This is a genomic window from Alcanivorax sp. (assembly GCF_002726155.1).
Classification (GTDB): Bacteria; Pseudomonadota; Gammaproteobacteria; order Pseudomonadales; family Alcanivoracaceae; genus Alcanivorax.
The window spans coordinates 1-47,795 of the sequence record NZ_PBSH01000022.1 but is presented as its reverse complement, the minus strand read 5'-3'; the positions used below and the strand labels follow the sequence as shown (position 1 = coordinate 47,795).

Here is a 47,795-nt window from a genome sequence, read left to right as displayed (position 1 = left end):
GGTCGAGATCGTCAGCATGGACATGTGGAACCCCTACCGGGCAGCGGTCAAGGCTGTGCTGCCCCAGGCCCGTATCGTGGTCGATAAGTTCCATGTGGTTCGCATGGCCAACGATGCCCTAGAGAGAGTGCGCAAGGGCCTCAGAAAGGAGCTGAAACCCTCCCAGAGCCGAACCCTCAAAGGAGACCGGAAAATCCTGCTGAAACGCGCTCACGAAGTCTCAGACCGGGAGCGACTCATCATGGAGACCTGGACAGGCGCATTCCCGCAACTGCTGGCCGCCTACGAGCACAAGGAACGCTTCTACGGCATCTGGAACGCCACCACCCGGCCACAGGCAGAAGCCGCCCTGGATGACTGGATAGCCACCATTCCAAAGGGCCAGAAGGAAGTCTGGAGCGATCTGGTCAGGGCAGTGGGCAACTGGCGCGAAGAGATCATGACCTACTTCGAGACGGACATGCCCGTCACCAACGCTTACACGGAGTCCATCAACCGACTGGCCAAGGACAAGAACCGTGAAGGGCGTGGTTACTCGTTCGAGGTGATGCGGGCACGAATGCTCTACACCACGAAGCACAAGAAGAAGGCCCCGACTGCGAAGGTCTCTCCGTTCTACACCATCGGTTACGGACTGCCGGACTTCGCAGAGGAACTCAACTACGGGGTCAATCTATCAACCATCTGAGGGTGGTATCAGGTTGGTGGGGTGAAGGTGCCCCATCAACCATTAAATCCGTATACCCTTTATAATTTCGGCTCTATGGGCGAATCAACGGACGCAGCGCCCGAGCCGGTAATACAGTCACTATCTGATAGTGACGGTGATGGCTATGATGATGTGGTTGATGCTTGTCCGCATAGTCTGAGATTGGATGTTGATGAAACGGGTTGCTACAGTCAACCAGCCATTGCACATTATCCAGACCCGCTGAATGTGTTTTTCGCATTCGGTTCTGCGCAGCTCAGTAAAGACAATGCTGACGCTATTGATGCTTATATTGCTAACGGAGATTCCCAGAGAATATCTCGCTTGAAAGTGAGGGGTTACACTGACTCTGTGGGTAATGCTGCCTATAACTACAAGCTTTCGGTCATGCGGGCTGCGTCAGTAGCTGACTATATCCGTGAGCGTTTCTCCATTGATGTCAGGTTTATTGATGTTTCTGGGCTTGGAGAGAGTGCGCCAATTTCGTCGAATTTTGATGCGAAAGGGCGCGCGATGAATCGCAGAGTAGAAATTGTCATTGATTGAGGTAAATCAGATTTCTGAGAGCGGTTGCTGATATCTCTGTAAGGTGAATGATTGTGATACTCATTAGCGGAGGTTATTCGACTGTGATTTTGCTGGTTTGAATGATTTGTGTGAAATCAATTTTTCATTCATGAGCAATATCGCGCCTGCTCAAACTATCGGGTAGGCGCCGATATACTTAAAAGTTTTTGGATGAAAGGGGGGGGTGTTTTTATTGCCAGGAATTCAGGAGAGGGTTTTCTTGAATGAAATTATCATTGATCAGGCTTCTAGTATAGAAGAGTTTTGGGGCTTTATTGGGCGGGATTCTGATTTTGTTGTTTCAGTGTGAATTGTACTGAATTTGTTGCTTTTCTTGAGATGCTATAAAAAAATCGCCGTTGTCATATTTATTCGGATGGCGAATTAGGATTGTTGGCATAGGTTTCTCTAAGTTATTAAATGTTGTTTTTGTTATTTCCCGCCATGACGTTAACTTGTTTGCTTTTGAAGGTTTCGGTATTCAACTGGAGATAATCCAGTCCATCGGGTGAAGCTGCGGCTGAAGGCACTGTGCTCTGAATAGCCAAGAAGTAGAGCTATTTCTGTTATTTCTATATCGGTTTCTGATAAGTACTGCTTGGAGAGCGTTTCGCGAATATCATTAACCTGGGACCTGAATGTTGTTCCTTCAGACTTGAGTTTTCTTTGCAGGGTTCTTGCAGTTACATTCATCTTTCTCGCTATCATATCAATGTCCAGGTTTCGTTCGCCAATATTCTTGCTGATTATTTCTCTTAATTTGACAATGGTCGGTAGCGTTTTCTTTCTGGATTTAAGTTGATCATTTCCTGCTCGCTCTAGAATTCTAAGAATATTTCCATCGTATGACTTTATGGGTTCTGAAAGTATTTTTTTGTCCGCTCTAACAATGGTTTCCTCTCTGTCAAACAATACAGGGCAACCAAAGAAGTCTTCATAGGTATTTATGTTTTCAGGTTCTGGGTTAATAAACTGAATTTTAATGGGAGATAGTTCCTCATTGTCGGTCAGGTTTCTAATTGTCTTTACGAGTGTGGCTATAAAAAATTCATCGACTAAAGGTCCGGCCATATATCCATTCTTCCCCCATACCAAGTCAATATATTTTGCTTGCTCCCTTATCTGTAGTGGTGTTGCCATATAGATAAGAGGCGAGTATTTCTTGAATAATTCTAGTGCCTGCTCAAGAGTTTCTGCGGCCATGCTTAGATAGCCCACTATTCCTATATGTTTTGTCTTAACTCTGCTGCCGAGAATTAATCCGATCTCAGGTTCAGATAATAGTAGTGAGCTTCTTTTAAGCATTGACTGCCATTGCTGTATCGAGATTTCCAGGTTTAATTCCGCCAGTTCATTGCGACTGATTCCTAGCGTGGCAGAAGGGTCAGTATTCGATGCTTCTAGAAATTCGATCAAGAGCGGGACAAATGTTCCGGGGATAACGTCCATTGCTTTTTTCCATCCTGGAAAGTTGTGTCGCGAATTGACAAATAGTGTCGTGCAGTGTCAAGCGTTGCCCTGTTGGCATGATTAAAGTTTCAGCTAAGCGGTGCCTGCGATGTTGGCTACACTATAGTTTTGAATTTTATATTTTCAAATATCAACAGATAAATTATTTAAATGAAGTTGCTGACCAAGGAAGTAGCATATGAATGATTTTATCGGACCAAGAGTTGTTCTCTTGGTTTTTGGTTTTTTGTTTGTTTCTGGTGAGGCTCTTGCAGAAACAAACAAAGGTAGGAAGTACATAACGCCTATGTATACCCATCTTTTCCTTGATGAAGAGCGTGGCATATCAGATGACAGTGAGGGGGCTTCTCTGGTTTATGGGCATGGACTAGGAGGAAGGATTTGGTGGGAGACTGAAGCGGACTTTTTCACTCTTGATACTGGCGTGAGTGGCGGATCTGATTATTATCAGTCGGCACTTACTACAGGTCTTGTATATGCATTCGGGGACCGTAAGCGGTTCACCCCATTTCTAATCGCTATGGTGGGTGCAACCTATAATGACGTGATTCCTGACGACAGTGATGGCCTGGATTTTTATGCCAATGCTGGGGTGGGTTTTGTTACGCCGCTTCCGTTCGTGGATTTTAATTTGAGAGCTGATGTCAGGTATAGCTATGACAATATCGGCAGCGTGGCTGCTGGTAATGGTGATATTAAGGATGGTGGCTTTGAAGATGTCCGCGCCAGTGTTGGTATCGAAATTCCATTTGGTGGGCCTTCCGCCAAACCAATCATTGTGGTTGAAGAAAATAATTCTGAACCTGATGACAGTTACTATGTTGATTCCGACGCTGATGGTGTTGTCGATCACTATGATAAGTGCCCTTCAACAATTTCTGGTGCGAAGGTTGATGGCTCCGGCTGTCTGATCCATAACCAAATCATTAGCTTTAGTAATATATTTTTCGAAACAAACTCATCACGTATTTTGAAAGACTCGTATCCGACGCTCAATGTTATTGCTGATTCATTGTCAAATGAGCATGACATCAAGGCGGAAGTGCGTGGTCATACTGATAGCACTGGCAGTGCGAATTACAATATTCGTTTGTCTGAAGAGCGTGCTGAATCAGTGAGGAAATACTTGATATATAAAGGCGTTGATCCTGAAAGGCTAACTTCCTTTGGATTTGGGGAGTCAGTCCCTGTTGCATCGAATAAAACTGAGTCTGGGCGAGCAATGAATCGCCGCGTTGAATTTCAAATCACTTCGCACTAACAAGGATTGGTTAAATGAAAATCAAAAGAGTAAGGAATTTTGGGGCTCTTACCGTAGTATTGTTTTTCTCTTTAGTGCTTGTTGCTTGCGGTGGGGCTAGCAGTGGCTCATCCGCTAGTGGTTCCGCTGGGGATGGCGGAAGTCAGAGCGCGTTGGATTCGGACAATGATGGCACCAGTGACTCTGTTGATAACTGTCCTGATGTGGCGAATTACTCACAATCTGATATTGATTCAGATGGTGTTGGCGACGCTTGCGATAGTGATATTGATGGTGATGGTATCCCAAATAATGAGGATCTCTGCAAGTTTTCTAATGACGCCACCAATGCTGACGATGATGATGATGGTATCGGTAATGCCTGTGATACGGATACCGACCAGGATTCAGATCTGGATGGCCATGACGATGACGTTGATAACTGCCTCGACGTAGCTAACCGAGAGCAGGGCGACATTGATCTGGATAATATCGGCGATGCATGTGATTTCGATGGCGATGATGATGGCTTCGATAATGATCAGGATAACTGCCCCTTTGTTGCCAATTTTGATCAGTTAGACTCCGATAATGATGGGTACGGAGATGCTTGCGAAGGTGATTTCGATGGTGATGGTGCAGAAAATGGCATGGACAATTGCCTTCTTTTTCCAAATCCGGACCAGTCTGACCTCGATGCGGATGGTATCGGTGATGCCTGTGATACAGATGTTGATGGCGATGGTCATGACAACGACTCCGATAATTGCGTGTACATAACCAATGCAGATCAGGCTAACTTGAATGGTGGTATATATGGTGATGCATGCCTGGATGGCGGAACACCTAGCACAGAAGACTCTGATGGTGATGGGGTTATTGATTCAATAGACAACTGTCCTGACGTTGCTAATGCGGATCAGCTTGATTCAGATGGTGATGGCCGAGGCGACTCGTGTGATGCAGATGGCTTCACATGTTCTGATGCTGGTTTGTATCGATCTTTGGACGTGAACAAATACAGTGTTGATGGGCACCCTATCGGAGTTTGTGCTGGCTGTTCTACTGAAAATGATGCTTACGCGTTGGATAATAACGGTGACACATTTGCTGAGTTTCGCGTTGGCGTTAGCCTGGTTTATGGCGGTGCCGTTCTTGAAGTTGATGCAAAGGATAGTTCTATTAACTTTGAGAACGAATCCATCGGATTTGTTGTTTCGGATCCTGCTGCGCCTTTCCTGAATCTTGAGCTGTTAAATTTTATGACTGTAAGGTTTTACGATGATGGCGATCAGGTTGACTCAAAAGTTATTGGTGGTGGCTATCCTGATATAGATCTGCTTGGCCTTGGTTTTAACGAAGCGCCTCGATTTATTCGGATTAGTGATCTTCCTTCTAGCTTTGATTCTGTTCGCTTGGATTACGCAGGGTTCTTTAGCGTCGCGAAGACTTTTAGAATCCATGAGGTATGCACAAATAACTCAGCTTTTTGAAGATTGCCTTTTGTCTCCTGGCATTTGGGGCTGTTTGCGCAGCCCCTCTTTTTTATTTCTGATTCTGAAGTCTGTATCGATGAGGGGTCATGCCTTCTTTTCTTTCAAATTTATCAATAAATTTGTTCGGGTCGTTAATGCCGATCATTTGGCTAATTTCAGATTCGTCCAGATTGGTTTCAAGCAGGCATTTTTTTGCCATGTTGTGCCTGATTTCTCCCACTTCGTTTTTGAAGCTGCTGTTTAGTTCTTTCAAATGTCGCTGAAGGGTTCGTTCACTGACGCCAATCTCAGCCGCGACTTGCTCGATAGAAAGGTTTTGGATCCTCAGTTTTTTAACGATTATTTTTCTCATTTCAGTGGCTGTTTTTGGAGCAGATGGGAGCTCGATGATCATTTTGTCAGCGATGGCTTCAAGCGATTTCAGCATTAATTTGTTGCTAGAAGAGATTGGTTTCGAGAGCGTTTCCAGGTCAGTTTGAATTACCGTTTCACTGCAAGAAAAATGAACAGGGCAACCAAAGTATTCTTCGTAGGGGCTGGTGTCTTCAGGTTTTTCGTAGATGAAACAGACTTTAGTGGGGCACATGCTTTCACCGCATATATTTCGACAGGTCTGTATTAGTGTGGCAAGGGAACATTCATCAACTATCTGCCCTGGCCGCCACATATGCCCATTCCATACTAGCTCAATATGTGGTCCGTGGGCCCTGATGGTCATTGGTGTTACGTCATAGAGAAGTCGCTGGTATTTGTTGAACTCCAGGAGTGCCTGTCCCAGGTTTTCTGAGGAGAAGGTAAGGTAACTCATTATTCCTGTATGTTTTGGCTTGGCAAAGCTTCCCAGGCTAAGCCCGAAGTTTTCGTCCTTCAGTAAGGCGGCAGACGCATACAGCATTTCAGCCCATTCAAGTATGGGGACACCAATTAGCTCTTCAGTCGTCAGGTCTGGTCTTGGTCGCTTCAGAAAGGTGGCAGCATCAATTCCTTTTGCTTCAAGGTATTCAAACAACATTAAAAGCAATGTGTTTGGAACCATGTTGGTCCGATACTGATCCATTAGTGTCTCCTTTCGAGGCAAGCTTTTGCGGTTGCAACCCACGAGCCACTGAGGATATCAAACTTTTTTATAACTTTTTTGAATATTCCATGAGTAAATTGCGATAAATGGTATTTAAAGGTGGTTTGGCAATGATATTTACCTAGTGATAAAAAGAGCGCACACAGGCGGTGTGCGCTCTTTTAGGGCGTTTCCTTTAATTTCGCGCTGAAATCAGGCTTCTTGTTTGATGCCAGCCAGTTTCCGGGCGTGCCATTTTTTCGTTTCCACATCCATCCCTCGCAGGATCTGAATACGCTGGGCCTGGGGGCTGCCGGCGCCGTGCATGGACTCGGTGAGGTAACCCACTGCGTTGCGGCCCAGGGTCATGTTCTCGATGAGCCGCAGAATGCGCATGCGGTCTTCAGTGGGGATGTCTTCGCGGCCCTTGAGGAAGCGGCGAATGATGTCGCCAGCTTCTTCGTTTTCCAGGTCCTGCTCACTGGGCATGGTGACCATGATGCCGCCGGCCAGATCCTGAGCGAGGCGGGATATCTCGTAGGGGAAGCGGGTCACGTTGTGCTTGCACACGTTGGCCAGCATGGTGTCGTTCATGAAGATGCCGCTGGGCATTTGTTTGGCTTCGTGGGAGCTGGCGATGCCGGACGAGTAGATAGTTTCGTTGAGATGGGTCATCTCCACCAGCTTGTCGCGGATGTGACTGACTTTTTCCAGGCCGTTGTATTCCACGATGGACGCGGCTGCGCCGACCATGACATCGCCCAGGCCGGTTTTGCATACATAGCTGGCGCGGTGGTAAGCGGTGAAACGGGTGACCAGTTCCTGGGCGAATTCATATTCGCCGTCCATGAATACGTGCTCGTTGGGAATGAACACATCATCGAAGTACACCAGCACTTCCTGGCCGCCGTACTGCGCGTTGCCCTGGTCGATGTCACCGCCTTCCATGGCGCGGGTGTCGCAGCTTTGCCGACCGTAGATATAGGTAATGCCGGCGGCGTCGCCGGGGATCATGCCGACCACGGCATAGTCCTTGTCGCCTTCGGTCAGGTTCATGGTGGGCAGCACGCAGATCCAGTGCTGGTTCCAGCCGCCGGTCATGTGCGCCTTGACGCCTTTTACGTAGATGCCCTTGTCGGTGCGGCGGGTGACGCGCATGAACATGTCCGGGTCGGCCTGCTCGGCGGGGCGTTTGCTGCGGTCACCTTTCGGGTCGGTCATGCCGGCGGCAATCAGAATGTTCTTGCGCTGGGCTTCTTTGAGAAAGTCCAGATACCGTTGGTGATACTGGGTGCCGTGCTTTTCGTCTATTTCGTAGGTGACGGAGTGCAGCACACTGATGGTATCCAGGCCGGTACAACGCTGGAAACAGGTACCGGTGATCTGGCCCATGCGCCGCTGCATCTTGTTCTTTTTTACCAGATCGCCGGGAGATTCCACGATATGCAGAAAGCGGTTTACCTGAGCGTCGATCAACGGCGACCAAGCGGTGGCCAGTTCCGGATCGTCGATGGCCAGATCGTAGCTGGCGCGCAGGGCATTGATGCTGGGCTTGATGATGGGGTGATCCGCAGGCTCATCGATCAGTTCACCGAACAGAAACAGGCGAGTGCCGCGGTTGCGCAGGCTGGCCAGGTAGTCGTCACCGGTTTTGATGACGGGAATGCGGTCCCAACGGGTCTGGGCGGATTCTTCGCGGGCTGGAGCCGGGGTTGCGGCGTTCATGGTGCCTCCTGGGATCGTGTCGTTCTGCTCTGCGTCATGGGCGACGCGGGAAGCAAAATCATCGGAAATAGGGTGACTTGGGAGTCATCTCCGATGGTAAACAGTGTGTAATCCAAGGCAATGACAGAAAGTGCCGCTGTGCTCTGTGGTCAAGTCAGTGTGGCGCTAAGGGCGGGGAAAATCGCTGCAGGAGGGTCGCTGGCGGGGCGATTAACGCATTAACCGTAGGAGCACCTCTTGAGGTGCGAACCGCCCGTTTTGTGCATTGGCAATCTGAAACCGATCCTTCGTTGAGGCTCAGGTTCGCACCTCGAGAGGTGCTCCTACAGCAGAGCCGACTTGGTTTATCGCGCTGTCAGCAAAGCGCCTACCTATGGCTGGCGTGGATTAGTTCTGGGCCTTGAACACCATGGAGGCAGAGTTCAGGCAGTAGCGTTGACCCGTAGGAGGCGGGCCGTCGGGGAAGACGTGGCCCTGGTGGCTATCGCAGCGGGCGCAGCGGATCTCTATACGGATCATGCCGTGGCTGCTGTCGCGCAGTTCACGAATGTGTTGTGGATCGAAGGGTTCGTAAAAGCTGGGCCAGCCGGTGCCGGACTCAAACTTGGCACTGGATGTGAACAGCGGCAGGTCGCACAGTTTGCAGTGATAGTTGCCGTCATCCTTGTTATCCAGCAGGCCGCCGCAGAACGGGGGTTCGGTACCCTGGTTGAGCAGGATGCGGCGTTCTTCTTCGGTCAGCGATTGTGCGCGGGCCTGTTTCTCTTCTTCGCTCAGGGGCGTCAGGTCGAAGCCGCTGGCGGACAGTGCTTGGGTCATCAGGCACTCCCTTGAGTTTGTTTGGTTAAGGTGTTCGGGTTTTGAGTTTGTCAGGAAAGGCCTGGATCAGCTTTTCCACTTTCGGTTTGGCAATATGGGTAATGTAGCCTTGATTGGGGTTGCGACGGGCGAAATCCTGATGGTAATCCTCAGCGCGATAAAAAGCGTCGAGCGGTTCCACGGTGGTGGCGATGGGAGCAATAAAGGCGCCAGCATTATCCAGCTGCTGGATATATGACTCAGCCACCGCTTTCTCGGTGTCATCATGATAAAAAATGGCGGAGCGGTACTGGGTGCCCCGGTCGTTGCCTTGCCGATCTTTCTGGGTGGGGTCGTGGGCTACGGAGAAGAACACCTTGAGCAGTTCGCCAAAGCTGATTACGGCGCTATCGTATTCTACTTCGATGACTTCCGCATGGCCGGTGGTGCCAGTACAGACGGCTTCGTAATTGGCGCGGGCAGCATGGCCGCCGGCATAACCGGAGACCACGGCGTTCACGCCTTCCAGATTCAGATAGACCGCTTCCACACACCAGAAACAACCGCCGGCAAGAACCGCTTTGGCAATGCCATTGGCGGGCAGGTCGTCAACGGGATCAGGAAAGCGTTCCGGGTGAATGGCCAGGGATGTGCCGGGGATCACTGCGTTCATGGTTCCTCCAATGGGGCATCAACACCTGCCGGACTTGTGGCCAGGCAGGTGTTACAGGTCAATGCGGCCAGTGGGGGCAAGCGGGGGTCAGTCCTGCTTTACAGCACCACTGGCGATCAGGCCATCGATGTCACTGTCACTGAAGCCAGCCTGGCTCAGTACTGCCCGGCTATCTGCCCCCGCAGTGGTGGCGGGTTTTATCTCGCCGGCTGCAGTGCGTGAGAAGCGCGGTGTCGGTGCTGGCTGTGCAGCGCCGTTGACGGTGACAAAGGATTTTCTAGCCATGTTATGGGGGTGTGAGGGCGCTTCTTCAAGGCTGAGAACCGGTGCAAAACAGACATCGGTGCCTTCCATCAGCGCGGACCACTCGTCCCGTGTCTTTTGTTTGATGACGGCGGCGAGCTTTTGTTTCATTTCCGGCCACTTGGGCGGGTTGATCTGATGTCCAAAGTCCTCGGCGGACAGCTCGGCCAGTTGGCACAGCTGGGCATAGAACTGGGGTTCGATGCTGCCGATGGAAACGTATTTGCCGTCGGCGGTTTCATACACTTCATAGAAGTGTGCGCCGGAGTCGAGCATGTGAGTGCCACGATTGTCGGTGAACATACCCTGGGATTTTAGCCCGTAGAACATGGCCATGAGGGCGGCGGAACCTTCTACCATGGAAGAGTCGACCACCTGGCCTTTGCCGCTGCGTTGGGCTTCCAGTGCAGCACAGACCATACCGAAGGCGAGCATCATGCCACCGCCACCGAAGTCGCCGACCAGGTTAAGCGGGATGGCGGGTTTTTCACCTTCACGGCCCATGGCATGCAAGGCGCCGGACAGGGAGATGTAGTTCATGTCGTGACCGGCGGCCTGGGCCAGTGGCCCGGTCTGGCCCCAGCCGGTCATGCGGCCGTAGACCAGTTTCGGGTTGCGGGCCAGGCATTGCTCCGGGCCCACGCCCAGGCGTTCAGTGACGCCGGGGCGAAAGCCCTCGAACAGGCCATCGGCGGTTTCACAGAGCTTCAGAACGGTTTCGATGCCTTCGGCGCTTTTCAGGTCCACGGCCAGGTTCTGGCGATTGCGGAAAAGGACGGTGTGGCCGATGGCGGAATGCGGGTTACCGCCGGGGCGGTCGATGCGGATAACGGTGGCACCCATGTCGGCAAGCATCATGCCGCAGAAGGGGCCGGGGCCAATGCCGGCCAGTTCGATGAAGGTCAGTCCGTTAAGTGGGCCTGTCATAATGTTGATGTCCGTTGTCAGAGTCCGTTTTACCGTTCCCTGACGGACATTGACCGGTCAGGGAATCAGGGTTTGTTCACGCAAGCTGCGACGCAGGGCCGAGCACTGGCTTTTGGCGATGGCAACGGCGTTGCTGGCTTCGTGGGTGGTGGCGATACCGGTCCAGAGCGGTTTGCCGTTGGCATTGATCAGCTCTGCGCCATGCTGCCGCAGGGCGTCGGGGACCTCGTCTTTGGCCAGTTCACCGCCAATCCCGACTTGCCAGGTTGGCTGCACGTCGCCAGCAGATTGTTCCATGGGGTTGAGCTGGTTGCCGGCTGCCGGCGGTGCGGCCGCATCTATCAGCAGGTGGGTCAGCTCGACGACCAGAATCCGCTCTACATCGTTTTCTTGCGCCCAGTCGAGGATGCGTTCTTTTCCGCCCTCATACCATAACGGTAATTCCTGATGGCTGAGCAAAACGGTCAACGAATCACTTGAAAATATATCCCTGCAGGTTAATTCCCAGGTTTCGCGGATGTTGCCTTCCGGGGTGTGGGCGACCAGCAGCAGGGTACCTTGCGGCGGGTGGCTGCCCTCGTCGGTGAAGCGGGTGGTCACGTCCGTAGTGCTGGCGCAGCCGGCAACGAGCAGGGCGGGTAACAGGTATCGAAAAAGCGGTCGCATGGAAATCTCCGGCGGCAAGAGCGGTGCCTTCAATGGCGTGCCCCCAGTGTAACAGCGCCACGCAGGCGCCACATCAACTGGTGCACAATCTCTTGTGTTCTGGCGGGCGTTTAACTGCCCGTTTTTAACCGCTCACTTTTAACCGCCAATTAGGGAATCGCGGGGGAGTGCTGCGCCGGAGCTGCGGCCGGGTCGGCTGAAAAAGCAAAACGACAGCCTGTTTGTGGCTGCCCGGGAGCGGGATACCAGCGCACCTCGTATTTGTCCTGGCTGTTTTGTTGTTCCTGCCATTGCAGTTGCAACGCGGCGCCGTCATCAGTGGCTGCGAGCTGCCCCCGGCAGTCAATAGCAAGCTCCAGCGTGTCGAGCGCCAGCTGTTCGGCGGGGGCGGCCAGCAGGGACATGCGCCAGTAAGGGCCGGTGGTGGGGTCGCCGGGCTCGAGGGCCGGATGACCTTGCCACTGGACAGCCGTGGGAGAGACCGGGGCTGCCGTTTGCTGTGCTTCTGGAAAGTACTGATGCGAAAGCAGGGAGAAGGTCTGCTTGCGGGGGATGTCGTTAATGTCCCCGGTTCGTTGCAGGTCGCGGCTCAGCTCGCTGCTCTGGGCAATCAGAAAATCCAGCGTATGGGGCCCATAGAGCGTGTGGCCACCTTCGTAGTATTGCCGCTGGTATTCCTCGGGGGTGACGGCATAGCCGAAATAGCCGTTGGCCAGGCTGGAGACTTCTACTTTCCAATGGGTGTCGGCGGGCAAGGTATCGGTAACCGCATTGCGCAGGCGATTGCCGCTTTCCAGGGTGATTTCCCAGGGCAGCGGCACGATGACCAGATCGTTGATCCGTACGATCTGGAACAAGGCCTGATGGGGGAAGCGTTCCGCGGGTAACAGCAGTTGCAACTTGGACAGCATCCACTGCTTTACGCCCTGGCAGTTGTCGGTGAAAAAGCGTCGAGGCCAGTCTTCCTTGAGAAAGGGCAAGTAGGAAATAGGAAACACTTCATCGCCATTGGCGGCCCCCGCGACGGCGGCCCCGGCAATGGCACGCTCACAGAGCCCGAAGCGCCCTGTGTCGATCTGGTCCAGCAGGTTCAGTTGGCGGCTGGCGACGGCGGTGTCCAGTTTGTTAGTGAGCTGCCCATCCAGTGAGTGAAACAATTGGATGGCGTGTTCGCCCAGGGCCATGCCGATACGCTGCGCTTCCAGGTCGCCACGCTGGTCTGTGTGCCAGGCCGGATTATTGTCGGCGTGGGTGGCCTGGGCGGCGCCATGGATAAAGCCGGGGGCTGTGCCTGCAAGTTCGTCTTCCAGAGTGCCACTGATCCAGTGCCAGACGTCGGCGTGGTAAGGACGGGTAAAGGGGGGAATGGCGGTGCCATGAATGGAGTACAGGCTAAGCGCACCGGCAGGAACAAAGCGGTCACCTTGCTTTTGGTCGATGCGTAGCAGGGTCATGGTGGGGTTGACCGCCATCATCGGGTCGTCATCCAGGTGCTGGCCGTCAGGGAAATTGTTCGCCCAGGCGCCGATGGAACGGTTACGGGTATAGCCCCGGATGTCGCTTTGGCCGACGGCGAAGCGGGCCTCCTGCCGGGATGTATAAGCCGCGATTACCGCGTCGGCAATCTGTTCGCTCAGGTATTCAAATAAGGCAGGGTCGAAACCGGGTTTGTTGCTGCCAAAGACATTATAGAAGTCACTGCCCAGATACTGCCCCGGGCCGGAATGGGTATGAGTCACCAGTAAGGACAAGGCGTGGGCGGGTACATCGGTTTTCTCTGCGATGCGCTCTGCCACGCGATGGTGAAGGGGCAGGGAGCCGGTGCCCAGGTCCAGTTGCACAATGGCCATGGGCGTCTGCCCGGGAGCATGCAGATAAAACGCTCGCGCTTTCAGGCGGGTGCGAAAGCCGTCAGCAACCTTGGCCCAGGCGGAATAGCCAAACTTGGGCATTCCTGTTGGCGGCGTAATGTCCCGTTCGGCAATACCCGCCACAGCAGTGTTGGCCCGGTTGGGCGCAAGCGGTTCGTTAAGGTGGATATCGACCTGCTGGCGAGGGAAAAACAGAAACGGCCAGGCGGTATGAGTCAGGGCGGCGATAACAATGAGAGCGACAATGGCAACCAGCCAGCGGCGCATGCGGCGTGAGCGTGTGGGTTTCATAATCCGGCTTTTCTTGTAATTTGCACCAAAGTACCAACTTGGTGCCATTGGTGCAAACGGGTGCATTTTGTTGCTGAACGGGCGTGAAGGATACGAAAAGATACGCTTAGATACAGAAAGCAGGAACATGAACGGGTTCACAACAATATTCCAACGCAACGGCACCGGACGCCTATTTTTTTTTCTTTCCCCACCTATTCCAATGGTTGCACAGATCATTCATACCCAAGGGGGGTAGTCATGAAAGGAAGCACGCGTATATCCATGCTGGCAGCGAGTGTCGCGTTAGCGACGCAAGCGATTGCCGCAGAGGACATGAAAGAGCCCAACACGCGGCAGTATGTCGCGCCTATGCTGCACTATCTGGTACTGGACGAAGATCGGGACCTGTCTCGCAAGGGGCTGGGTGCTGGTTTGGTCTATGGCCGTGAATTATCCGAACATTGGTGGTGGGAGACCGAAGGTGCCGGGTATGGCCTGGATTCCGGGGTCGAAGGCGCTGCTGATTATTACCAGTACACGGTAAGCACCGGTGTGGCCTATGCCTTTGGCGACCGCGAAGGGTTTACGCCTTTCGTACTGGCCCAGATCGGCGGCATCTACAACGATGTAGTGCCAGACGATGATGATGGCTTTGATTTGCACGCCAATGTGGGGTTGGGTGCGGTTACCGGTCCTATTTTTGATAACGGCCTGAAGTTGCGCGCTGAAGCCCGTTATATGTATGACGATTTCGACGGTATTACCGGTACGGTGTCTGAAGATGAAGGCGGGTTTAACGACTGGCGCTTCTCTCTGGGCCTGGAAGTGCCTCTCGGTCAGACCAAGATCGTCGAAGTGGAAAAAATTGTCTACGAAACTCGTGAAGTCGAGAAAGTTGTGGAAGTAGCCGCTGCCGACAGTGATGGCGACGGCATTCCGGACAACCGTGACAAGTGCCCGAACACCATTGCCGGGGGCAAGGTGGATGGCGATGGCTGTCTATTGACCAACCAGACCATTACCTTCAATAACATTGGCTTCGAGCTTAATTCTGCCAAGCTCACCGCAACCTCCCGTCCGCTAGTGGACCGTCTTGTCAAAGCGTTGAAATCTCAGACTAACTTTGATGTTGAGATTGCGGGCCACACGGATAGCACCGGTAGCGCTGCATACAACGAAACCCTTTCCGATGAGCGTGCCAAGGCCGTACGTCAATACCTGATTGATAACGGCGTAGCAGCTGAGCGTCTTACCGCTCGTGGTTATGGTGAAGTCGTTCCGGTCGCCAGTAATGAGACCTCATCTGGCCGTGCCATGAACCGTCGCGTTGAATTCCGCGTTAGCGAGCAGTAGGAGAATAGACATGAATATGTATATGAAACCGTTTTTTGTAATCATGCTGACTGCTTTGCTGGGTCTGGGATTGGCCGGTTGTGAAGCTGATGGTGATGGCAGCAGTGGCGGCGGTAACACGCCGGTTGGTAATAATGCTGACCAGGATAATGATGGTGTGCCCGATAACGTGGACAACTGTCCCGCCAACCCCAATGCCATGCAGGAAGATCAGGATGGTGATGGCATCGGCGATGTATGTGATGACGACCGTGATGGTGATGGGGAAGACAACCCCACTGATAACTGTCCGCTGGTAGCCAATCCGACTCAGGATGACAGCGATGGCGATGGTATCGGCGATGCCTGTGATCAGGACAATGATCAGGACAACGACGGTATCGACGATGGGGTAGATAACTGTCCTGCCATCTTCAATCCGGAACAGGGTGATGTGGATAACGATGGTATCGGTGATGTCTGTGATGACGATGCGGATGGCGATGGTGTGGATAACACCAATGACAACTGTGTGTTCACGGCAAACGCGGATCAGAAAGACACGGATACCGATGGTATTGGTGACGTCTGCGAAGACGACCGTGACGGTGACACCATCCTTGATACCAATGACAACTGCCTGAACATTCCTAACACCGACCAGGCTGACCTGGATGTGGATGGCATTGGTGATGTTTGTGATGACGATCGTGATGGTGACGGCGTGGATAACGATACCGATAACTGCCCACTGGCGGCCAATGCGGACCAGGCAGACAGCGACGGTGATGGCATCGGTGACGTTTGTGATGGCGGCGGCGGTGATCCCACTGACACCGATGGTGATGGTGTTCCCGATGCCACTGACAACTGCCCTCTGATTGCCAATGCGGATCAGGCTGACGGCGATGGCGATGGTAAAGGCGACGTCTGTGACGACGATGGCTTCACTTGCTCCGCTACCACCACTTATCAGCAGTTGGCCAATACCGATTACACGGCAGACAGCGGCGTGCTGGGCGTGTGCCTGGGTTGCTCCGTGGATGACGAGGGCCAGGCAATTGACGGAAATAACGCCACCTTCGCACAGATCAATATCGGCGCGGCTTTGATCTACGGTGGCGGGTTTGTGGCTGCGGACGCCATTGACCAGTCCGTGGATATTGCAGACAGCGTTGTTGGCTTTGTGGTCAGCGACCCAAGCTCCCAGCTGCTCAATCTGGAACTGCTGGGCAACTTCACCACCATTCGTTTCTTTAATGACGGCGTGGAAGTGGATAGCGCTACTGTAGGTGGCGGCTTGCTGGATCTGGACTTGCTGGGCTTGGGTGCCAATTCGGATCAGCGCTTCATCGCTGCCCCGGCCTCTAGCCAGCCGTTCGATTCCATTCAGCTGGACTATGCTGGCCTGGTGAATGCCAACAAAGCGTTCCGTGTTCACGATGTTTGTGTCGGTACGCCCTGATCGGCAAAGCAGGGAAATAAGGAAAGGACCTTCGGGTCGCCGCCCCGAACGATAGCAATAGCGTTTCGGGGCACGTGAAAGGCCTGAATCAAACCGGTTGCAATGATTCTGAGAAGAATACGTTGTCACAGGGGAGGTTCAGGCCTTTTTTCGTTCCGGGCGCAGGCCTTTTCAGAGGCTCTCTGATCGTCTCGAGCACAAATAGCGTACTGGTTAACCGCTTTTGGTACGTATATCAGCAAACGCCGTTTTCGGAGATAAGTACGGATCACCTAAAAAGTATCGCCTGATGGGCATAGGCTGGTACCCTGAGCTAAGAAATAAACACTAGAACGGAAAGGGGGCGCCCATGCGAACAGGCATATTCATCCTCATATGTCTCGGTTTCACGCTGCTGGCCGGCTGTGACAAGGAGCCGGAGGTGGGGGAGGTCGTCAGCACCTTTGAGAACTACCAGGAAACCGGTGATTTGCCTGCGCTGAAGGAGCGGGGGTTCGTTCGGTTATTGGCCCCCCGGTTTGACGAGCCCTCAGGCCTGCCCCGCGATGGCATCCCGGCCAGCGAATACCAGCAGCAAGCGGAAGAGTTTGTTGAGCACCTGGGACTGGAGCCGCGCTGGGTGTATGCCGACAATTTTGGTGAGCTGAGCACTCTCATCAATCAGGGCATGGCCGATATCATCATCACCAACTATTCGGTGACCAAAGAGCGCCAGAAAAGCCTCGCATTTTCCACCCCTGTAAACGCTGTACAGGAGCGCATGGTGGTGCCGCGGGCACTGGCGGACCTGCCGCTAACGGAGATGGGAGAGGTGACGCTGTCGGTACCGGAAGGGTCCGCCTATCAGGAAACCGCCATCAAACTGGCCAAGCGCCACGACAACATCAGCCTGGAAGTGCTGGAAAGCAATGTTTCGGATGAGGAATTGGTCAACGGCGTGGCCAACGGTGAGCTGGCGGCAAGTATCGTCGACAGCAACATGCTCGATGCGCTGCTTGAAGAGGACGGGGAGGCTGTAGCGGGGCCAGTGGCCAACCGCAAGCGTCGCATCGCTTGGGCTGTGCGCCCGGATAGCAGTGAATTGCTGGATCAGATCAACCAGTACATTACCAGCGAGCGGGTCATTACCTCCGTGGACAGTGAGGAAGAGCGTGACTGGGCTGAGATTCGTGAAAAAGGGGTGTTGCGAGTCATCACCTCCAATAACCCGGCCAGCTATTTTATGTGGCGAGGGGAGCTGATGGGGTTTGATTACGACCTGATCAAGGACTTTGCCAAGCAGCATCGTTTGCGTGTCCGGGTTGTTGTGCACGATACCCCGTCCTCCATGTTTGCGGCCCTAGAAGCGGGGGAAGGGGATGTCATCGCCGCTTCCATGACCGTCACGGCAGAGCGGCAGAGCGCAGGCTGGTCCTTCAGTGAGCGTTATCTGGAAGTGAATGAGCAGCTCATCGGCGAGGCGGGGGACACACCGTTGGAGACCGTTGAGGAACTGGCAGGACGCACGGTGGCGGTGAACCCGGAAACCGCCTATTACGATACGCTCAAAGCGTTGCAAGAGGCGGGGGGCACGTTCGAAATTCTGGAAGTGGAAAACGCCAGTACGGAAATGTTGATCGATGGCGTGGCCAACGGCGATTACGACCTGACCATGGCCGATAGCCATCTGGCTGCCATGGAATCCACCTACAGGGATGACATTGCTGTGTTGTTCCAGTTCGAGCCAGCAAAAGAGATTGCCTGGGTCACCCGGGAACCCCAACAGGCACTGCGCGAGCAGCTCAATAGCTATATAAAACGGGGTTATCGTGGGTTGTTTTACAACGTGACCTACAACCGCTATTTCAAGGAAAAGAAAACCATTGCGACCCATGAGGCCTATCGGGTGGAAGCGGGTCGGGATATTTCGCCCTACGATGAGCTGGTGCGTGGCGAGTCGCTCAAGTATGGCCTGGACTGGCGCCTGATTACCTCACAGATGTACCAGGAAAGCCGCTTTAATCCGAACGCCCGCTCTTTTGCCGGAGCTCAGGGACTGCTGCAAGTGATGCCCCGTACCGGCCGGCAATTTGGTTACAGTAATCTGACTAACCCGAAGAATGGCGTGGAAGCGGGGCTGGCTTATATCGACTGGCTGGAGCAGCGCTTTCCCGCGCGCCTGGACCTGGCGGAAAAACTGTACTTTACGCTGGCCGCGTACAATGCCGGCCATGGTCATGTGGAAGATGCCCGGCGCCTGGCGCAGCGCCTTGGTAAGGATCCGGACAAGTGGTTTGGCCATGTGGAGGAGGCCATGCTGCTCTTGTCCAAGCCCCAATATGCTCGCCAGGCCCGCTATGGGTATGTGCGCGGCTCAGAGCCAGTCAAATACGTGCGGGAAATCAAGAACCGCTATTTGGGCTATGTCGCCGCGCTGGGTGAGCAGGAGCAGTCTCAGCTTTAACCGGAATTTTACAACCCGGTCATGGAAAAGCCGGAAATGGGCCCCATTGTCTGGGGTACCACTCATTGAAGGAGATTGTGATGGATCGCAACACTTTCATCGAAAAGGTAAAAGGCAAGCTGGACGAGCTGGATAATGAATTCGACCAGCTGCAAGTCAAAGCGGACAAAGCAGGTGAGGATGTCCGCCATCAGTGGGAAACCCGCAAGCTGGAATTGAAAGAGAAGCGCAAAGAGCTGTCCGCACAGCTGGACGAAGTGCGCAACGACAGCAATTCGCGCTGGGAAGACGTCAAAGACAGCGTGGAAAAAACCTGGGATAGCACCCTGGATGGGCTGAAGGACATCAAGAACAGCCTGTTCAAGTAGCGCCAGGCGTTTGAAAAAAACCGGGCTTTTTGCCCGGTTTTTTTATGTCGCACGTGACCCGGTTTTTCAGAGACTTCCCAACCACTCGGTGATTGCCTGGTGCACTTCGTCACGGCAGTGATCGTTGAGAATTTCATGTCGACCTTGCGGCCAGAAGTGCGTGGTCAGCGGTTGTTCCATGGCATGAAGTACCTTCTCCAGGGCCATCATGCCTTTGCCGTTGTCGCTCATGGGATCCTGTTCACCGCCTAACAACAGCACAGGCAGGTTTTCCGGCAGCTCGGACAAGCCTGAAATGCTCTGGATGCGACGCATGGCGGTAACCAGCTGCACCCAGGTTTCGGTACTGCAATCGAACCCGCACAGCGGATCATTGATATAACGTTTCACTTCTTCGGCATCGTTGCTCAGCCAGTCGAAATCGGTGGCGGGTTCCGGTACCTGGGTGGCCCAGGCACCAAAGGTGAGCTTGCGTATCAGCGGGCTGGGGTTGCGTTTGCCCCGACGCATGCGCTCGAAGAGGATGGGCAGAGACATCAAGCGGTAGTAGGCACCAGGATGATAACTGCTGGCACACAACACCAGGCCGGCCAGGGCATCACCGTGTTGCTCTGCTGCGCCCAGTGCAATAAAGGAACCCATGCTGTGGCCGCCCAGCACGAGCGGTAACCGCGGGTGTTGCTCTTTGGCCAGATGAATGACGCTGGCGGCGTCATTGACCAAATGTTGCCAGCCGTGCTGATCACCAACGTGGCCCGCGGGGCAGGCCTCGTTGATACTGTCACCATGACCGCGATGGTCCGGGCAATACAGGTGCCAACCGGCAGCATTCAAGGTACGGGCCAGATTCTGGTAACGTGAGCCGTGTTCGGACATACCGTGCAGCCAGATTACCGTGCCCTTGGCCGCTGCCGCTTCGCAGGGCCAGTGGTGGATGGCGACGACATGGTTATCATCCGTGGTGTGATGGATCATCTGTTCGGTCATAATAGTCTCCGGCTGCGCAAAACGTGCGTCATTGCCGAGGCAAGGTCAAGAAACTCAATGAGGAAGAGAGATGATAGCAAGAATAAAAGGTCTCCTGATGGTTTTCGTGGTGGCGGTGCTGGCGACGGCCTGTACGGCCCATAACACCATGGTTAGCAGTTCCGCCCGGGCCAAGGATCACCAGGCCGGTGAGCATGTTAACAAGGTCATGGTGGTAGCCGTGGTTAATGACAAGCAGGCACGGGACTCGCTGGAGTCCAATGTTGTGGCCGCTTTGAAAGCGCAGGGCGTGGAAGCAACGGCATCCGCACCAGTATTGGGTGACCGTTACAGTGAAGGGAAGAGCCGCAAGCAAATGGCCGCCGATATCGCCTCGAAAGGTTATGAAGCGGCACTGGTAATCAGCGTCATCGATATCAAGGAAGAAATGCACTACACCCAGGGTGGCACTAATTTTGCGCCAGACATCGCGGTGTCCGGTGCCATGGGCCAGACCTATTACGTGCGTCAGAATGCTACCTACGAACCTGGCTATTTCAGTAATGACAAGAAGTACTTCCTGGAGTCCAATCTGTACCGGCTCCAGCCGGAAGGGCTACTATGGAGAGCCAAATCCACCACGGTAAACCCCAGTGACCTGCAGGCAGGGACCAGCGGTGTGGCCGATGCTGTTGTGGACCGGATGGCCAAGGATGACATGATTTAACCTCTGGCCTGGGCCGTTCACCGGGAGCCTTGGGCTCCCGGTTTTGTTTGTGATGCGCGACCTATCTTTAACCCGATTGAATGAAAGCAACACACCTGTCAGGAGTAACCATGATCGAATACCGGATTCGCCCGCTGCGCCCTGAGGCGCACCTGTTTGAAGTGACCCTGACGGTGGCGGACCCGACCCCGGAGGGGCAGGCGTTCAGCTTGCCCGCCTGGATTCCTGGCAGTTATATGATTCGCGATTTTGCGCGCCATATTGTGCATGTGGAAGCCAGCAGCCATGGCGAAACCCTGCCTGTCGCCAAACGGGACAAGCAGACCTGGCAAGTGCCGCCCTGTGATGGTCCGGTACAACTGCGTTATCACGTTTATGCCTGGGATTTGTCCGTGCGTGGCGCGCACCTGGACACCACCCATGGTTATTTTAACGGCAGCTGCGTGTTCCTGGCCGCCATGGGCCATGAAGATCAGCCCTGCCACGTTGCCATAGAGGCCCCGCAAGGGCATGGCTACAACGGCTGGCAAGTGGCCACCGGGTTGAAAAGGGAGTCCGGCTCGGAGCTGGGTTTCGGTGTGTTCCAGGCGGAAAACTACGATGACCTGATCGATCACCCGGTGGAAATGGGGCCGTTTGAGTATGCGCAGTTCGAAGCCTGTGGTGTGCCGCACTGGGTGGTGTTGGCAGGGCGCCACAAAACCGACATGGCGCGACTGTGTCGTGATTTGAAACCGATTTGTGAACATCATATCCGCATGTTCGGCGAGCCAGCGCCCATGGATCGCTACGTCTTTATGACCCTGGTGACCGGTAACGGTTATGGCGGGCTGGAGCACCGTAATTCCACCAGCCTGATGTGCCCCCGCGATGATTTGCCGCGCCGTACCGATGAGCCGGGCAAAGTCCGCGACGGCTACCGCTCTTATCTGGGGCTGTGCAGCCATGAATATTTCCACACCTGGAACGTGAAGCGGATCAAACCGGCGGCGTTTACGCCTTTTGATTTATCACAAGAAGTGCATACCGAATTGCTGTGGGCGTTTGAAGGCATCACCAGTTATTACGACGACCTGTCCCTCGCGCGGACCGGGCTGATTGCGCCACAGAGTTATCTGGAGCTGCTGGGGCAGACGCTTACGCGGGTATACCGGGGGCAGGGTCGCCATAAACAAACGGTGACGGAATCCAGCTTTGATGCCTGGACCCGCTTCTACAAGCAGGATGAAAACGCCCCTAATGCCATTGTCAGCTACTACACCAAGGGATCACTGGTGGCTCTGGCGCTGGATTTGACCCTGCGCAACCTGACCGCAGAGAAAAAGACCCTGGATGATTTGATGCGGCTGTTGTGGCAGCGCTATGGCCAGACCGGTGTTGGCGTACCGGAGCAGGGCATTCAGCCACTGGCGGAAGAAATCGCCGGTTGCGACATGAGTGACTTCTTCAATCAGGCCTTGTACAGCACAGAGGATCTGCCGCTGGCGGAATTGCTGGCCGACCGGGGCGTGGAGCTGCACTGGCGTACTGCTGCCGGGCATGGCGATAACGGCGGCAGAGCGGGCAAGGATGGTATCCCTCATCTGGGCGCCAGATTGGTGCCGGATACCATGGGGGCGAAAATCGCGGTGGCGTTTGAGCAAGGGGCCGCCATGGCGGCGGGGCTATCCGCTGGTGATGTGATTATTGCCGTGGATGGCCTGCAGGCCACCACCAGCAATATTGATAATTTGCTGTCGGGTTTCCTGCCCGGAGAGGTCATGGAGATTCATGCTTTCCGGCGAGATGAGTTGATGCGGTTCAAGGTCAAAGTGGAAGCCACTGAAGCCAGCACCGCATTCCTGACTATCGCCAAAGGCGGGCTGACAGAAAAAGGCCGTGCGTGGTTGCACGCAAAATAGCGGCACGAAAATCCGATTGTTACCCGCAGGAGTGCCTTGAGAGGCTCTCCTGCCCAATGGCGCTGAAGGAGCCTCTGAAAAACTCCTTACGTGCTCAGCGTGACCTGAAGCGTGCAGCTGTTGTGTCTTGTCTCGACGGACAGGGTGGTTCCCTTTCCTAAAGGCAAGGCGCAGCAGATGTGCGCTTCAGGCCGCGCCTTTATGCCCGAACGGGTGCTTCGGGTCTTTCAGGCTGGCCCGCACTCGTTGTTGACCTTTTTCGATGGATCGACATACACCTTCAAAAGGGCGCCTAGATTGCGAACCAGCCTGAAAGACTGAGCATGCAAGGCGTTTTTTAGAGGCTCCTTTAATGACCGATACCCTGAAACCGCTTTACCAGCAGCTCGACAAAGTACGTCGGGCTGACCGTTTTCGTCTGAAGAAACGGGTTGATGGCCTGGCACGAACGCCGGCCGGGAAACGTAACCCTAAAGCTGTAGATAAAGTCGCCGAGGCCATGGTCGCCTCCATGGCCAACCGGGATAAACGCCTGGCAGCCGTGCCGGCGCTGGAGTGGCCGGATCTCCCGGTGGTGGCCAGCCGAGAGGATATCAAGCAGGCGATCAGCGACCACCAGGTGGTGGTAATCGCTGGTGAAACCGGCTCAGGAAAAACCACCCAGTTACCGAAAATCTGCCTGGAGTTGGGGCGGGGTATTGAAGGCACCATCGGCCATACCCAGCCTCGTCGGCTGGCGGCCAGAGCGGTGGCAACCCGGGTAGCGGAAGAGCTGCATAGCCCATTGGGCGCCACCGTGGGGTTCAAGGTGCGGTTCTCCGAGCAGGTCAGTGAACATTCGCTGATCAAGGTGCTCACCGATGGCATGCTGCTTAATGAGATTCAGCAGGACCGGTTTCTTAACCAGTACGACACCCTGATTATTGATGAGGCCCACGAGCGCAGCCTGAACATCGATTTTCTGCTTGGCTATCTCAAGCAACTGTTACCGCGCAGGCCTGATCTGAAAGTGATCATCACCTCGGCCACCATCGATCACCAACGGTTTGCCGAACATTTCGGTGGCGCCCCGGTGCTGGAAGTGTCCGGGCGTACTTTTCCGGTGGAGATGCGTTACCGGCCACCCGCAGACGGGCAGGAGCTGTCCCGGCAGGTGGAAGATATCCTGTTGGAAATTCAGCGTGATGAGCGTCGCGATGGCCTGCCCATGGCGCGAGACGTACTGGTATTTCTGGCTGGTGAACGTGATATCCGCGATGTGCACCACCATTTGAAACGCTGCGCGACTCATGGTTCCAGCCTGCGTGATACGGAAATCCTGCCGCTGTATGCACGTCTCAGCCAGGCCGAGCAGCACCGGATTTTTTCGTCGCACCGGGGGCGCCGCGTGGTGCTCAGTACCAACGTGGCAGAGACCTCACTCACGGTGCCCGGCATTCGCTATGTGATAGATGCCGGTACCGCGCGTATCAGCCGTTATAGCGTGCACTCCAAGGTGCAGCGTCTGCCGGTGGAGCCGGTGAGTCAGGCCAGTGCCAATCAGCGGGCCGGCCGTAGCGGCCGCGTGATGCCGGGTATCTGTTTCCGCCTGTTTGACGAAGACGATTTTCTCAACCGGCCGGCGTTCACCGATCCGGAAATCCAGCGCACCAACCTGGGCGCAGTGATCCTGCAGATGGCAGACCTGCGGTTAGGTAAAGTGGAGGATTTTCCTTTTATCGAACCACCGGATGGCCGACTGATTCGCGATGGTTATCGATTACTGGATGAGCTGGGCGCGCTGACAGAAAAACAGACGCTGACCGCACTGGGGCGGCAGCTGGCACGTTTCCCGCTGGACCCCACTCTGGGCCGAATGCTGGTCGCGGCGGCGGAAAAGAAAGTGTTGCGCGAGGCCTTGATCGTGGTGTCCGCACTGGCCGCCCAGGATCCTCGGGAACGCCCCCACGATAAGCAGCAACAAGCGGATCATGCCCACCAGCCTTTCACCGACAAGGAATCGGATTTTCTGTTCTTTGTGAAGTTGTGGCAGTGGGCGGATTCCCAACGCGAATCCTTGAGCCGCAATCAGTACGAGAAACTGCTCAAGAAAACCTTCCTGTCTCCCACGCGAATGCGCGAATGGCGCGACACTCATCGTCAACTATTATTGCTGAGTAAAGAGCAGGGCTGGAAACTGAATGCGCCAGTGGAATCCGGATTGCCGTTAAGAGAACCTGAGAAGGCAAAGAGCAAAAACGGCGATAACGCTCCTCCGTCCCCGCTCTACGCGCCGCTGCATCAGGCGTTGCTTACCGGGTTGTTGGCTAATGTCATGCAACGCACGGAAGAGGGCGAATGGTTGTCGACGCGAAACCGCAAGCCCCTGGTATGGCCGGGGTCGTCACTGTCAAAGACCAAGGTGCGCTGGTTGATGGCGGCAGAGCAGGTGGAAACCAGTCGGTTGTTTGCCCGGACCGTGGCAAAAACGGATCCGTTGTGGATCGAACAGGCGGCGGGGCACCTGCTCAAGCGCCAATACTTTGAGCCGCACTGGTCGAAAAAGCGCGGCTGCGCCATGGCAAAGGAACAGGTCAACCTGTTCGGCTTGATTCTGGCCAGCGGCAGGCCCGTGAACTATGGGGCCATTCATCCGGAAGAAGCCCGTGAGCTGATGATCCGTGAAGGTTTGGTCATGGGGCATCTGACCCGAGAGCCGCCGTTTGTGAAAACCAATCGCGAGCGTTTTGAAACACTGGAGGAGATGGAGCACAAACTGCGCCGTCGGGATATTTTGGTGGATGAAGAAGCGCGTGTGGCTTTCTACGATGCGCGCCTGCCCGGTGGCATTCACACTGTCGCCGGGCTGATGAACTGGTACAGCAAACAGGCCAGCGAGGAACAGAAAACCGCGTTGCTCATGGATGAGAGTTTCCTGCTTTCGCGAAGCCCTGATCTGGGCAGCGATCAGTTTCCCGATCAACTGAAACTCGATGGGCTGCGCCTGCCGCTGGAATACAGCTTTGATCCCACCGGGGAGCGCGATGGGGTTACCCTGATCGTGCCGTTGGCTGCGCTGAATCAGGTATCCGAGGCGCGACTGGACTGGCTGGTGCCCGGCTTGCTGCGTGAAAAGCTGGAAGCGTTGATTCGGGCCTTGCCCAAGGCCCGCCGTCGTCACTTTGTGCCGGTGCCGGATTATGTCAGCGCCCTGATGGAAACTCTGACGCCGGATGAGCCGTTGTTGCCGGCCATGACCCGGGAACTGCAACGCATGACCGGCCTGCGTGTTGAGCTTGAGGAGTGGCAGGCTGCCACCTTGCCGGACCATCTGCGCATGTTTATTCAGGTGGTGGACCGTGTTGATGGCAAACGCAAGGTGCTCGCCCAGGGGCGTAGCCTGGACGACGTAAAAGACCGGCTGGCCGGCGTCACCCGTGATCTTCCCAAACCCAGGGAGGCCACGCCGGCATTGCGTGGTCAGGAATGGCTGTTTGGTGATCTGCCGGAAACCGAGGATCAGGACCTGGGTGGCATGACCGTGCGCCGTTTCCCGGTGCTGGTGGATATTGGCAGCGAAGTAGAGCTGCAGTATCGGGACGATGAAGTCGAGGGTGCCTGGGCACACCGATGGGGCACGGCCCGCTTGTTGAGCTTCAAACTGTCGGTGCAGCTACGGGATCTGCGCAAGCAGGCTTCGCAAATGGCGGGTTTCCAGAAGCTGAAAACCGAGAAAGGCCCCATGGCCCGCAACGCGCTGGATCACGCCCTGCTGCGGTTATTGGCCGAGCATTTCCAGCTGGATAAGCCGGTGCGTAACGAGACGTCGTTTCGGGACCGACTCAATGCCCACCGTGGAGATTTTGTGCCCTGGGCACAGCAGCAATTGGCGACCCTGGGAAAACTGTTCGCACATTATCGGCAGCTGATGGGAACACTGGAGAAGAACTTTCCGCTGGCCTGGGCCCATGCCCATCGCGACCTGAAGCAGCAACTTGGGCAATTATTTCCCGATGATGTGTTGTTACAGGTGCCCTGGGCCTGGTTACAGGAATACCCCCGGCTACTGGGGGCGATTGATCATCGCCTGGATAAGCTGGGAGGGCAGATTGGCAAGGATCGCACTCTCAGTGCGGAGCTGGAGGCGTACAGCAAACAGCATGAAACCCGGGCTGCTGGCGCCCCGTTATGGAAGCAATCCGAGCCCTTGCAGCAGTTTTTCTGGATGCTGCAGGAATACCGGGTGAGTCTGTTTGCCCAGCAACTGGGCACCAAACTGCCGGTTTCAGCGAAACGACTGAATAAACAGTGGGAGCAATGCTGAAGGGCGAATATAGGCTTGCTTACGGCGCTCCAGGTACAGCACAAGACGTAAACGGGCCTCTGAACGACCGTAATAACCAACAAAATGGGCCCTGGTGCCTTTGCGCCGGGCCCACTGAATCCGGATAATCGACCCATTATCTAATTTGCTGTAGCAGGGCGGCTGGCCCTGCATTAGTGCGAGGACTCGCTTGTGAGCTATTCGGTTGTAATCAGTGGGACCGGCCTGTGGACTCCGGCCCAGACCATCACCAACGACGAACTGGTGGAATCATTCAATGAATACGTGGAGCGTTATAACGCCCGCAATGCACAAGCCATCGAAGCCGGCGAGCTGGAGGCCCTGGGCCCGTCCAACAGCGCTTTCATTGAAAAGGCGTCAGGCATTAAGCAGCGTTATGTGATTGATAAAACAGGGATTCTTGACCCTGATCGTCTCGCTCCCCGTATTGATGAGCGCACTGATGACGAGGTGTCCATCCAGGCTGAGATCGCCGTCAAGGCCGCCAAACAGGCACTGGACAACGCCGGCCTGACAGCCAATGACCTGGATGCCGTGTTGGTGGCCTGTTCCAATATGCAGCGTGCCTACCCGGCCATGGCAGTGGAAGTGCAAGCGGCCCTGGGGATGGACCACGGCTGGGGTTACGACATGAATGTGGCCTGTTCCAGTGCCACTTTCGGGATCCAGGCCGGCGTGGACGCGATCCGCAATGGCAGTGCCCGCCGGGTGCTGATGGTGAACCCGGAAATCTGCTCGGCACACCTGGCCTGGGAAGATCGTGACTGCCACTTCATTTTCGGTGACGTGGCCACGGCCGTGATTCTGGAGCGTAAGGAAGACGCCAATTCCAGCAATCAATGGGAGATTATGGGCACTCGCCTGCAAACCAAGTTTTCCAACAACATTCGTAATAACTTTGGCTTCCTGAACCGGGCTGATGAGCGTGGCGTGGGCGCCCGTGACAAGCTGTTTCGTCAAGAAGGACGAAAGGTTTTCAAGGAAGTCTGCCCCATGGTTGCCGAGCAGATCAGCTCGCACTTGGCCGATACCCAGGTGCCGGTCGACTCTGTCAGCCGCATGTGGCTGCACCAGGCCAACCTGAGCATGAACGAACTGATTTCCAAACGGGTACTGGGCCGTCCCGCCACCCGTGAGGAAGCTCCGGTTATTCTGGATGCATACGCCAACACCAGCTCAGCGGGCTCGATGATTGCGTTTCACAAATACAATGAAGATCTGCCCGTGGACACCAAGGGCGTTATCTGTTCCTTCGGTGCCGGTTATTCCATCGGCAGCGTTATTGTGAACCGCATCAAATAACCACTACTGCATTCACATGCTCTTCACGAGGCCGCATTTTGCGGCCTTTTTTCTTTTTTTGGCCTGTAGCCGTAACGTTTACCTCACGCCAGCATCTCTATATTGTCTGTGTCAGGTGCTCTTGATTTGAGCGGGTGCCTGAGCCGTTAAAACGGCTTCGGACATGACATTCAATAATGTACACCCTCAATAAAGTAAGTATGGAGACTTAACATGGCTAAGCTGACTAAATTGAACCCCCTCGCTGCTACCGTTGGTGCTGCTGTTGTCGCTTCTGCACTCTCTGCACCAGTGGCCCAGGCTGCTGAAAATCCGTTTGCTGCTGCAGACCTGAGCGCTGGCTACCAGTTGGCCTCAGATCACGCTGAAGGCAAGTGTGGTGAAGGCAAGTGCGGCGAAGACAAGAAAGCCGAAGGCAGCTGTGGTGAAAAAGGCGCCGAAGGTAAATGTGGTGAAGACAAGAAAGGCGAAGGCAAGTGTGGTGAAGGCAAATGCGGCGGTGACGCATAAGGACGCCTGATCATGAAAACTGAGACACCAGTGTCCGGAGTGGGCCTGGGTCTTCGGCGGGCCCTCATGGGCCCGCTTTCACAGGCCCATGATTCCGCGCCTGACAGTATCCCTTTTGATTTTATGGAAGTGGCGCCAGAGAACTGGATTCCCATGGGCGGCCGTCTGGGTAAAGAGTTTCGTGCCTTTACCGAGCGCTATCCCTTTGTGACTCACGGGCTGAGTTTGTCACTGGGTGGGCCAGAACCGCTGGATTTCGAATTACTGAAGTCGGTGAAGTCGTTTCTTAAAGAACACAACATTCGCCGCTATACGGAACACCTGAGTTATTGCAGTGACCACGGTCATCTCTATGATTTGATGCCGATTCCCTTTACGGAAGAGGCGGTGCATTACGTGGCGGATCGTATTCGCCAGGTGCAGGACTTTCTTGAACAACCGATCGGCATTGAACACGTTAGCTACTATGCTCGGTTGGGGAATGCCGCGCCCGGTGCAGAAATGTCAGAGATCGATTTCGTCAAAGCCGTATTGCAGGAGGCTGACTGCGAACTGCTACTGGATGTGAATAATGCCTATGTGAACGGTATTAATCACGGCTATGACCCCTACGACTTTATTTCCGCATTGCCTGGTGAACGCATTTGTTATTTGCACATCGCAGGCCATTTCGATGAAGCGGAAGATTTGAAAGTGGATACCCACGGCAGCGATGTGATCGACCCGGTGTGGGCATTACTGGACCATGCATATCAGACGTTTGGTGCACTTCCCACGTTGCTGGAACGGGACTTCAATATTCCGGATAACGACACCCTGTTTGCCGAGTTGCGCAAGATTGGCGGTTATCAGCAACACTATGCGAGCGCGACCATAAAGGCATCCGCACCTGGCTCGTCTTCCAGAAAGTCTGTGCTGTCATGAAAGCCCAGGATTTTCAGACGCTACAGCGGGAATTTGCTGCGCACTTGCGTAACCCGGATTCGTACCCTGCCCCCGACGGCATCGAAGAGCGGCGTCTGGATATTTATCGCAATCTGTTTTTCAACAATGTGAACGGTTTTTTGCGCCAGGGATTTCCTGTGCTGCACAGCCTTCTGGACAGTGCGCGTTGGCAAAGACTGGCCAGGGCATTCTTTGAAAAACATGCCAGTCAAACCCCTTATTTTCTGGAAATTCCCCGGGAATTTGTCAGCTTTCTGGCCAGTGGCCAGGGCAGTGAGCCCGGCGACCCGGTTTTTATGCTGGAGTTGGCGCATTACGAGTGGATGGAGCTGGTGCTGGATGCCTCCACAGAAACCTTCCCGGAAACCGGGTTTCATCCGGATGGAGATCTACTCCGAGCGATTCCCCAGCTTAGCCCTCTGCATGAGATATTGAGCTACCACTTTCCTGTGCACAAAATTTGTAGCGAATTTCAGCCCCAGGAAGCGCTTGAGCAACCGGTCTGGTTACTGGTTTATCGCGGCCGGGATGATGGCGTGCGCTTTATGGAAATCAACGCGCCGACTGCCAGATTGCTGCAGTTGATTGGCGAACACCCAACGGAGACGGGGAAAGCAGTGGTGGGGCGCCTGGCTGAGGAAATGCAGTTTGCGGACGTGGCGGCGCTGGAAACTTTTTCTCGCGATATTCTGCAACAAATGCGTGAGCGGGACATCCTTATAGGAACCTCACTGAGTCGCCTGTAAGGAACCTGACGATGACCACGCTACTGTCTTTGTTTCACCGCATTCATGCGGCGTTGAATCACACCCGTATTGCCGATTTCCTTGCGCCTCTGGCGCTTCGTTTATTTCTGGTTCCGGTGATGTTCAGCGCTGGATATAACAAGGCCATGAGCTTTGAGAGTACGGTGTCCTGGTTTGGCAACAGTGAATGGGGGCTGGGTTTGCCTTTTCCGGCGTTACTGGCCTTTCTCGCGACGGCCACCGAGCTGGTTGGCGGTATCTTGCTGCTACTGGGCCTTTTCACCCGTTATATCAGCATCCCGTTGATGTTCACCATGCTGGTCGCCATTGGCTCCGTACATTGGGAGAACGGCTGGTTTGCCATCGCACCAGGCAATCCGGCGACCAGCATGGCTGCGCCCCTGGCCGAGGTCGGGTTTCCGGGGGCCGTGGAAAGTTTGCAGAACAGTGAGGCTGTGGGCGAGCGCTTGGGCCGGGCGCGGGCCATTCTGCGCGAGCACGGACAGTACGACTGGCTTACCGGTAAAGGCAATTTTGTGGTGTTGAATAATGGCATTGAATTTGCCGTTACTTACCTGGTTATGCTGTTGGTGTTGTTCTTCTCCGGGGCCGGCCGTTTTGTCAGCCTGGACTACTGGATTGCCCGTCGTTGCTGGGCTCGCGCCAGATCGAATGTGTAAAACCTGTGCGGGTTGGGTAACGGTTTGCCGGAGGCACTGTTCGTAGGGGGTGGGGCGTCGCTATAATGCGGCGTCCATTACTGTCCGGGGTGTCCGTGCGTTATCTATTGCTGAGCTTGCTGTTATGTCTGCCATTCGCCGTTCAGGCGGAAGAAGACTGGGGGGATGCGTCCACGGCATTTGATTCCCCGGGCGGCAAACCCAAGTACGAAGACCCCTGGGAAGATATCAACCGCAAGATCTTTGCTTTCAACGAAGCACTGGATAAATACGGCCTGAAGCCCGTTGCCAAGGGGTACGACAAGGTCACGCCACAGTGGATGAACGACACCATCACCCGTTTTTATGAAAACCTGCGTGATTTTCGCAGCGGGCTGAACAGTGTCCTGCAGTGGCGCTGGGGGCATGTGGGCCAGAATTGGGGCCGGTTTGCGGTCAATACCACGCTAGGCATTGGTGGCTTGTTTGATGTGGCCAGCAAGGTGGATCTGGAGAAGCGCAATACCGATTTGGGCCTGACGTTTGCCCGCTGGGGAATTCCTGAAGGTCCTTACATGGTGTTGCCATTCTGGGGGCCGTCTACGGGCCGGGATGCTGCGGCTATCCTGCCGGAAGACTACATGCGCCTGCGTCACTATATCCCCCACGACCTGACCCGCCACAGTTTCACGGCGGTGTATGTGGTCGACTTGCGGGCTGACTTGCTGGATCTGGAACGCAATATCGTTGGCGACCGCTATACCTTCCTGCGCAATGCCTACCTGCAACGCCGCCGTTTTGAAAGCGGTGACCGGCCGTCGTTGCGCTTCCCCGAGATTGAAGCCCGCGATTCGGAACTCAATGACGAGTACGAAGACGAGGGGTGGTGAAGAGAGTTGACAGTTGATAGTGGACAGCTATGCGCTCAGGGTTTTCTGTTTGCCAATTTTATGAGACCGCGCTCCTAGCAAGGGCGCGGTCTCTTAGGTTTAAAGTAAAGACGAACTCCAGCTCGCGAGCTGTCAATTTTCAATGGCTTTTAGTTTGGCGCGGATGTAGTCCCCGTGCGAGACGTAGAGCAGGTCGCTGACGCGGCGGATCAAATGTTCTTCGTGCACGTCTGCCTTGCCGTCGGCCGCCGCCATGGCCCACATCTCATCAATTAGCGTGACGCGCTGCTCCGGGCCCCAGTGCTCGCGTAACGGCAGGGTAAATTCAAACAGGTCGGTGGCTTGATCTACCCGGTTTTCCAGTTCGGATACGATATCCTGCATTTCTTCGGCATCTAGCTGCCAGCGCTGATTGACGGCAGCGATCAGGCGCTGAGTTTCTGCCTGATCGACAGTGCCATCGGTACGGGCCACTTCAAACAGCAGGGCTGCGGCCGCGCGGTGCAGATCGTGTTCGGAATATTGCGGTGTCTCGCTTTCAGGGCGAAACAGTCGGTTCAGCCAATTCAAATGACCCCCTCGTCTATCAGTAAGGTTTCCAGTGCTTGCTGGTCCTTGGCAAAGCGACGGATACCATCGGCCAGCAAGTCGCTGGCCATGGCATCATCGTTGAGCTGCCAACGGAATGCGGCTTCGTTCACCGGTGTCCAGTCGTCTTGCGGGGCCACCAGTTCAGGGTCCAGTACCCGGGTAAGACCGCCGTTATCGCCAGCCAGTTCCTCAAGCAGTGCCGGGCTGAGGGTGAGCTTGTCACAGCCGGCCAGCGCTTCGATTTGGCCGGCGTTGCGGAAGCTGGCCCCCATGACGATGGTGTCCAGACCGCGGGCCTTGAAGGTGGCGAAGATGTCGCGCACGGAGACCACGCCGGGGTCTTGTTCCGGGGTTTCGATGGTCATGCCATTCTTGCGGTGCCAGTCGAAAATGCGGCCTACAAAGGGGGAGATCAGTGTGGCGCCGGCTTCGGCGGCGGCCAGCGCCTGAGCCTGATTGAACACCAGCGTCACATTACAGCGAATGCCTTCTTCTTCCAGAATCTCCACGGCGCGGATGCCTTCCCAGCTGGCTGCTACCTTGATCAGGATGCGGCTTGGATCTACGTCCAGTTCCCGGTAGATCGCCATCAATCGGCGGCCTTTTTCCACGGTGGCGCGGGTGTCAAAAGACAGGCGGGCATCGACCTCGCTGGATACCAGACCAGGCACACGCTCCAGGATGGCCTGTCCGGCCAGGCAGGCATAGGTATCGGTGAGCCAGTCCATTTCGCCTTCATGGCCCAGAGTACGACACAGGTCTGCCGCTTGCTGGAGCAGATCGCGGTAACGCGAGTCTCGGGCAGCTGCCAGTAGCAATGATGGGTTGGTGGTGGCGTCTTCCGGTTCCAGCTGGGCGATCATGTCCAGGTCACCGGTATCGGCAACCAGGGAGGTCCACTGGGCGAGCTGTTCGCGTTTGTTCACGGTATCCGTTCCTTTTGATGTCATGGCGGAGGACAGTGTAGAGGCCAACGATGACAGGGGGTTTTCTGTGCCGTAGGAGCGCTGTTTGACTTCCCGAGCTGCGAGGAGCGAGTTACGAGTTGCGAAAACCCGTACCCGTTTTATGCCTTTCGAAACTCGCTTCTCGTCACTCGAAACTGTTTTATTCGCGCCTCAAGCGCCGCTCTTACGGAGATATAAGATACCAACAGGCTAAGGCAGTTGCGCCAAGGCGTCCATGAGCACTTGCGGGGTGGTTTCTGGTTTGTGCATGTTTTCGCTCAGGTGGCGACGGAAGCGTCGGGCGCCGGGTTGCCCCTGAAACAGGTTAAGGATATGCCGCAGTGAGTGCTTGGGGGCGTGGCCGAGAGCATAACGCCGCTCCACATAGGGAAGGAACTGCTCGGCGATGGTACGGCGGCTGGCGATAGGGTGGTCGTCGGCAAACACGACCCGGTCTGCTTCGGCCAGGAAATAGGGGTTCTGGTAGGCCTCGCGACCGATCATTACACCGTCCACTTCGCCCATGTGCTGGTGCACCTCATCCAGCGTTTTAACGCCGCCGTTGAGGATGACTTCGATGTGGGGGAAGGCCTGCTTGATGGCATAGGCGCGTTGGTAGATCAGCGGTGGGATATCCCGGTTTTCCTTGGGGGAGAGGCCGGAAAGAATCGCCTTGCGGGCATGGATCGTCAGGCTGGTACAGCCGGCGGCTTCCATGCGACCCACAAACCGGTACAGGAAATCATAGTCATCCTGGTCATCAATGCCGATGCGTGTCTTCACCGTAACAGGCACGCTGACAGCTGCCTGCATGGCCTCTACACAACGCGCGACCAGTTCCGGCTCGGCCATCAGGATGGCGCCGATCTTGCCCTGTTGTACCCGGTCGGATGGGCAGCCCACGTTCAGATTAATTTCGTCATAGCCGTAGTCGCCGGCGATGCGTGCCGCTTCGGCCAATCGCTGCGGGTCGCTGCCACCCAACTGCAGGGCCACCGGGTGTTCCTCGTCGTTGAAGCTCAAGAAACGGTCACGGTCGCCGTGCAGGATAGCCTGGGCCACCACCATTTCGGTGTACAGCAGCGTATGGCGGGTAATCAGCCGGGCCAGAAACCGGTAGTCCCGTGTAGTCCAGTCCATCATCGGGGCAACGCTCAGACGGCGGTCCAGTGTACGGACTGTGGTGTGGGCGGTGGGGTCGGTCATTAACACGGTATCAGGCATATGATTGGAGGCCTTCGCGACGGCCGCGGTGGCGGTAACACAGGGGGCGATTATCGCATGTTGTGCCGATCGGGCGTAGTGGTGAGGGGCTGCTGACGTAATGAGCCAGGCGGGGCTGCCTGTAATTGCCGGGGGTGTTCTGCTAGAATCCGCGCCTTTCCTCACTACACCGGGTGTTCACCATGACCCAAACACGGCTGAGTCCGCCCTAGCGCCCTCCCTACATGGCTTTGCCGTGCGGTGCCGGTTGGTGCCGTTCCCCGTATTCTATTGCTGCCGCTGCGCAGCCTTTGCTTGTTATTTCCAAACACAGGATTGAAATCCATGCTTCGAACGATTCAGCAGGACTGGTTCAGTAACGTCCGTGGAGACTTGCTGGCAGGGGCCGTTGTGGCGCTTGCGTTGATACCGGAGGCGATTGCCTTCTCCATCATTGCCGGCGTGGACCCGAAAGTAGGTCTGTATGCCTCTTTCTGTATTGCCGTGGTGACGGCCTTCTTTGGCGGGCGCCCGGGGATGATTTCTGCGGCCACTGGCGCCATGGCGTTGGTGATGGTGACTCTGGTGGCCGACCATGGCTTGCAATACCTGCTGGCGGCCACGGTGCTCACTGGCGCTCTGCAGATCATCGCGGGGTTCCTCAAACTCGGTAACCTGATGCGATTTGTGTCGCGTTCTGTGGTCACCGGGTTTGTGAATGCGTTGGCTATTCTCATTTTTATGGCGCAGTTGCCGGAGTTGGTGGACGTGACCTGGCATGTTTACGCCATGGTGGCGGCAGGCCTGGGGATTATCTATCTGCTGCCTCTGCTGACCACGGCGGTGCCGTCGCCGCTGGTCTGCATCGTGGTGATTACCGGTGTAGCGATGTATCTGGGGCTTGATGTCCCCACGGTGGGAGATAAAGGTGAGCTGCCGGACAGTCTGCCGATCTTTTTGCTGCCGGACATTCCCCTGAATTTGGAAACCCTGAAAATCATCCTGCCGTATTCCTTGGCCCTGGCCGTGGTTGGCCTGCTGGAATCGATGATGACGGCTACCATCGTTGATGACCTGACCGACACCGACAGCAACAAGAACCGCGAATGCAAAGGCCAGGGCGTGGCCAATATCGCGTCGGGTTTTCTGGGTGGCATGGCCGGTTGCGCCATGATTGGCCAGTCGGTTATCAACGTGAAGTCCGGTGGGCGCAAGCGGTTGTCGACCCTGTTTGCCGGCTGTTTCCTGTTGGTGTTGGTGGTGTTCCTGGGCAAGTGGGTTTCCCAGATCCCCATGGGCGCGCTGGTGGCGGTGATGATCATGGTCTCCATTGGCACGTTCAGCTGGGAATCCATCACCAATATGGCGAAACACCCGGCCAGCAGTACCGTGGTCATGCTCGCCACGGTGACTGCCACCGTGGCGACTCACAATCTGGCGATTGGTGTGGGAATCGGTGTGGTATTGAGTGCCTTGTTCTATGCCAACAAGGTGGGGCGCATCTTCTACGTGAGAGCGACCGAAAGCGCTGAAGGCGGTCACCGGGTTTACGACGTAGTGGGGCAGGTATTCTTTACCTCCTCCGACCAGTTCATCGCCTCGTTTGACTTCAAGGAGGCCATCGATAAAGTCACTATTGATGTGCATCGTGCCCACTTTTGGGATATCACCGCTATTGGTGCTCTGGACAAGGTCGTGATCAAGTTCCGCCGTGAAGGCACTGAAGTGGATATCGTCGGCCTCAACGAAGCCAGTGCTACGCTGGTGGACAAATTCGGTGTTCACGACAAGCCTGCTGCTGTTGAAAAAATGATGGGTGGCCATTAAACGTCGCAAACAAGTGCCGCATTAAGCGTCAAAGGAGAACAACAATGACTAACGTCATCGCCTGTATAGACGGTTCTAACGCCGCCTCGACCGTTTGTGACTATGCTGCCTGGGCGTCACAGCGCTTGAGCGCGCCGCTGACCTTGTTGCATGTGCTGGATCATTCGCGCTACCCGGTCAGTGCCGATTTCAGTGGTAATCTGGCGCTGGGTGGCCGCGAGCACTTGATGGAAGAACTGGCCGATCTGGATGCCAAGCGTAACCGCCTGGCACTGGAGCAAGGCAAGATGATGCTGGAAGCGGCAGGTCAGCGTGCCAGCGAAGCCGGCATTAGCGAGCCGCAACAGCGTCAACGTCACGGTGATCTGGTGGATACGCTTGCCGAACTGGAAGAAGAGATGCGTTTGCTGGTGATCGGCAAGCAAGGCGAAGAGCACGAGGGTATTGGCGCTCAGGTGGGAGACAATGTGGAGCGTGTTATCCGCGCTCTGCATTGTCCAATCCTGGTGACGGTGGGTGCGTTTCAGGCACCGAAAACCATCATGCTCGCATTCGACGGCAGCGCTACCTCACGCAAGGGCGTGAGCATGCTGGCTGACAGCCCGCTGTTCCAGGGGCTGGATTGTCATCTGGTGACGGTTGGCAATAACCATGAAGGGCTGGATGAGGCGGCTCGGCAGCTCGAACAATCCGGGCATAACGTGCAAACGGCCACGCTTGAGGGTGAGGTGGAGCCTGCCTTGCACCAGTACCAGCAGAGCCACAACGTGGATCTGGTGGTGATGGGGGCCTATGGCCACTCCCGCATCCGCGAATTCTTTGTCGGCAGCACCACTAACAAGATGATTCGGGAAGCGAAGGTGCCGCACCTGCTGTTACGTTAAGGAAATGGCAGCGGCTGATGAGGCTTGTGCAGGATAGTGGATTCCGTTATTGAATTGCTCTGATTATTTGTCACTCAGATAGCGCCTTCGATAAATGAATGCAAAAATATTAAAAATACAAAAACAGGGGGAAGCATGGTCCGAATTATTTCACTTCTTGTTGGCGCTACGCTGCTGGTGCCTGTCGCCTCTCTTGCCTGTGGCGGTGGTTCTGTGATGTCGGCAACGAAATCCGATGGCACCAAAGTGGGTTTGATTATCTCAAACCAGCAGATACATGCTTCCCCATCATGGAATCCTGAAATGGGGGAGCCTCCTTTGCCTGTCTCGGAGGCGTACAGGCTGGTGAAGGAGTGGTCAAAATCCCAGTACAGCCGCTATGACGCGGTGGACGTAAGGGAAATTGCCCTCACAGAGCATGGGTGCTCCCTGGCCGAAGATGTTTGGTATTACCGAGTGGATCTTTTGCCTGTTTTCGACGGTAATAGAGTTTGGGGTGGGGGAAATTTTGCTGCTGTGTTGATGGATGGAACTGTGATTGGGCCAACCGAACTGGATTGATTAATGAAAGGGCCTCAATCGAGGCCCTTTTTTGTGCTGGGTAGTTATTCCACCGTGATGGTGATTTTCTCGGACATGACCGGTGGCTCATGGGGAACATGGCGGTAATCGCCCAGCAGTAGCTGCAGGGTGTGGGTGCCCGGTTCCAGTTCCAGCTCGGTTTCAGTCTGGCCTTTGCCGAAATGCACCAACTGGTCGCTGGCAGGTAGCGGCATGCCCATGTCGGGCAGGGTATCGAGATCGATCAGCAGGTGGTGGTGGCCACTGTTGTCTTGCTCGTTGCCGGCCGGAGCCACGTCCATGCCTTCCAGACCAAAGACAACTTTTACCGGGCTACTGACGGTGGCGCCATTGGCCGGGCTGACGATTTCAGCGGCGGCGCCTTCCGGAGCGGGGCTGCGGGTAATGCCGGTGGCAGCCGGTTTTTCAGCGCTGTCATCGGTGTTCATGTGATTACTGTGATCGGTGGCGGCAGGGGCGTCTACAGCTGGAGCCGCTGCTTCTTTGGTAGCATCTTCGCTGCTGTTGTCAGAGCAGGCCTGTAACAGGCCGGTGCTGGCAATCACAGCGACGAGGAGGGAACGTTGAAACGGAATACGCATGGTCTTTTCCTTGAGCAGTTGAATCCAATGAAGACCTGCTGCCAGGCGAAACAGGGCAACAGAGTGAACCGGAGTCATGAAGTCGTCATAACCATAGCAGAAACCCCGGGCTTGGTGTCTACATGGTGGCAGCTTTGACAGGTATAATCCGCGCCAGTTTGCATTATTGGAGTCAGCATGACTGTTCGTACTCGCGTCGCCCCGTCGCCCACCGGTGATCCCCACGTCGGCACGGCTTATATTGCCTTGTTCAATCGTTGCTTTGCGCAGCAGCATGGTGGCCAGTTTATTCTGCGTATCGAAGATACGGATCAGAGCCGTTCCACAGATCAGTCCGAACAGATGATCCTGGATTCTCTGAAATGGCTGGGTCTGACCTGGGATGAAGGCCCGGACGTGGGCGGGCCGCATGGGCCGTACCGCCAGAGCGAACGCAAGGGTATGTACCGCCAGTACGCGGAAGAGTTGATCGAAAAGGGCCATGCGTTCAAGTGCTACCGCACCAGTGAAGAGCTTGATGCACTACGGGCCGGACTCAAGGAAAGCGGCGAAAACCGCGCGTTGAAACCGCAGGACCTGGAATTGTCCGCTGACGATCAGGTAAAACGGGAAGCTGAAGGGGTGCCGTATGTGATTCGCATGCGTGTACCGGTGGACGGCCGCTGTGAAATTCAGGACATGCTGCGCGGTACGGTCGAGCTGGACTGGGCGCTGGTCGATGCGCAGATCCTGCTGAAATCCGATGGCATGCCAACTTACCACCTGGCGAATATCGTGGACGATCACCTGATGGAGATCACCCATGTAATTCGTGGTGAGGAATGGCTTAATTCTGCGCCCAAGCACAAGTTGCTTTATGAATATTTTGGCTGGGATATGCCGGCGCTGTGTCACATGCCGCTACTGCGTAACCCGGATAAATCCAAACTGAGCAAGCGCAAGAACCCCACCAGTATCTTGTTCTACCAGCGTATGGGCTACCTGCCTGAGGCGCTGGTTAATTACCTGGGGCGCATGGGGTGGTCCATGCCGGATGAGAGCGAGAAATTTTCGCTGCTGCAGATGCAGGACGCGTTCGATATTCAGCGTGTTTCCCTGGGCGGGCCGGTGTTCGATGTGGAGAAGCTCAGCTGGCTGAACGGCCAATGGTTGCGGGATCAGAGTGATGAGCAATTCCTGGATTCGCTACTTGGCTGGGCCTACAACCGCGACTACGCAATGAAAATCATCCCGCACCTTCGTCAGCGGGTGGAGACTTTGTCGGAAGTGGCCGACAAGGCAGCGTTCTGCTTTAACGGTATGCCGGCGATCAACGAAGCCAGTTTCGGGCATAAGCAGTACGGCACCGATGACATCAAGGTGTGGTTGCAGTATCTGCTCTGGACCTATGAAGCGCGCAACGACTGGAACCGTGACGGCTTGTTCGCCGACGCCAAAGCCATCGCCGATGCCCTGGAAGTGAAGATCAAGGATTTCCTGTTCCCGGTCTTCATCGCCATTGCCGGCACCAGTGCCAGTTTCTCGGTGGTGGACTCCATGGAGATCATCGGTTCTGACATCAGCCGTGCCCGCATCCGCCACGCCATTGAGGTATTGGGTGGGGTATCCAAGAAGCAGATGAAGAAACTGGAGAAGGCCTACCGGGATCTGCCGGTGGGTTGAGAGACGTCTTGACGAAGGGCGAGTTGCGAGGAGCGAGTTTCGAAGGGCAAAGCAGCAAGCCCGTGCCAGACTATAGGTTTTCGCAACTCGAAACTTGTCACTCGCTACTGCTTTTGCCCAGTTTTTCAGCAACTTGCTCAGGATGTAGTCAAATCGACTTCATTCTGAAAAAAACCGCTGGCTGGCGCTTGACAGGGTAGGGGTGGCCGGTAGAATACGCCGCACCAACCGGGATGCACCTGATCCCACTGGTATTTGGGGCTATAGCTCAGCTGGGAGAGCGCAACACTGGCAGTGTTGAGGTCAGCGGTTCGATCCCGCTTAGCTCCACCAAACACGTCCCCTTCGTCTAGTGGCCCAGGACACCGCCCTTTCACGGCGGTAACAGGGGTTCGACTCCCCTAGGGGACGCCAAATAGAAAAGCCTCACTCGAAAGAGTGGGGCTTTTTTATGGCCGCTCTGCGGCCGCCACACGTCTTGGGCAACATGCATCACGCTACAGGCCCGTTCTGTGCGTTTCCTTTCTCCGTAACAGCCAGCATTCCTTGAGTCCTGTTATTTGCCAGTAAGGTGTGTGCACTGTTGCGCCTTGAGCTTGATGGCGGTCAGTTTAATCGGCGAATGGTCAGGGTGTGGGCGATTTTTTCGCCGTCCCAGATGTATTCGTAGTGAGCGCTGGGGGTAATGCTGGCGATAAGTTGCGGGGTCAGCAGGGCGTAGCAATGGCTGCCGGCAGCCCGCACCGATTCGTAATGAATGCCGCTGTGCTGTTGGTCCCTTAGTTGCTGGCCCAGCAGGTGGGCTGCGCTGTAATCATTGGGCGCATGCCAGTCTGGGTGGTCGCTGGCAGGAGTGATATCGATGAGTGTCGCGGTGAAATTGACCTTCAGGCCGCGCATGACGATGCGGTCATATTTGAGGCCATCCACCTGCTGGAAGTAGCGTTGCTGGTGATAGCGGGTTTCGGCAATGGCCGTTGCCATGCGGTCAGCACAATAGAAGACGCCGTAATGGCCTGCAGAGAAGCGCGAGCCGGCCGGGTTCACATGCACGAAAGGGCCCAGCGCATAGTTGCAACCGGGTATGCCCCAGGGGCGTTGATCGGGCGGTACCCGGTTTAACTCGCCAACATCGTTCTGCAGGCGCGGATTGGTGAGAGCCTGCACGGCAAACAGCGCATCGAAATCAGCCTGGTCCGCCACATCATCGAAGATGGCGATGGGGGGATATTTGCCATTGACCAGTCTATAGGCGGTTTGCCCATGTAGCGCGGTGCGTGGCAAGGCGTTGGTATCCGCTTCACTCAGCCCCATTGGCCGCCCCGCAGGCTGTCGAGCTGGCGGTGTACTTCATAGAGGCTGGCGACCCGGCCGTTGCCCATAATGCTCATTGGCGTCGCGCCATTGAAAAAGGCGTTATGGTTGGCCATGCGCACAAAGCCGTACACGTTCTCCTTGTTGCCGAACAGAGTGCGTAGCGCCTGGTGGATATTCAGCAGATAGCTGAGCCGTTCCAGCAGATCCTGGTTTACCCGCGCGCTGTCTGGCTGGCTCTGGTATTTGTGCAGGGTGGAGCGGCCTACACCGAGTAGTGCCATTTTCTCCTTTTCACTGCATTGCCAGTGTTCCAGCAGTTTCAGTACAGCACGCAAGGCCGCATGGCGGGCGCCATCGTCCAGAGCTTGTGGGGTATAGGCTGTTGCCGGTTCCATGTTTTGCCTCCTGTTAGCGTCAATAATGATCCATATTTAAGTTATTGTCTATTTTGAGACATTCGGGCAAGAAAATGTCATATCCATGAACAACCTGCGGTGTCTGTAGTCACTGTATTGCGGTCATTGGATGACCCGAGTGCCGGGTTGGCGAACATTTGCTGGAGAGGCTGGATGGGAAACAGGGTTAAGGTGTTGGGTAGTGGAGTGTTGCTGTTGGTTGCGCTGTCGGCTGGCTGTGCCAATGCTGGAGATGTTACGAGCCGGCAATGGACTGATGCGCATCTGCACTATGTGGATTTCATGCAGGACAGCGAGGGCGCCCAGGCGATGATCGCGGCCATGGATGAGGCGGGTGTGGAGCGAGCCTGGGTGTTTGGTCTGCCGGTGATGAAAAAATGGCAGGCGGAGGCGCCACGCCGCCCCCGCTATTATCTGGGTGATGAGGCGCCGCTGTACTACTACAGCGCCACGGATGACATTGTTGCCCAGGCGGTGTTGTCGTTGCCGAAGCAGCAGCAGGCGCGGTTGCAACCGTTTATCAGTGGTTTCAATCCCACGGACATGCACGCAGCGGAACAGGTAGAGCACCTTATTGAGCGCTACCCGGGCCTGTGGCAAGGGGTGGGGGAAATTCTCACCCGCCATGATCAGCTTACTGCACTGACTGAAGGAGAGACTCCCCGGGCCAACCACCCGGCACTGATGAAGGTGTATGCGATGGCGGGGCGCTATGATCTTCCCGTGTTGCTGCACAGCAACCTGACCTCCCTTCGCGAAGAGACACCGATCTATCTGGGAGAGCTGGAAGAGGCGCTTAGTGAGCACCCGGAAACCCGTTTTTTGCTGGCCCATGCAGGCACCAGTGGTGGTGTGGAAGAGCGACAGGCGCCACTGGGGACCTTGCCGCCTATCCTGCGGGCATTACTGAGCCGTTATGAGAATTTATATATTGATCTGTCGTGGAGCGTGAAGGACCACTACCTGATTGATGACGGCGTGCCCAGCGAGGAGTGGCTGGCTCTTATCCGTGAATTCCCGGACCGCTTTACCCTGGGAACCGACCTGGTGGGGCATTTCGACAGCATGGAGAGGGTGCTTGGCGAGTATGAGCCGTTGCTGGAAGCGTTGCCCAAAAAAGTGGCAGAGCAGCTTTCACACGGGAACGCGGACGCGCTTGTGCCCAAAAAAGGGGCGACAATGTTGCCTTAGAGTGAGGTTCGCCCTGGGTCTTGGCTTGTATGGGGGAAGTGTGTTTTTGGGCATTCCGGCAAACGCCAGTATCGCTAATAGCGATGTGGCGTTTGGCGTCAGGCATTCAGCATTTGGGCAGGGGCGTTGGCCCTCCCAGGCTTGTTGTTATTCAGTTTTCCTTGTCAGAGTCAGGCGTTTTCTGCAGCCGGCGTAACAGCGAGGATGTATCCCAGCGGCCCCCGCCCATGGTCTGAATATCCCGGTAAAAGTCGTTTATCTGCTCAGTGATGGGCAGTGGCGTTCCGTTCCGGGCGGCTTCGTTCAGGCAGATATCCAGGTCCTTGCGCATCCAGTCCACGGCGAAGCCGTGCTCATACTGGTCGTCGATCATGGTTTGGTGCCGGTTCACCATTTGCCAGGAACCGGCGGCGCCCTGGCTGATGGTGTCGAAGACTTTGCTGGCATCCAGGCCGGCGTTCAGGGCAAAGGCGACGCCTTCAGATAACGCTTCCACCAGGCCGGCCACGCAGATCTGGTTAACCATCTTGGTCAGCTGGCCACTGCCTGCCGGCCCCATCAGGTTGGTGGCTTTGGCGTAATGCTGAAGGGTGGGCAGTACGCGCTGATAGATAGCTTCTTCACCCCCGCACATGATTGACAGTTGGCCGTTTTCAGCGCCTTGTTGCCCGCCGGAGACCGGGGCATCCACAAAATGATTGCCCTGCTTCCGACAGGCGGTATCCAGCTCACGGGCCATTTCTGCGCTGGCGGTGGTGTGATCGATCAGAATCGCGTCCTTGGCAAGGCCTTGCAGGACGCCGTCTTCGCCGAGCGTCACCTGGCGTAGGTCATCGTCGTTACCGACACAGACAAAAACCAGATCAGCCCCCTGAGCGGCTTCAGCGGGTGTCGCGGCATGGCTGCCGGGGTAGTCCCTGATCCACTGCTGTGCCCGCTGACCGGTGCGGTTGTACACCGTCATGGTAATACCCGCTTCGGCCAGGTGGCCGGCCATGGGGTAGCCCATGGTGCCGAGTCCGATAAAGGCGGCGTTCAGAGTGCTCATTTGTCGTTGGCTCCGTCATTACTGCCAGTGGCGGAGCTGTTATCGCCCAGGGGGTAAGCGGCAAAGCGCGGTTCGGTAAGGCTGCCCAGGTAGAGGGTGTTGCCATGCTGTTCGGCGCTGGTGATCGGGGCGAAGGCGCTGTCGCTGTTGTCTTGCAGGTTGTGAGTGACCTGTCCTTGCTCGTTGAGGCCGAGCACAAAGCCGTGATGCACCGGTTGCGGCTGCAGAAAGCTGGGCATGCGAAAGGCGACTTTGCGCAGCAGGGGTTTGTCGGAAAGGCTGTCGAGCATGGCATTACGGGGGCTGAACAGGGCGAGCCAAAAAGTACCGTCGCCGTTGGCCGAGATGCCATCCGGGATGCCGGGCAGGTTATCCATGAAGATATCGTGGCTGCCGGCCTTGTCGCCTTTGAGCCAGTAGCGAACGATGCGGTAGTTGCCCGTTTCGGTGACCAGCACGAAGTCTTCATTCTGCGACAGGGCGATACCATTGGCGAACTGCAGGCCATCCAGCAGGACTTCGGCTTGGCCGGTGCCTGGGTCGTAACGCAACAGCCGGCCGTGGCCGCCGTGCTCCATGATGTCGTCGCGGGCATGCATGGCCGGGCCAAATTTGCTGGAGGCATCGGAGAAATAGGCGATGCCGTTGCTGTCCACATCCACGTCATCGGTGAAACCGTAGGCCTGTCCGTTAGCGCTGTCGCTCAGGGTTGTGATGGCGCCGGCCGCGTTGATGCTCAAAAGCCCCTTGTAACCATCGGCAACGATCAGGTTGCCGGAGGGCGCGAAATCCAGGCCCAGTGGCCGGCCTTCGGTGTTGGCGATCAGATCCGGGTTCTTGCCGTCGGGATCAAAACGAACAATGCGGCCATCTACATAGCCCACGTACAGGTAGCCTTCGTCATCAATGGCCACATCTTCCGGGCCAACGCCTTCATCCTTGCCGAGTATGTGGCTTTCACTGAGTGTCCTGTTGGTGGCGTAGGCGCCTTCAAGGGCAGGGGCTGTGGGGGCCTGCCAGGCGACGGGCTCGATGCTGACCGGCCAGAATAACAGGTAGGCGGCAATGGCGATGATGATGAGAAGCGCGAGAATTTTTTTCATTGTCATGTCTGCGTTGGCTAGCGAGACGATGATGCTTGCATGCACGGCGCAACCACGCAAATGCAGGGTGGTAATAACGCCCAATCAGCAGAGTGAAACTGTTGTTGTAGGGTGAGTGCCGGGTGAGCGAGCGGCGACTTTTAAGCAGCGAAAGTCGAAACCATGAGAGGTATCGGGGTTCATGACTGGCAGCACTTAATTCGCGGCGGTTTTTTGCAGACACAAAAAAACCGCCCGAAGGCGGCTTTTTTGTCAGGCGATAACGAGGCGCTTATTTGCGCTCGTTGACCGGAACGAATGAACGTTCGGCTTCGCCGGTGTACAGCTGGCGCGGACGGCCAATCTTGTACGGGTTGGAGATCATTTCGTTCCAGTGTGCAATCCAGCCTACGGTGCGTGACAGAGCAAAGATTACGGTGAACATGGAGGTCGGGATCCCGATGGCTTTCAGGATGATGCCGGAGTAGAAATCCACGTTCGGGAACAACTTCTTCTCTTTGAAGTAGGGGTCGTTCAGTGCGATTTCTTCCAGCTTCATGGCCAGTTCCAGCTGCGGATCGTTTACACCCAGTTCGGCCAGAACGTCGTGACACGACTCGCGCATTACGGTGGCACGTGGATCGTAGTTCTTGTAGACGCGATGGCCAAAGCCCATCAGCTTGAACGGGTCGTTCTTGTCCTTGGCCTTGGCGATGTAAGCGTCGATGTTATCGATGTGACCGATTTCATCGAGCATGTTCAGCACGGCTTCGTTGGCACCACCGTGTGCCGGGCCCCACAGGGCAGAGATGCCAGCAGCAATACAGGCGAACGGGTTGGCACCGGAGGAGCCCGCCAGACGCACGGTAGAGGTGGAGGCGTTTTGTTCGTGGTCCGCATGCAGGATGAAGATGCGATCCATGGCCTTGGCCAGAGTCGGGCTGATCTTGGACTCTTCACAGGGGTTGCCGAACATCATGTGCAGGAAGTTTTCTGCGTAACCCAGGTCGTTGCGCGGGTACATGAAGGGCTGGCCCAGCGCGTACTTGTAGCACATGGCCGCGATGGTGGGCATCTTGGCGATCAGGCGGTACGCGGTGATTTCACGATGCTCAGGATTATTGATGTCCAGTGAGTCGTGGTAGAAGGCGGACAGGGCGCCAACGACACCACACATGATGGCCATCGGGTGGGCATCGCGGCGGAAACCGTTGAAGAAGTTGCGGATCTGTTCGTGCACCATGGTGTGGTTCTTCACGGTGCTGATGAACTGATCACGTTGCTCTGCGGTCGGCAGTTCGCCGTACAGCAGGGTGTAACACACTTCCAGATAGTCGGACTGACCTGCCAGCTCCTCGATGGAGTAGCCGCGGTGCAGAAGTTTACCCACTTCACCATCGATAAAGGTGATCTTGGATTCACAGGAAGCGGTAGAGGTGAAGCCTGGGTCGAAAGTAAAGACGCCGTTAGCTACCAGTTTGGACACGTCGATAACGTCGCGGCCCAGAGTCGGGGTGTAGATCGGCAGGTCCAGGTCCTGACCCTCTACCTTGAGAGTGGCTTTCTTCTCGGTCATGGGAATCTCTCCATTGGCGGACGAGGGAACGTTCCTCAAGGTAAGGAAGGTCCTCCAAAGCGCGGGGGAAGGTAAAGTTTTGACACCCCTTTGTCAACGCGCAGCCGAGAACCAGCGAGTCAGACTTTTGTAGGGTAAACAGCTTGTTACGGTAGAATGACGATTTTGCCTCAGCATGGTGCAACACAAATTCACTGCGTTCACATCAGGTGCATCATTGTAAATCAAGGCGTTAGCCGGTAAGTGGGTAATAATTGTCGGTCGGAGCGTTTGTTTTGCGTAAGTGGCGGCGATATACTGCCGCCCGGCAGAAACCTCCTGCTGGGGGTTTCACACGGGCCCACCCCGGCCCGGGCAGAGTTATTGAGATCAGGCTTCACGTTTTGATCTCAATAACTCTGCCAAGTTCCCGACAACCGCCTCTTAACTGAGGCCTGGCTATAAGTAGGCTACCGTGAACGATAAGCGACCCGTTAACCTCGATCTGAGCACGATCAAGTTCCCGGTCACGGCTATAGCATCTATCACCCACCGT

General features: G+C 55.6%; 40 protein-coding genes, 2 tRNA genes and 1 pseudogene. 25 read left to right on the top strand and 18 right to left on the bottom strand.

Annotation, left to right across the window (positions count from 1 at the left end):
• Together CL546_RS06805 and CL546_RS06800 are read left to right on the top strand one after the other, a co-directional pair.
• On the top strand, positions 1–688 hold a 688-nt coding region (locus CL546_RS06805; protein WP_290493828.1), incomplete at its 5' end, for a transposase.
• 21 nt (positions 689–709) lie between these two features.
• Entirely contained in the window at positions 710–1,255 is a 546-nt protein-coding gene (locus CL546_RS06800; protein WP_290493827.1) for an OmpA family protein, read from the top strand.
• A gap of 471 nt (positions 1,256–1,726) precedes the next feature.
• Here the strand turns inward: CL546_RS06800 and CL546_RS06795 are convergent, their stop codons facing one another.
• Entirely contained in the window at positions 1,727–2,725 is a 999-nt protein-coding gene (locus CL546_RS06795) for an AraC family transcriptional regulator (RefSeq protein ID WP_290493826.1), read from the bottom strand.
• A 199-nt stretch (positions 2,726–2,924) separates the two neighbouring features.
• Here CL546_RS06795 and CL546_RS06790 point away from each other — a divergent pair, with 199 nt between their 5' ends.
• Together CL546_RS06790 and CL546_RS16545 are read left to right on the top strand one after the other, a co-directional pair.
• The gene (locus tag CL546_RS06790; protein ID WP_290493825.1) at positions 2,925–4,007 is read left to right on the top strand and encodes an OmpA family protein; all 1,083 of its coding nucleotides are present in this window, start codon (positions 2,925–2,927) and stop codon (positions 4,005–4,007) included.
• A 14-nt stretch (positions 4,008–4,021) separates the two neighbouring features.
• Positions 4,022–5,479, top strand: coding sequence for a thrombospondin type 3 repeat-containing protein (locus CL546_RS16545; protein ID WP_290493824.1), 1,458 nt, complete (start codon positions 4,022–4,024; stop codon positions 5,477–5,479).
• A 52-nt stretch (positions 5,480–5,531) separates the two neighbouring features.
• Here CL546_RS16545 and CL546_RS06780 read toward each other — a convergent pair whose 3' ends face one another.
• The 7 genes from CL546_RS06780 to CL546_RS06750 form a co-directional block, all read right to left on the bottom strand.
• On the bottom strand, positions 5,532–6,539 hold the full coding sequence (locus CL546_RS06780) for an AraC family transcriptional regulator (protein WP_290493823.1): 1,008 nt from the start codon (positions 6,537–6,539) through the stop codon (positions 5,532–5,534).
• A gap of 213 nt (positions 6,540–6,752) precedes the next feature.
• Positions 6,753–8,264, bottom strand: coding sequence for a 4-hydroxyphenylacetate 3-hydroxylase family protein (locus tag CL546_RS06775; RefSeq protein ID WP_290493822.1), 1,512 nt, complete (start codon positions 8,262–8,264; stop codon positions 6,753–6,755).
• A gap of 387 nt (positions 8,265–8,651) precedes the next feature.
• Positions 8,652–9,083: a peptide-methionine (R)-S-oxide reductase MsrB gene (gene msrB / locus CL546_RS06770; protein WP_290493821.1), complete on the bottom strand. Its 432-nt coding sequence runs from the start codon at positions 9,081–9,083 to the stop codon at positions 8,652–8,654.
• A 25-nt stretch (positions 9,084–9,108) separates the two neighbouring features.
• On the bottom strand, positions 9,109–9,735 hold the full coding sequence (msrA, locus tag CL546_RS06765) for a peptide-methionine (S)-S-oxide reductase MsrA (protein ID WP_290493820.1): 627 nt from the start codon (positions 9,733–9,735) through the stop codon (positions 9,109–9,111).
• An 87-nt stretch (positions 9,736–9,822) separates the two neighbouring features.
• Positions 9,823–10,965 (bottom strand): CaiB/BaiF CoA transferase family protein, encoded by a 1,143-nt coding sequence (locus tag CL546_RS06760; protein WP_290493819.1) that lies wholly within the window; start codon positions 10,963–10,965, stop codon positions 9,823–9,825.
• Positions 10,966–11,022: 57 nt separating this feature from the next.
• Positions 11,023–11,631 carry a hypothetical protein gene (locus CL546_RS06755; protein WP_290493818.1) on the bottom strand — a complete coding sequence of 203 codons (609 nt, stop codon included), beginning with the start codon at positions 11,629–11,631 and terminating at the stop codon, positions 11,023–11,025.
• Between the two features lie 149 nt (positions 11,632–11,780).
• Positions 11,781–13,793 carry a neutral/alkaline non-lysosomal ceramidase N-terminal domain-containing protein gene (locus CL546_RS06750; protein ID WP_290493817.1) on the bottom strand — a complete coding sequence of 671 codons (2,013 nt, stop codon included), beginning with the start codon at positions 13,791–13,793 and terminating at the stop codon, positions 11,781–11,783.
• Positions 13,794–14,033: 240 nt separating this feature from the next.
• Between CL546_RS06750 and CL546_RS06745 the strand changes: the two genes are divergently transcribed.
• The 4 genes from CL546_RS06745 to CL546_RS06730 all read left to right on the top strand — a co-directional run bounded on the left by CL546_RS06745 (position 14,034) and on the right by CL546_RS06730 (position 19,383).
• Complete coding sequence (locus CL546_RS06745) at positions 14,034–15,128, top strand: OmpA family protein (RefSeq protein ID WP_290493816.1); 1,095 nt, start codon at positions 14,034–14,036, stop codon at positions 15,126–15,128.
• A 10-nt stretch (positions 15,129–15,138) separates the two neighbouring features.
• The gene (locus CL546_RS06740) at positions 15,139–16,572 is read left to right on the top strand and encodes a thrombospondin type 3 repeat-containing protein (RefSeq protein ID WP_290493815.1); all 1,434 of its coding nucleotides are present in this window, start codon (positions 15,139–15,141) and stop codon (positions 16,570–16,572) included.
• 349 nt (positions 16,573–16,921) lie between these two features.
• Positions 16,922–19,015, top strand: a complete 2,094-nt coding sequence (locus tag CL546_RS06735; protein ID WP_290493814.1) for an MltF family protein — start codon at positions 16,922–16,924, stop codon at positions 19,013–19,015.
• A gap of 80 nt (positions 19,016–19,095) precedes the next feature.
• Complete coding sequence (locus tag CL546_RS06730) at positions 19,096–19,383, top strand: sll1863 family stress response protein (protein WP_007150438.1); 288 nt, start codon at positions 19,096–19,098, stop codon at positions 19,381–19,383.
• 66 nt (positions 19,384–19,449) lie between these two features.
• Here CL546_RS06730 and CL546_RS06725 read toward each other — a convergent pair whose 3' ends face one another.
• Positions 19,450–20,370: an alpha/beta hydrolase gene (locus CL546_RS06725; protein WP_290493813.1), complete on the bottom strand. Its 921-nt coding sequence runs from the start codon at positions 20,368–20,370 to the stop codon at positions 19,450–19,452.
• A gap of 70 nt (positions 20,371–20,440) precedes the next feature.
• Here CL546_RS06725 and CL546_RS06720 point away from each other — a divergent pair, with 70 nt between their 5' ends.
• The 9 genes from CL546_RS06720 to CL546_RS06680 all read left to right on the top strand — a co-directional run bounded on the left by CL546_RS06720 (position 20,441) and on the right by CL546_RS06680 (position 32,353).
• A complete protein-coding gene (locus CL546_RS06720) occupies positions 20,441–21,076 on the top strand; it encodes a hypothetical protein (protein ID WP_290493812.1) in 636 nt (211 codons plus the stop codon).
• A 110-nt stretch (positions 21,077–21,186) separates the two neighbouring features.
• Positions 21,187–22,977: a M61 family metallopeptidase gene (locus CL546_RS06715; protein WP_290493811.1), complete on the top strand. Its 1,791-nt coding sequence runs from the start codon at positions 21,187–21,189 to the stop codon at positions 22,975–22,977.
• A 352-nt stretch (positions 22,978–23,329) separates the two neighbouring features.
• Complete coding sequence (gene hrpA / locus CL546_RS06710) at positions 23,330–27,280, top strand: ATP-dependent RNA helicase HrpA (protein ID WP_290493810.1); 3,951 nt, start codon at positions 23,330–23,332, stop codon at positions 27,278–27,280.
• Positions 27,281–27,472: 192 nt separating this feature from the next.
• Complete coding sequence (locus tag CL546_RS06705; protein WP_290493809.1) at positions 27,473–28,603, top strand: beta-ketoacyl-ACP synthase III; 1,131 nt, start codon at positions 27,473–27,475, stop codon at positions 28,601–28,603.
• A gap of 213 nt (positions 28,604–28,816) precedes the next feature.
• The gene (locus CL546_RS06700) at positions 28,817–29,113 is read left to right on the top strand and encodes an HvfA family oxazolone/thioamide-modified RiPP metallophore (protein WP_290493808.1); all 297 of its coding nucleotides are present in this window, start codon (positions 28,817–28,819) and stop codon (positions 29,111–29,113) included.
• A 12-nt stretch (positions 29,114–29,125) separates the two neighbouring features.
• Positions 29,126–30,037 (top strand): HvfB family MNIO-type RiPP peptide maturase, encoded by a 912-nt coding sequence (locus CL546_RS06695; protein WP_290493807.1) that lies wholly within the window; start codon positions 29,126–29,128, stop codon positions 30,035–30,037.
• Complete coding sequence (locus tag CL546_RS06690; protein WP_290493806.1) at positions 30,034–30,804, top strand: HvfC family RiPP maturation protein; 771 nt, start codon at positions 30,034–30,036, stop codon at positions 30,802–30,804. The genes CL546_RS06695 and CL546_RS06690 overlap by 4 nt, the downstream gene beginning before the upstream one ends.
• Positions 30,805–30,815: 11 nt before the next feature.
• Entirely contained in the window at positions 30,816–31,484 is a 669-nt protein-coding gene (locus tag CL546_RS06685) for an HvfX family Cu-binding RiPP maturation protein (protein ID WP_290493805.1), read from the top strand.
• A 65-nt stretch (positions 31,485–31,549) separates the two neighbouring features.
• Positions 31,550–32,353, top strand: coding sequence for an MlaA family lipoprotein (locus CL546_RS06680; RefSeq protein WP_290493804.1), 804 nt, complete (start codon positions 31,550–31,552; stop codon positions 32,351–32,353).
• Positions 32,354–32,485: 132 nt separating this feature from the next.
• Here the strand turns inward: CL546_RS06680 and CL546_RS06675 are convergent, their stop codons facing one another.
• From CL546_RS06675 to dusA, 3 genes are all read right to left on the bottom strand, one after another.
• Positions 32,486–32,923 carry a tellurite resistance TerB family protein gene (locus tag CL546_RS06675; protein WP_290493803.1) on the bottom strand — a complete coding sequence of 146 codons (438 nt, stop codon included), beginning with the start codon at positions 32,921–32,923 and terminating at the stop codon, positions 32,486–32,488.
• Complete coding sequence (locus CL546_RS06670) at positions 32,920–33,894, bottom strand: transaldolase (RefSeq protein WP_290493802.1); 975 nt, start codon at positions 33,892–33,894, stop codon at positions 32,920–32,922. The genes CL546_RS06675 and CL546_RS06670 overlap by 4 nt, the downstream gene beginning before the upstream one ends.
• A gap of 207 nt (positions 33,895–34,101) precedes the next feature.
• Positions 34,102–35,115, bottom strand: a complete 1,014-nt coding sequence (gene dusA, locus CL546_RS06665) for a tRNA dihydrouridine(20/20a) synthase DusA (RefSeq protein ID WP_290493801.1) — start codon at positions 35,113–35,115, stop codon at positions 34,102–34,104.
• 324 nt (positions 35,116–35,439) lie between these two features.
• Between dusA and CL546_RS06660 the strand changes: the two genes are divergently transcribed.
• The 3 genes from CL546_RS06660 (at position 35,440) to CL546_RS06650 (ending at position 38,366) form a co-directional block, all read left to right on the top strand.
• Entirely contained in the window at positions 35,440–36,921 is a 1,482-nt protein-coding gene (locus tag CL546_RS06660; RefSeq protein WP_290493800.1) for a SulP family inorganic anion transporter, read from the top strand.
• A gap of 44 nt (positions 36,922–36,965) precedes the next feature.
• Positions 36,966–37,805 (top strand): universal stress protein, encoded by an 840-nt coding sequence (locus tag CL546_RS06655; protein ID WP_290493799.1) that lies wholly within the window; start codon positions 36,966–36,968, stop codon positions 37,803–37,805.
• Positions 37,806–37,940: 135 nt separating this feature from the next.
• A complete protein-coding gene (locus CL546_RS06650) occupies positions 37,941–38,366 on the top strand; it encodes a hypothetical protein (RefSeq protein ID WP_290493798.1) in 426 nt (141 codons plus the stop codon).
• 44 nt (positions 38,367–38,410) lie between these two features.
• On the opposite strand, the gene CL546_RS06645 is transcribed toward CL546_RS06650, so the two are convergent.
• A complete protein-coding gene (locus tag CL546_RS06645; protein WP_290493797.1) occupies positions 38,411–38,968 on the bottom strand; it encodes a DUF4399 domain-containing protein in 558 nt (185 codons plus the stop codon).
• 177 nt (positions 38,969–39,145) lie between these two features.
• On the opposite strand from CL546_RS06645, the gene gltX reads away from it, so the two are divergent.
• The 3 genes from gltX to CL546_RS06630 all read left to right on the top strand — a co-directional run bounded on the left by gltX (position 39,146) and on the right by CL546_RS06630 (position 41,044).
• The gene (gene gltX, locus CL546_RS06640) at positions 39,146–40,630 is read left to right on the top strand and encodes a glutamate--tRNA ligase (RefSeq protein WP_290493796.1); all 1,485 of its coding nucleotides are present in this window, start codon (positions 39,146–39,148) and stop codon (positions 40,628–40,630) included.
• 257 nt (positions 40,631–40,887) lie between these two features.
• Positions 40,888–40,963, top strand: a tRNA-Ala gene (locus tag CL546_RS06635).
• A gap of 5 nt (positions 40,964–40,968) precedes the next feature.
• Positions 40,969–41,044, top strand: a tRNA-Glu gene (locus CL546_RS06630).
• Positions 41,045–41,236: 192 nt separating this feature from the next.
• On the opposite strand, the gene CL546_RS06625 is transcribed toward CL546_RS06630, so the two are convergent.
• Both CL546_RS06625 and CL546_RS06620 read right to left on the bottom strand, forming a co-directional pair.
• Entirely contained in the window at positions 41,237–41,944 is a 708-nt protein-coding gene (locus tag CL546_RS06625; RefSeq protein ID WP_290493795.1) for an RES family NAD+ phosphorylase, read from the bottom strand.
• Entirely contained in the window at positions 41,935–42,342 is a 408-nt protein-coding gene (locus tag CL546_RS06620) for an MbcA/ParS/Xre antitoxin family protein (RefSeq protein ID WP_007149390.1), read from the bottom strand. Before CL546_RS06620 ends, CL546_RS06625 begins: the two co-directional genes overlap by 10 nt.
• Before the next feature lie 174 nt (positions 42,343–42,516).
• Here CL546_RS06620 and CL546_RS06615 point away from each other — a divergent pair, with 174 nt between their 5' ends.
• Positions 42,517–43,554, top strand: coding sequence for an amidohydrolase family protein (locus CL546_RS06615; protein WP_290493794.1), 1,038 nt, complete (start codon positions 42,517–42,519; stop codon positions 43,552–43,554).
• A 151-nt stretch (positions 43,555–43,705) separates the two neighbouring features.
• On the opposite strand, the gene CL546_RS06610 is transcribed toward CL546_RS06615, so the two are convergent.
• The 3 genes from CL546_RS06610 to gltA all read right to left on the bottom strand — a co-directional run bounded on the left by CL546_RS06610 (position 43,706) and on the right by gltA (position 47,260).
• Positions 43,706–44,602 carry an NAD(P)-dependent oxidoreductase gene (locus CL546_RS06610; protein ID WP_290493793.1) on the bottom strand — a complete coding sequence of 299 codons (897 nt, stop codon included), beginning with the start codon at positions 44,600–44,602 and terminating at the stop codon, positions 43,706–43,708.
• Positions 44,599–45,705 (bottom strand): SMP-30/gluconolactonase/LRE family protein, encoded by a 1,107-nt coding sequence (locus tag CL546_RS06605; protein WP_290493792.1) that lies wholly within the window; start codon positions 45,703–45,705, stop codon positions 44,599–44,601. The genes CL546_RS06610 and CL546_RS06605 overlap by 4 nt, the downstream gene beginning before the upstream one ends.
• Before the next feature lie 271 nt (positions 45,706–45,976).
• The gene (gene gltA, locus CL546_RS06600) at positions 45,977–47,260 is read right to left on the bottom strand and encodes a citrate synthase (protein ID WP_007150366.1); all 1,284 of its coding nucleotides are present in this window, start codon (positions 47,258–47,260) and stop codon (positions 45,977–45,979) included.
• 454 nt (positions 47,261–47,714) lie between these two features.
• Between gltA and CL546_RS06595 the strand changes: the two are divergent.
• A pseudogene (locus CL546_RS06595) lies at positions 47,715–47,795 on the top strand (succinate dehydrogenase, cytochrome b556 subunit); the annotation flags it as partial.

Bases quoted from the DNA above. Each gene is read 5' to 3' on its own strand.
- CL546_RS06625 (WP_290493795.1), bottom strand. From the start codon at position 41,944: ATGGGGCTGAGTGAAGCGGATACCAACGCCTTGCCACGCACCGCGCTA.
- gltA (WP_007150366.1), bottom strand. From the start codon at position 47,260: ATGACCGAGAAGAAAGCCACTCTCAAGGTAGAGGGTCAGGACCTGGAC.
- CL546_RS06660 (WP_290493800.1), top strand. From the start codon at position 35,440: ATGCTTCGAACGATTCAGCAGGACTGGTTCAGTAACGTCCGTGGAGAC.
- CL546_RS06650 (WP_290493798.1), top strand. From the start codon at position 37,941: ATGGTCCGAATTATTTCACTTCTTGTTGGCGCTACGCTGCTGGTGCCT.
- CL546_RS06795 (WP_290493826.1), bottom strand. From the start codon at position 2,725: ATGGACGTTATCCCCGGAACATTTGTCCCGCTCTTGATCGAATTTCTA.
- CL546_RS06655 (WP_290493799.1), top strand. From the start codon at position 36,966: ATGACTAACGTCATCGCCTGTATAGACGGTTCTAACGCCGCCTCGACC.
- CL546_RS06610 (WP_290493793.1), bottom strand. From the start codon at position 44,602: ATGAGCACTCTGAACGCCGCCTTTATCGGACTCGGCACCATGGGCTAC.
- CL546_RS06620 (WP_007149390.1), bottom strand. From the start codon at position 42,342: ATGGAACCGGCAACAGCCTATACCCCACAAGCTCTGGACGATGGCGCC.
- CL546_RS06790 (WP_290493825.1), top strand. From the start codon at position 2,925: ATGAATGATTTTATCGGACCAAGAGTTGTTCTCTTGGTTTTTGGTTTT.
- CL546_RS06780 (WP_290493823.1), bottom strand. From the start codon at position 6,539: ATGGATCAGTATCGGACCAACATGGTTCCAAACACATTGCTTTTAATG.
- CL546_RS06645 (WP_290493797.1), bottom strand. From the start codon at position 38,968: ATGCGTATTCCGTTTCAACGTTCCCTCCTCGTCGCTGTGATTGCCAGC.
- CL546_RS06750 (WP_290493817.1), bottom strand. From the start codon at position 13,793: ATGAAACCCACACGCTCACGCCGCATGCGCCGCTGGCTGGTTGCCATT.
- CL546_RS06670 (WP_290493802.1), bottom strand. From the start codon at position 33,894: ATGACATCAAAAGGAACGGATACCGTGAACAAACGCGAACAGCTCGCC.
- CL546_RS06695 (WP_290493807.1), top strand. From the start codon at position 29,126: ATGAAAACTGAGACACCAGTGTCCGGAGTGGGCCTGGGTCTTCGGCGG.
- CL546_RS06680 (WP_290493804.1), top strand. From the start codon at position 31,550: ATGCGGCGTCCATTACTGTCCGGGGTGTCCGTGCGTTATCTATTGCTG.
- msrB (WP_290493821.1), bottom strand. From the start codon at position 9,083: ATGACCCAAGCACTGTCCGCCAGCGGCTTCGACCTGACGCCCCTGAGC.
- CL546_RS06735 (WP_290493814.1), top strand. From the start codon at position 16,922: ATGCGAACAGGCATATTCATCCTCATATGTCTCGGTTTCACGCTGCTG.
- CL546_RS06755 (WP_290493818.1), bottom strand. From the start codon at position 11,631: ATGCGACCGCTTTTTCGATACCTGTTACCCGCCCTGCTCGTTGCCGGC.
- CL546_RS06615 (WP_290493794.1), top strand. From the start codon at position 42,517: ATGGGAAACAGGGTTAAGGTGTTGGGTAGTGGAGTGTTGCTGTTGGTT.
- CL546_RS06690 (WP_290493806.1), top strand. From the start codon at position 30,034: ATGAAAGCCCAGGATTTTCAGACGCTACAGCGGGAATTTGCTGCGCAC.
- CL546_RS06605 (WP_290493792.1), bottom strand. From the start codon at position 45,705: ATGAAAAAAATTCTCGCGCTTCTCATCATCATCGCCATTGCCGCCTAC.
- CL546_RS06720 (WP_290493812.1), top strand. From the start codon at position 20,441: ATGATAGCAAGAATAAAAGGTCTCCTGATGGTTTTCGTGGTGGCGGTG.
- CL546_RS06760 (WP_290493819.1), bottom strand. From the start codon at position 10,965: ATGACAGGCCCACTTAACGGACTGACCTTCATCGAACTGGCCGGCATT.
- dusA (WP_290493801.1), bottom strand. From the start codon at position 35,115: ATGCCTGATACCGTGTTAATGACCGACCCCACCGCCCACACCACAGTC.
- CL546_RS06700 (WP_290493808.1), top strand. From the start codon at position 28,817: ATGGCTAAGCTGACTAAATTGAACCCCCTCGCTGCTACCGTTGGTGCT.
- CL546_RS16545 (WP_290493824.1), top strand. From the start codon at position 4,022: ATGAAAATCAAAAGAGTAAGGAATTTTGGGGCTCTTACCGTAGTATTG.
- CL546_RS06745 (WP_290493816.1), top strand. From the start codon at position 14,034: ATGAAAGGAAGCACGCGTATATCCATGCTGGCAGCGAGTGTCGCGTTA.
- CL546_RS06775 (WP_290493822.1), bottom strand. From the start codon at position 8,264: ATGAACGCCGCAACCCCGGCTCCAGCCCGCGAAGAATCCGCCCAGACC.
- CL546_RS06740 (WP_290493815.1), top strand. From the start codon at position 15,139: ATGAATATGTATATGAAACCGTTTTTTGTAATCATGCTGACTGCTTTG.
- gltX (WP_290493796.1), top strand. From the start codon at position 39,146: ATGACTGTTCGTACTCGCGTCGCCCCGTCGCCCACCGGTGATCCCCAC.
- CL546_RS06725 (WP_290493813.1), bottom strand. From the start codon at position 20,370: ATGACCGAACAGATGATCCATCACACCACGGATGATAACCATGTCGTC.
- CL546_RS06730 (WP_007150438.1), top strand. From the start codon at position 19,096: ATGGATCGCAACACTTTCATCGAAAAGGTAAAAGGCAAGCTGGACGAG.
- CL546_RS06715 (WP_290493811.1), top strand. From the start codon at position 21,187: ATGATCGAATACCGGATTCGCCCGCTGCGCCCTGAGGCGCACCTGTTT.
- msrA (WP_290493820.1), bottom strand. From the start codon at position 9,735: ATGAACGCAGTGATCCCCGGCACATCCCTGGCCATTCACCCGGAACGC.
- CL546_RS06685 (WP_290493805.1), top strand. From the start codon at position 30,816: ATGACCACGCTACTGTCTTTGTTTCACCGCATTCATGCGGCGTTGAAT.
- hrpA (WP_290493810.1), top strand. From the start codon at position 23,330: ATGACCGATACCCTGAAACCGCTTTACCAGCAGCTCGACAAAGTACGT.